This window comes from Mesorhizobium sp. P2_E9, from assembly GCF_056403815.1.
In genome coordinates, this window is the sequence record NZ_JBFUET010000004.1 from 340,350 (window position 1) to 397,163 (window position 56,814).

53 protein-coding genes (2 of these 53 running past the window's edge) are annotated in these 56,814 nt (G+C 62.3%); 36 read left to right on the top strand and 17 right to left on the bottom strand.

What is annotated here, in order from left to right:
- A protein-coding gene (locus tag AC1D05_RS10015) for a glycerophosphodiester phosphodiesterase (protein WP_477440464.1) crosses the window boundary here: on the bottom strand, positions 1–502 show its 5' portion. The gene continues 227 nt to the left of window position 1, outside the view; only the first 502 of its 729 coding nucleotides appear in the window; the start codon lies at positions 500–502; its stop codon lies beyond the left edge, outside the window.
- A gap of 13 nt (positions 503–515) precedes the next feature.
- Positions 516–980, bottom strand: a complete 465-nt coding sequence (locus tag AC1D05_RS10020) for a RidA family protein (RefSeq protein WP_477440466.1) — start codon at positions 978–980, stop codon at positions 516–518.
- A 138-nt stretch (positions 981–1,118) separates the two neighbouring features.
- On the opposite strand from AC1D05_RS10020, the gene AC1D05_RS10025 reads away from it, so the two are divergent.
- The 5 genes from AC1D05_RS10025 (at position 1,119) to tsf (ending at position 4,866) form a co-directional block, all read left to right on the top strand.
- On the top strand, positions 1,119–1,949 hold the full coding sequence (locus AC1D05_RS10025; RefSeq protein WP_475450713.1) for a cell envelope integrity EipB family protein: 831 nt from the start codon (positions 1,119–1,121) through the stop codon (positions 1,947–1,949).
- A 36-nt stretch (positions 1,950–1,985) separates the two neighbouring features.
- On the top strand, positions 1,986–2,261 hold the full coding sequence (locus AC1D05_RS10030; RefSeq protein WP_477440468.1) for a DUF4031 domain-containing protein: 276 nt from the start codon (positions 1,986–1,988) through the stop codon (positions 2,259–2,261).
- Entirely contained in the window at positions 2,261–2,872 is a 612-nt protein-coding gene (locus AC1D05_RS10035) for a LysE family translocator (RefSeq protein ID WP_477440588.1), read from the top strand. Before AC1D05_RS10030 ends, AC1D05_RS10035 begins: the two co-directional genes overlap by 1 nt.
- Before the next feature lie 178 nt (positions 2,873–3,050).
- On the top strand, positions 3,051–3,833 hold the full coding sequence (gene rpsB, locus AC1D05_RS10040; protein ID WP_023777441.1) for a 30S ribosomal protein S2: 783 nt from the start codon (positions 3,051–3,053) through the stop codon (positions 3,831–3,833).
- 112 nt (positions 3,834–3,945) lie between these two features.
- The gene (gene tsf / locus AC1D05_RS10045) at positions 3,946–4,866 is read left to right on the top strand and encodes a translation elongation factor Ts (protein ID WP_477440470.1); all 921 of its coding nucleotides are present in this window, start codon (positions 3,946–3,948) and stop codon (positions 4,864–4,866) included.
- A gap of 13 nt (positions 4,867–4,879) precedes the next feature.
- Here tsf and AC1D05_RS10050 read toward each other — a convergent pair whose 3' ends face one another.
- Positions 4,880–5,815 (bottom strand): LysR substrate-binding domain-containing protein, encoded by a 936-nt coding sequence (locus AC1D05_RS10050; RefSeq protein WP_477440472.1) that lies wholly within the window; start codon positions 5,813–5,815, stop codon positions 4,880–4,882.
- Between the two features lie 116 nt (positions 5,816–5,931).
- On the opposite strand from AC1D05_RS10050, the gene AC1D05_RS10055 reads away from it, so the two are divergent.
- From AC1D05_RS10055 to lpxB, 13 genes are all read left to right on the top strand, one after another.
- A complete protein-coding gene (locus AC1D05_RS10055; RefSeq protein ID WP_477440474.1) occupies positions 5,932–6,459 on the top strand; it encodes a nuclear transport factor 2 family protein in 528 nt (175 codons plus the stop codon).
- A gap of 85 nt (positions 6,460–6,544) precedes the next feature.
- Positions 6,545–7,654 carry an aldo/keto reductase gene (locus tag AC1D05_RS10060; protein ID WP_477440476.1) on the top strand — a complete coding sequence of 370 codons (1,110 nt, stop codon included), beginning with the start codon at positions 6,545–6,547 and terminating at the stop codon, positions 7,652–7,654.
- Positions 7,655–7,798: 144 nt separating this feature from the next.
- Entirely contained in the window at positions 7,799–8,521 is a 723-nt protein-coding gene (pyrH, locus tag AC1D05_RS10065; protein ID WP_477440590.1) for a UMP kinase, read from the top strand.
- A 111-nt stretch (positions 8,522–8,632) separates the two neighbouring features.
- Entirely contained in the window at positions 8,633–9,187 is a 555-nt protein-coding gene (gene frr, locus AC1D05_RS10070) for a ribosome recycling factor (protein WP_111546531.1), read from the top strand.
- Positions 9,188–9,219: 32 nt separating this feature from the next.
- On the top strand, positions 9,220–9,954 hold the full coding sequence (locus AC1D05_RS10075) for an isoprenyl transferase (protein ID WP_477440478.1): 735 nt from the start codon (positions 9,220–9,222) through the stop codon (positions 9,952–9,954).
- Entirely contained in the window at positions 9,951–10,766 is an 816-nt protein-coding gene (locus AC1D05_RS10080; protein WP_477440480.1) for a phosphatidate cytidylyltransferase, read from the top strand. The genes AC1D05_RS10075 and AC1D05_RS10080 overlap by 4 nt, the downstream gene beginning before the upstream one ends.
- 95 nt (positions 10,767–10,861) lie before the next feature.
- Entirely contained in the window at positions 10,862–12,004 is a 1,143-nt protein-coding gene (gene rseP / locus AC1D05_RS10085; protein WP_477440482.1) for an RIP metalloprotease RseP, read from the top strand.
- Between the two features lie 217 nt (positions 12,005–12,221).
- A complete protein-coding gene (bamA, locus tag AC1D05_RS10090) occupies positions 12,222–14,585 on the top strand; it encodes an outer membrane protein assembly factor BamA (protein WP_477440484.1) in 2,364 nt (787 codons plus the stop codon).
- A 75-nt stretch (positions 14,586–14,660) separates the two neighbouring features.
- Entirely contained in the window at positions 14,661–15,716 is a 1,056-nt protein-coding gene (lpxD, locus tag AC1D05_RS10095) for a UDP-3-O-(3-hydroxymyristoyl)glucosamine N-acyltransferase (RefSeq protein ID WP_477440486.1), read from the top strand.
- Entirely contained in the window at positions 15,709–16,176 is a 468-nt protein-coding gene (gene fabZ, locus AC1D05_RS10100; RefSeq protein ID WP_027044543.1) for a 3-hydroxyacyl-ACP dehydratase FabZ, read from the top strand. Before lpxD ends, fabZ begins: the two co-directional genes overlap by 8 nt.
- A gap of 13 nt (positions 16,177–16,189) precedes the next feature.
- Positions 16,190–17,023, top strand: coding sequence for an acyl-ACP--UDP-N-acetylglucosamine O-acyltransferase (gene lpxA / locus AC1D05_RS10105; protein ID WP_477440488.1), 834 nt, complete (start codon positions 16,190–16,192; stop codon positions 17,021–17,023).
- On the top strand, positions 16,995–17,909 hold the full coding sequence (locus AC1D05_RS10110; RefSeq protein WP_477440490.1) for an LpxI family protein: 915 nt from the start codon (positions 16,995–16,997) through the stop codon (positions 17,907–17,909). Before lpxA ends, AC1D05_RS10110 begins: the two co-directional genes overlap by 29 nt.
- Positions 17,902–19,074: a lipid-A-disaccharide synthase gene (gene lpxB, locus AC1D05_RS10115; protein ID WP_477440492.1), complete on the top strand. Its 1,173-nt coding sequence runs from the start codon at positions 17,902–17,904 to the stop codon at positions 19,072–19,074. Before AC1D05_RS10110 ends, lpxB begins: the two co-directional genes overlap by 8 nt.
- Positions 19,075–19,106: 32 nt before the next feature.
- On the opposite strand, the gene gltA is transcribed toward lpxB, so the two are convergent.
- Together gltA and gltX are read right to left on the bottom strand one after the other, a co-directional pair.
- A complete protein-coding gene (gltA, locus tag AC1D05_RS10120; RefSeq protein WP_095200166.1) occupies positions 19,107–20,435 on the bottom strand; it encodes a citrate synthase in 1,329 nt (442 codons plus the stop codon).
- Between the two features lie 183 nt (positions 20,436–20,618).
- Positions 20,619–22,043, bottom strand: a complete 1,425-nt coding sequence (gltX, locus tag AC1D05_RS10125; protein WP_477440494.1) for a glutamate--tRNA ligase — start codon at positions 22,041–22,043, stop codon at positions 20,619–20,621.
- 261 nt (positions 22,044–22,304) lie between these two features.
- Here gltX and AC1D05_RS10130 point away from each other — a divergent pair, with 261 nt between their 5' ends.
- Positions 22,305–22,679 (top strand): hypothetical protein, encoded by a 375-nt coding sequence (locus tag AC1D05_RS10130; RefSeq protein ID WP_477440495.1) that lies wholly within the window; start codon positions 22,305–22,307, stop codon positions 22,677–22,679.
- Between the two features lie 121 nt (positions 22,680–22,800).
- Positions 22,801–25,257: a ComEC/Rec2 family competence protein gene (locus tag AC1D05_RS10135; RefSeq protein ID WP_477440497.1), complete on the top strand. Its 2,457-nt coding sequence runs from the start codon at positions 22,801–22,803 to the stop codon at positions 25,255–25,257.
- Here AC1D05_RS10135 and lexA read toward each other — a convergent pair.
- Positions 25,251–25,988, bottom strand: coding sequence for a transcriptional repressor LexA (gene lexA / locus AC1D05_RS10140; RefSeq protein WP_477440499.1), 738 nt, complete (start codon positions 25,986–25,988; stop codon positions 25,251–25,253). The genes AC1D05_RS10135 and lexA overlap by 7 nt on opposite strands.
- Positions 25,989–26,370: 382 nt before the next feature.
- Positions 26,371–27,105, bottom strand: a complete 735-nt coding sequence (locus AC1D05_RS10145; RefSeq protein WP_477440501.1) for a GntR family transcriptional regulator — start codon at positions 27,103–27,105, stop codon at positions 26,371–26,373.
- 168 nt (positions 27,106–27,273) lie between these two features.
- On the opposite strand from AC1D05_RS10145, the gene kynU reads away from it, so the two are divergent.
- On the top strand, positions 27,274–28,521 hold the full coding sequence (kynU, locus tag AC1D05_RS10150) for a kynureninase (protein WP_477440503.1): 1,248 nt from the start codon (positions 27,274–27,276) through the stop codon (positions 28,519–28,521).
- A 5-nt stretch (positions 28,522–28,526) separates the two neighbouring features.
- Here kynU and kynA read toward each other — a convergent pair whose 3' ends face one another.
- Positions 28,527–29,363 carry a tryptophan 2,3-dioxygenase gene (gene kynA / locus AC1D05_RS10155; protein ID WP_477440505.1) on the bottom strand — a complete coding sequence of 279 codons (837 nt, stop codon included), beginning with the start codon at positions 29,361–29,363 and terminating at the stop codon, positions 28,527–28,529.
- Positions 29,360–30,985: an AMP-binding protein gene (locus tag AC1D05_RS10160; RefSeq protein WP_477440507.1), complete on the bottom strand. Its 1,626-nt coding sequence runs from the start codon at positions 30,983–30,985 to the stop codon at positions 29,360–29,362. The genes kynA and AC1D05_RS10160 overlap by 4 nt, the downstream gene beginning before the upstream one ends.
- Positions 30,986–31,300: 315 nt before the next feature.
- On the opposite strand from AC1D05_RS10160, the gene AC1D05_RS10165 reads away from it, so the two are divergent.
- Complete coding sequence (locus AC1D05_RS10165) at positions 31,301–32,131, top strand: alpha/beta hydrolase (protein ID WP_477440509.1); 831 nt, start codon at positions 31,301–31,303, stop codon at positions 32,129–32,131.
- A 46-nt stretch (positions 32,132–32,177) separates the two neighbouring features.
- Here AC1D05_RS10165 and AC1D05_RS10170 read toward each other — a convergent pair whose 3' ends face one another.
- The 5 genes from AC1D05_RS10170 to AC1D05_RS10190 are packed head-to-tail and all read right to left on the bottom strand — an operon-like array spanning position 32,178 to position 37,583.
- Positions 32,178–33,383, bottom strand: a complete 1,206-nt coding sequence (locus AC1D05_RS10170) for a molybdopterin molybdotransferase MoeA (protein ID WP_477440511.1) — start codon at positions 33,381–33,383, stop codon at positions 32,178–32,180.
- On the bottom strand, positions 33,383–33,865 hold the full coding sequence (gene moaC / locus AC1D05_RS10175) for a cyclic pyranopterin monophosphate synthase MoaC (protein WP_477440513.1): 483 nt from the start codon (positions 33,863–33,865) through the stop codon (positions 33,383–33,385). The genes AC1D05_RS10170 and moaC overlap by 1 nt, the downstream gene beginning before the upstream one ends.
- A gap of 2 nt (positions 33,866–33,867) precedes the next feature.
- A complete protein-coding gene (gene trpC / locus AC1D05_RS10180) occupies positions 33,868–34,680 on the bottom strand; it encodes an indole-3-glycerol phosphate synthase TrpC (RefSeq protein WP_477440515.1) in 813 nt (270 codons plus the stop codon).
- Between the two features lie 3 nt (positions 34,681–34,683).
- The gene (trpD, locus tag AC1D05_RS10185; protein ID WP_477440517.1) at positions 34,684–35,694 is read right to left on the bottom strand and encodes an anthranilate phosphoribosyltransferase; all 1,011 of its coding nucleotides are present in this window, start codon (positions 35,692–35,694) and stop codon (positions 34,684–34,686) included.
- Entirely contained in the window at positions 35,691–37,583 is a 1,893-nt protein-coding gene (locus AC1D05_RS10190) for a SurA N-terminal domain-containing protein (protein WP_477440519.1), read from the bottom strand. Before AC1D05_RS10190 ends, trpD begins: the two co-directional genes overlap by 4 nt.
- Before the next feature lie 143 nt (positions 37,584–37,726).
- Here AC1D05_RS10190 and tpiA point away from each other — a divergent pair, with 143 nt between their 5' ends.
- From tpiA to AC1D05_RS10215, 5 genes are all read left to right on the top strand, one after another.
- Positions 37,727–38,497, top strand: coding sequence for a triose-phosphate isomerase (gene tpiA / locus AC1D05_RS10195; protein WP_477440520.1), 771 nt, complete (start codon positions 37,727–37,729; stop codon positions 38,495–38,497).
- A 167-nt stretch (positions 38,498–38,664) separates the two neighbouring features.
- Positions 38,665–39,141 (top strand): preprotein translocase subunit SecG, encoded by a 477-nt coding sequence (gene secG / locus AC1D05_RS10200; protein WP_477440522.1) that lies wholly within the window; start codon positions 38,665–38,667, stop codon positions 39,139–39,141.
- A gap of 211 nt (positions 39,142–39,352) precedes the next feature.
- The gene (locus tag AC1D05_RS10205; RefSeq protein WP_477440524.1) at positions 39,353–40,480 is read left to right on the top strand and encodes a L,D-transpeptidase; all 1,128 of its coding nucleotides are present in this window, start codon (positions 39,353–39,355) and stop codon (positions 40,478–40,480) included.
- A gap of 241 nt (positions 40,481–40,721) precedes the next feature.
- Positions 40,722–42,359, top strand: a complete 1,638-nt coding sequence (locus AC1D05_RS10210; protein ID WP_475450740.1) for a CTP synthase — start codon at positions 40,722–40,724, stop codon at positions 42,357–42,359.
- A gap of 83 nt (positions 42,360–42,442) precedes the next feature.
- Positions 42,443–42,982, top strand: a complete 540-nt coding sequence (locus AC1D05_RS10215) for a DUF1697 domain-containing protein (protein ID WP_477440526.1) — start codon at positions 42,443–42,445, stop codon at positions 42,980–42,982.
- A gap of 129 nt (positions 42,983–43,111) precedes the next feature.
- On the opposite strand, the gene AC1D05_RS10220 is transcribed toward AC1D05_RS10215, so the two are convergent.
- A complete protein-coding gene (locus AC1D05_RS10220) occupies positions 43,112–44,569 on the bottom strand; it encodes an NCS1 family nucleobase:cation symporter-1 (protein WP_477440528.1) in 1,458 nt (485 codons plus the stop codon).
- A 196-nt stretch (positions 44,570–44,765) separates the two neighbouring features.
- Positions 44,766–45,668 (bottom strand): LysR substrate-binding domain-containing protein, encoded by a 903-nt coding sequence (locus AC1D05_RS10225; RefSeq protein WP_477440530.1) that lies wholly within the window; start codon positions 45,666–45,668, stop codon positions 44,766–44,768.
- Between the two features lie 260 nt (positions 45,669–45,928).
- On the opposite strand from AC1D05_RS10225, the gene AC1D05_RS10230 reads away from it, so the two are divergent.
- Genes AC1D05_RS10230 through AC1D05_RS10265 form a run of 8 tightly spaced genes read left to right on the top strand, consistent with a single transcriptional unit; the run spans position 45,929 to position 54,457 of the window.
- Positions 45,929–47,437: a leucyl aminopeptidase gene (locus AC1D05_RS10230; RefSeq protein ID WP_477440532.1), complete on the top strand. Its 1,509-nt coding sequence runs from the start codon at positions 45,929–45,931 to the stop codon at positions 47,435–47,437.
- A gap of 54 nt (positions 47,438–47,491) precedes the next feature.
- Positions 47,492–48,394 carry a proline iminopeptidase-family hydrolase gene (locus tag AC1D05_RS10235; protein ID WP_477440534.1) on the top strand — a complete coding sequence of 301 codons (903 nt, stop codon included), beginning with the start codon at positions 47,492–47,494 and terminating at the stop codon, positions 48,392–48,394.
- 18 nt (positions 48,395–48,412) lie between these two features.
- Positions 48,413–50,074 carry an ABC transporter substrate-binding protein gene (locus AC1D05_RS10240; RefSeq protein ID WP_477440536.1) on the top strand — a complete coding sequence of 554 codons (1,662 nt, stop codon included), beginning with the start codon at positions 48,413–48,415 and terminating at the stop codon, positions 50,072–50,074.
- A gap of 22 nt (positions 50,075–50,096) precedes the next feature.
- Positions 50,097–51,113 (top strand): ABC transporter permease, encoded by a 1,017-nt coding sequence (locus tag AC1D05_RS10245; RefSeq protein WP_477440538.1) that lies wholly within the window; start codon positions 50,097–50,099, stop codon positions 51,111–51,113.
- Complete coding sequence (locus AC1D05_RS10250) at positions 51,113–52,084, top strand: ABC transporter permease (RefSeq protein ID WP_477440540.1); 972 nt, start codon at positions 51,113–51,115, stop codon at positions 52,082–52,084. The genes AC1D05_RS10245 and AC1D05_RS10250 overlap by 1 nt, the downstream gene beginning before the upstream one ends.
- Positions 52,081–53,040 (top strand): ABC transporter ATP-binding protein, encoded by a 960-nt coding sequence (locus AC1D05_RS10255; protein ID WP_477440542.1) that lies wholly within the window; start codon positions 52,081–52,083, stop codon positions 53,038–53,040. Before AC1D05_RS10250 ends, AC1D05_RS10255 begins: the two co-directional genes overlap by 4 nt.
- An 8-nt stretch (positions 53,041–53,048) precedes the next feature.
- Positions 53,049–54,035 carry an ABC transporter ATP-binding protein gene (locus AC1D05_RS10260; RefSeq protein WP_477440544.1) on the top strand — a complete coding sequence of 329 codons (987 nt, stop codon included), beginning with the start codon at positions 53,049–53,051 and terminating at the stop codon, positions 54,033–54,035.
- Complete coding sequence (locus AC1D05_RS10265) at positions 54,014–54,457, top strand: DUF982 domain-containing protein (protein WP_477440545.1); 444 nt, start codon at positions 54,014–54,016, stop codon at positions 54,455–54,457. Before AC1D05_RS10260 ends, AC1D05_RS10265 begins: the two co-directional genes overlap by 22 nt.
- Before the next feature lie 122 nt (positions 54,458–54,579).
- On the opposite strand, the gene AC1D05_RS10270 is transcribed toward AC1D05_RS10265, so the two are convergent.
- Positions 54,580–54,945, bottom strand: a complete 366-nt coding sequence (locus tag AC1D05_RS10270; RefSeq protein ID WP_477440547.1) for a YybH family protein — start codon at positions 54,943–54,945, stop codon at positions 54,580–54,582.
- 553 nt (positions 54,946–55,498) lie between these two features.
- Between AC1D05_RS10270 and AC1D05_RS10275 the strand changes: the two genes are divergently transcribed.
- On the top strand, positions 55,499–56,814 hold the 5' portion of the coding sequence (locus tag AC1D05_RS10275) for a hypothetical protein (protein WP_477440549.1). Its footprint extends 160 nt past the window's final position; only the first 1,316 of its 1,476 coding nucleotides appear in the window; it begins with the start codon at positions 55,499–55,501; the stop codon falls past the right edge of the window.

A 56,814-nucleotide genomic window follows, 5' to 3' on the forward strand; every position in this document is an offset into this window, starting at 1 on the left:
GGTCCTTGCCGTAGGCGGTCAAGCCAGCGGGAATGCCGGGCGCATGTTTCGGGAAATCGCGGATCAGCCAATGATCGAACGACATGATCGCTGCCTTGCCCTTGTAGCGCTTGAGCATCTTGCCGACGCTCGCCACCAGGCCGTCGTCACGGCCGGGAATGCCTTTCAGTTCGACGACCATGGGTACGCGGCCATCAACGAGGTCGAGCGCCTCCTGCAGCGTCGGCAAGTGGTCGGATGTGCCGCCAACCTTGAGTGCGGTCAGTTCAGCCGCGCTGCGCTGCCAGACGAAGCCGTCCTGTCCGGTCAGCCTTTTGAGATCGTCATCATGGATGATGATGGGAACGCCGTCGGACGACAGATGCACGTCGCATTCGATGGCGTAGTCGCGTTCGACGGCTGCGGCGAAGGCGGACAGCGTATTTTCCCAGCGCGTCTTGTTCATGTCGTGAAAGCCGCGATGGGCAACGGGCCGGGCAGTCAGCCAGGAGAGGTCGGTCATGTCAGGCCTTCGCTCATTCGACTTCGAAGATCGCTTCGATTTCCACTGCGGCATTAAGCGGCAGGGAGGCGGTGCCGACGGCGGAGCGGGCATGCTTGCCGCGCTCGCCAAGGGCAGCGACCAGGAAATCGGAGGCGCCGTTGGCAACCAGATGCTGTTCGACAAAGTCCGTGGCCGAGGCGACGAAGACGGTGATCTTGACCAGACGGCGGATTTTCTCGAGGTCGCCAAGTGCTGCCTTGGCCTGCGCCAGAATGTTGATCGCGCAGTATTTTGCCGCGTCCTTGCCGGTAGCGGTATCGACATCGCGGCCAAGCAGGCCGCTCGCCTGCAGCTTGCCGTCCTTGAGCGGCAATTGCCCGGCGGTGAACAGCAGATTGCCTGACCTGCAATAGGGCACGTAGTTGGCGGCGGGTGCGGCGGCGGCAGGAAGCGTCACGCCGAGATCACTTAGCCGCTTTTCGATTGTTTCACTCATTGCTTTTCCCTATTGCTGGAAGGCGCCGCGCTGGCGGGGCCGAAATTGCTATTTTTGCCTCGCTTCCGCCACGACTTTTTTTAAGCTGGACCATCTTTCCCTGCGGCCTGCCATCAGCCGCGACGATCGGAGTACCTCATGCGCGCAGCGCGCCTTGCATTCCATGCCGTCCTATTGTCGGCGGTCTTGCCGATAGTCCCCGCTTTCGCCGTGCCGGCGCTGCAGGCGCATCGTGCCGTGTATGACCTCACCCTCAACAAGGCCTCCGACCGCTCCGGCATAACAGGCATATCCGGTCGCATGGTCTACGAATTCAACGGCTCGGCCTGCGAAGGCTATACGGTGAAATTCCGTTTCGTGACCCAGATCGTCACCAACGACAATACGAGACTGACCGACCAGCAGACGACGACTTTCGAGGACGCCGAAGGCAAGACCTTTTCCTTCGTGACCAAATCCTTTGTCGACCAGAACCTCGACAAGGAGGTCAAGGGTATCGCCACGAAAGACACGAAAGGGCTCAAGGTCGATATCGACAAGCCAGAGAAGAACAGCCTGGAACTCGCCGCCACCCAGTTTCCGACCCAGCATCTGGTCGAGTTGATCGGCAAAGCCGAGAAAGGCGAGAATTTCTACCAGACGAACCTGTTCGACGGTTCGGAGGACGCCAACAAGGTGATGACGACCACCGTCGTCGTTGGCAAGAAGACCGAAGCCGACAAGGCCGATCCGGAGGCTCCCGCGCTGGCGAAGCTCGCCACCGACAAATACTGGCCGGTCGACATCGCTTATTTCGATGACAGCGCCCAGAACGGCGAAGAAGTGCCGGAGTACCGGATCAGCTTCAAGCTGCATGAGAACGGCATCACCCGCGATCTCACCATGGACTATGGCGACTTCTCGATGACCGGCAAACTGGTCAACCTGTCGCTGTTCGACCAGACAAAGCCTTGCCCGGTATCGAAATAGCAGGGTTGCGCAATTGAGCTGACCGCGGCGGGCTTGATGGCAGTCTACGTCGATGCGGCGATCTGGAAGTGGGCCGGCCATCGCTGGTGCCACTTGATGGCCGACGACACCGACGAGTTGCATCGTTTCGCTGCCGTACTTGGCGTCAAGCGCTCGTCCTACCAGGGACCGCCCAAGACATCGGCACCTCACTATGACATAACCGGCTTCGAGCGCGACCGCGCGGTGCGGCTCGGCGCCATCGAATGCAGCCGCGAGGAGATCGTCGCGATCTTCCGGCGCGTGCGGGTGCCCAACGGAAAGGCGAAGTGATGACACCAACGGCATTTCTGGCCTATTGCGCCGCCGTCACACTCGCCGCCGCCACGCCGGGGCCCGCGATGTTCGCGGTCATCACCAATGGCGTGTCGCGCGGTTTCCTTCGCGCCTTCATGGCCGGCGTCGGGGTCGCCGCCGGCGATGCCGTGCTGGTTACTCTGGCGCTGCTCGGGCTGGTGGCGCTGGCCCAGACCTTCGAATGGATCTTTCTCCTGCTGAAATATGCAGGTGCTGCCTATCTGATTTTTCTGGGCATCAGGATGTGGCGGGCATCAGTCACGCAATCGAACGAGCCGCGGACGGCCGAGGCGAGATTGTCCCGGTCCTTCTTCCTTGGCGCGTCCATTGCACTGGGGAACCCGAAGGCGATCCTGTTCCACGCCTCGATCATGCCCCTGATCCTCGACCTCGACACGCTGACGTTTGTCGATGGCCTGCTGGTGGTGGCCACTGTCATCAGCGTCAATATCGTCACAATGGGTGTCTATGCAGCACTTGCGGGTCGGGCTTCGGGCTGGTTCAGGACGCCGAAGCGCATGCGGCTGATGAACAGGTTTGCAGGCAGCGCCATGATCGGCACCGGAGCGCTGATTGCCGCACGCTGAGCGGTAAAGCGCCGCCGCGCTTGCGTTTGTCGCACTTCCCCTCTATATGCCCGCTCATTCCACACACGGACTTTGGTGTCTGCCCGGGAGAAATCCGGCTGAAACCTCCGGTGGCGTTAGAGGACTTCGTCCGAAAATGCCTGTGTCCGTGGAGGCTAACCGGAAAGGAAAATAAAGAATGGCTCTGCCTGATTTCAGCATGCGCCAGCTTTTGGAAGCTGGCATTCACTTCGGCCACCAGACCCACCGCTGGAACCCGAAGATGGCGCCCTACATCTATGGCGCCCGCAACAACATCCACATCATCGACCTCTCGCAGACGGTGCCTTTGCTGCACCAGGCGCTGAAGCAGGTTTCCGACACCGTTGCCAAGGGCGGCCGCGTGTTGTTCGTCGGCACCAAGCGCCAGGCGTCGGACATCGTCGCCGATGCGGCACAGCGTTCGGCTCAGTATTATGTCAATTCGCGTTGGCTCGGCGGCATGCTGACCAACTGGAAGACGATCTCGAATTCGATCCAGCGCCTGCGCAAGCTCGACGAGATGCTGGCCGGTGAGGCTCAGGGCCTCACCAAGAAGGAGCGCCTCAACCTCGACCGCGAGCGCGAGAAGCTCGACAAGGCGCTGGGCGGCATCAAGGACATGGGCTCGACGCCCGACCTGATGTTCGTGATCGACACCAACAAGGAAGCGATCGCCATCCTCGAGGCCAAGCGTCTCGGCATCCCGGTCGTCGCCATCATTGATTCGAACTGCGACCCGGACAAGATCGATTTCCCAATCCCCGGCAATGACGACGCGGCCCGCGCCATCCAGCTCTATTGCGACCTGATCGCCAAGGCTGCGATCGACGGCATCGCCCGTCAGCAGGGCGCGCTCGGCGTCGACATTGGCGCTTCGGTCGAAGCTCCGGTCGAACCGGCGCTCGATCCGGCTCCGGCGTCGGAAGCCCCTGAGGCTTGATAATCGAAGGCCGGTTCACGGCCTTCATCTTTCTCATATTTTGGCACGCTAAACAGACGCACTGTCGAGATTCGATGGTGCGTCAGTGCATTTAAAAAACAAAGAGGCGACAATGAGCATTTCGGCTGCACAGGTCAAAGAACTCCGCGACTTGACCGGCGCGGGCATGATGGACTGCAAGGCGGCGTTGACCGAGACCAACGGCAATATGGAAGAGGCCGTCGACTGGCTGCGCAAGAAGGGCATTTCGAAGGCCGACAAGAAGGCTGGCCGCACCGCGGCTGAAGGTCTGATCGGCGTCGATGCCGGCGTCCGCGAGGCTGCCATTGTCGAGGTCAACTCCGAGACTGACTTTGTCGCCCGCAACGAGCAGTTTCAGGATCTCGTCCGCAATATCGCCAAGGTGGCGCTCGCCTATGGCACGACCGAGGCGGTGGCTGCCGCCAAGTATCCCGGTTCAGACAAGTCCGTCACCGAGGTGATCAAGGACGCTGTCGGTACCATCGGCGAGAACATCAGCTTCCGCCGCTCGGCGAAGCTCACGGTGCCGCATGGCGCCGTGGCGACCTATGTCCATAATTCGGTCGCAGACAATCTCGGCAAGCTCGGCGTGCTGGTCGCGATCGAGACCACGGGCAATGAACATGCCGCCAACGCCTTTGCCCGCCAGGTCGCCATGCATGTCGCCGCCACCAACCCGCTGGCGCTGACGGCAGAGCAGATCGATCCGGCAGCGGTGGAGCGCGAGAAGGCGATCTTCTCCGATCAGGCGCGCCAGTCAGGCAAGCCGGAAGCGATCATCGAAAAGATGGTCGAAGGTCGCCTGCGCAAGTTCTACGAGGAAGTCGTGCTCTTGAAGCAGGCCTTCGTGCTCAATCCCGACATCACCGTCGAGAAAGCGCTGAAGGATGCCGAGAAGGAGATCGGCGCGCCGGCCAAGATCACCGCCTATTTGCGCTTCGCGCTTGGCGAAGGCATCGAAAAGGAAGCGACCGACTTCGCGGCGGAAGTCGCGGCGGCGGTCAAGAAGTAAACTTCCTACCGCTTTATTCCGACAGCGTTTTTCGGCCGGATGTCCGCAGGGATGTCCGGCCGATTTCTTGTGCGGTGTCGATAAAGGCCCGCAGTTTCGGCGCCATCGCCGCCCGGCGTGGAAAGTAGAGGAACAGGGCAGGTTCCTCGATCGCCGATTGCGGCAGAACCTGCACAAGTCGGCCGGCTGCAAGATCCGCACGCGCCAGCGGTTCGAACATGTAGGCAAGGCCGACGCCTGCAAGCGCCAGGTCAATCGCGGCGAGTGAATCCGTGACGATGACCGTGCCCTTCGCCTCCACAACGACATCCTTGCCGTCTTCGGTCAGATCCCAGCGATAGAGCGCACCGGAGCGAACCAGCCGGTAGCCGATGCAATTGTGGTTGGCGAGATCGGCGACGCTGCGCGGACGGCCATGCCGTCCGATATAGGCGGGAGAGGCGACGATGACCGCCTTGAACGGCGGCGTCAGCCGGACAGTGACCATGTCTTGCGCAATCATCTCGCCCAGCCGGATGCCAGCATCGAAACCCTTGCCGACAATGTCGATCAGCCCCTGGTCCGTCAGCAATTCAATTGTGACATCCGGGTAGCGTTCCGCCATCGCCGCGACCATGGGCGTCACGGCCAGGGGAATGGCGATGTTGGGAACGTTGAGCCTGAGCAGGCCCGAAGGCCGGCCCTTGATGGCGCGGATGCGGTCCATCCGCTCGGCAATGTCCTGAAGGGCAGGGGCCGCCGTCTCTACCAGCGCCTTGCCGGCTTCCGTCAGTGAAACGCTGCGCGTCGTGCGCGCAAACAGCGGCTGACCAATGCGCTCTTCGACAAGGCGCACCGCATGGCTGACGGCGGACGGGCTCATACCAAGTTCTGCGGCGGCCAGCGCAAAGCCGCCGCGCCGGGCAACCGCAATGACGACAGGCAGATGGATAAGGAGATCGCGGTCCATTCATGCATGATATCGCATGGTCTTTGCGAACAATGCAATCTTATCGATGACAAGGCAGCGGTCCACAATGTCTCCAACACATCGGCAATCGGCTGATGGCATCAAGGAGAAGAGACATGAACGCGTTGAAGCAAGTAACGTTCGCGGCAGGCATGGCGCTGGCGCCGATCGATGCCGGCGGGGCGGAGCCATCCGGCTGGCAAGCGCTCGCGGACGAACGCGCGGTCATCCGTATTGCCGATGCCATCGACCGCGCCGTCGACGCCCAGGATTGGAAACTGGCGCGCAGCTATTTCGCGGATCGGGTTACCGCCGATTTCAGCAGCCTGTCCGGACAGCCTGCGGCCAACATTGCCTCCGATGATCTGATCGGCGCCTGGGCCGGCAACCTCAAGGGCAGCAAGACAAGCCTGCATCTGCGCACCAATCACCAGGTCGTTCTCGCCGCCGACGCAGCGACCGTCCGGTCGAACGGCTACGCCTGGAACCGGATGGAAGGCAATGGCGACCCGCTCTGGGAAGTCTGGGGCACCTATGAGCATCACCTGACGCGCTCCGCCGCCGGCTGGAAGGTCGATGGCTTCGCGTTCCGCATGACGCATGAGCGCGGCAACCTTTGGGTCAAGGCAACTCCTGGCCAGTGACGCTCCGGGCCAGTGACGCTCCGGGCCAGTGACGCTCCGGGCCAGTGACGCCGCGGCATTCACCATCAAGTATTGGAAGACGATCATGACCATGACCTATTACACACTCGGCAACAGCGGCCTCAGGGTCAGCCGGCTGGCGCTCGGCACCATGACTTTCGGCAAGGAATGGGGCTGGGGCGCCGACAGGGATACGGCCCGCGCGATGTTCGACGCCTATGTCGAGGCGGGCGGCAATTTCTTCGACACGGCGGACCTCTACACCGGCGGCACCGCCGAAGCCTGGCTTGGCGAATTCATCGCCGAGCGGGGCTTACGCGACACCGCGGTGATCGCCAGCAAGTTCACCATGAACATGCAGCCCGGCAATCCGAATGCCGGCGGCAATGGCCGCAAGAACATCATGCGGGCGGTGGATGCTTCGCTGAAGCGGTTGGGTACCGACTATATCGATCTCTATCTCATGCATGTGTGGGACAGGCTGACGCCTGCCGAAGAGGTCATGCGCACGCTGGATGACCTGGTGCGGATTGGCAAGGTGCGCCATGTCGGCCTGTCGGATGTGCCGGCCTGGTATGCGGGGCGGGCACAGGCGATCGCCGAGCTTCGCGGATATGAGCCGGTTTCGGCCTTGCAGCTCGAATACTCCCTGGCCGAGCGCGCGATCGAGAACGAGTTCGTGCCATTCGGCACCCGCCATGGCGCCGGCATCATGGTGTGGAGCCCGCTGGCGAGCGGGCTACTCAGCGGCAAGTATCGGCCGGCCCAGGCCGGACATGCGGGCCGGCTCGACGGTTTTCGCAATTCGACGCATCCGGGCTTCCAGAAGTTCACGGAGCGCAACTGGGCTATCGTGGCTGAGCTCGAGAAGGTCGCATCCGAACTCGGCCGCAGCATGCCGCAGGTCGCGCTCAACTGGGTGGCGACGCAGCCGGGGATCGCCACCGTCATCCTCGGTGCGACGACGCTCAGCCAGATAAAGGACAATCTTGGCGCGCTGGACTTCGAGATCCCGGCAGGGCTTCGCGACCGGCTGGATTCGGTCAGCGGAACGCCTGCACCGTTCCCCTATTCCTATTTCGGGTCGCAGATACAGGCGCGCGTCACCGGCGGTGCTGCAACCGGCGACAAGCCCTCCGGCTACGCGTCGCCGGTGCTTGTCGAGGGGGTACCGGCCAGCGTGTCGACCAACTGATCGATCGGGCAGGATTGCCACAAATTTGCCGGTCGGGCGCCGCGTGACATCGCGGCGCCCTTCGTGTATCGGAACCCAGTGTTTTTGGGATGGCGCCTGCGCGAATGCCTGTCCGGATACCACATGCAAAATGACGAGGACCAGATGACGGTGAAGCCCCTCTACCGACGTGTCTTGTTGAAAGCGTCGGGCGAAGCGTTGATGGGCGAACAGCATTTCGGCATCGACGTCTCGGTCGTTGATCGCATCGCCGCCGACATTGCCGAGGCCCGCGCGCTGGGCATCGAGGTCGGTGTCGTCATCGGCGGCGGCAATATCTTCCGCGGCGTGGCTGTCGCCTCCAAGGGCGGGGACCGCGTCACCGGCGACCACATGGGCATGCTTGCCACGGTCATCAACTCGCTGGCGCTGCGCACCTCGCTGCACAAAATCGGCGTCGATGCCGTGGTGCTGTCGGCGATCGCCATGCCAGAACTCTGCGAGAGTTTTTCGCAACGCCAGGCAGACGCTTACATGAACCAGGGCAGGGTGGTGATCTTTGCCGGCGGCACCGGCAATCCGTTCTTCACCACTGATTCGGCCGCAGCGCTTCGCGCGGCTGAAATCGGTGCTGATGCGCTGTTCAAGGGCACGCAGGTCGACGGTGTCTACTCGGCCGACCCGAAGAAGGATCCGAACGCGACCCGTTTCGAGCGCATCAGCCATGGTGAAGTCATAAAACGCGGCCTTTCCATCATGGATACGGCTGCGATTGCACTTGCGCGCGAAAACAACATTCCGATAATCGTCTATTCGATCCACGAACAGGGTGGTTTCGGCGATATTCTGAGGGGCGGCGGCCGCTGCACGGTCGTTGCGGACGAGTGATCCGGGGCCTGATCCCAAAAAGACGGGAAACCGGCTTTCGAAAATCGGGCTCGAAGATGGGGCTTTGCCCCAAAGCAGTGAACCCGCGTCAGACGGGTCGAGGAGACTAGGATGAGTGGTGAGTACGACGATCTCAAGCGGCGCATGGATGGGGCAATCGCCGCGTTCAAGCATGATCTGGCCTCGCTGCGGACCGGTCGCGCCTCCAGCAATCTGCTCGATGCGATCCAGGTGCAGGCCTATGGCACCTCCATGCCGATCAACCAGGTGGCCAACGTCTCGGTGCCGGAACCGCGCATGATCTCGGTGTCGGTCTGGGACAAGTCGATGGTCGGCGCCGTCGACCGCGCCATCCGCGAATCCAATCTGGGTTTCAACCCGATCGTCGACGGCACCAATCTCCGGATCCCGCTGCCTGAACTCAACGAACAGCGCCGCAAGGAACTGGTCAAGATCTCGCATGGCTACGCCGAGAACGCTCGTGTCGCCGCGCGCCATGTACGCCGCGACGGCATGGACTTCCTGAAGAAGGCTGAGAAGGACGGCGACATCAGCGAGGACGATCAACGCAAGCGTTCCGACCAGGTCCAGAAGCTTACCGACGAAACGATCAGCACCATCGATCATCTGCTTTCCGACAAGGAAGCTGAAATCATGCAGGTTTAGGGTTGGCCGTGGGCTGACCCGAAAGCGAGATCATGACAACGCCCGCGCATGTCGCGATCATCATGGATGGAAATGGACGCTGGGCCAAGGCGCGCGGCATGCCGAGGCTTGCCGGTCATCGCGCCGGCGTCGAAGCCCTGCGCAAGACGGTGCGCGCGGCACCGGATCTCGGTATCTCCTTCCTGACGGTCTACGCTTTCTCGTCGGAAAACTGGTCGCGGCCGAAGTCCGAAGTCAGCGACCTGATGGGACTGCTGAAGCTGTTCATCCGTCGTGACCTGGCCGACCTACACCAGAGCGGCGTGCGGGTCAGGATCATCGGCGATAGGGCAGGGCTGCAGGCCGACATAAGAGGGCTGCTCGACGAGGCCGAATCGCTCACCGCCCGCAACGAAGCGCTGACCCTGGTCATCGCCTTCAACTATGGCGGGCGCGACGAGATCGTTCGCACGGCGCGCAAACTCGCCTCTGCCGTGGCGCGCGGCGAAATCGACGCCGAAGCGATCACCGCCGAAAGCTTTGCCGGCAGTCTCGACACGCAAGGCATTCCTGATCCGGAGCTGGTCATACGCACCAGTGGCGAGCTTCGCCTGTCCAACTTCCTCTTGTGGCAGGCCGCCTACAGCGAGCTCGTCTTCCTGCCTTGCTATTGGCCCGACTTCAGTCGCGAGCACCTCGCCGAAGCCCTGCGCGAATTTGCCGGCCGCGAGCGCCGTTTCGGCGGATCGGACCCGCAAGACGTCGCTTCGCGACCGGCCGCGGGATGAGCAACCTTCAGCTCCGCGTCATTTCAGCGGTCGTGCTTGCTGTCATCGCCCTTGGCCTGACCTGGCTTGGCGGCCTGCCTTTCCGCCTGCTGTGCGCAGCCATGTCGGCGATGATCTTCTATGAGTGGACACGCATGTCGCGGCCGGCTGCTGCCAATGGGCTGGGCTTCCTGCCCGAGGCGCTGGTCGTCGTTTTCATCGGCGCCTTGATTGCCGGGCTTCCTGCCTTCTGGCTGCTGCTGCTTGTCATGATTCTGATTGCCGCAACGGCGATAGCCGCACGGATTCGCAAGACGGGGCAGTGGGAGGCGAGCGGTCTTGCCTATGCCAGCGTGTCCGGCTTGTCGCTTGCCCTGCTGCGCGATGGCGACCATTCGGGCCTCATCGCCATCCTGTTCCTGTTCGCGGTCGTCTGGGCGACCGACATCTTTGCCTATTTCGTCGGGCGCGCCATCGGCGGCCCCAAACTGGCGCCGTCGATTTCGCCGGGCAAGACGCGCAGTGGCGCCCTCGGCGGCGCTGTCGGTGGCGTTGTCGCCGGGGTTTTGCTGGCAGCTGCCGCCGGTGCCGGCAATCTGGCCTTGCTTGGCCTTGTGGCGCTTGTGCTTTCAATCGTCGCCCAGGCCGGCGACCTGTTCGAATCCTGGGTCAAACGGCGGCATGGCCGCAAGGATTCGGGCGTGCTCATTCCTGGCCATGGTGGCGTTATGGACCGTGTAGACGGGCTTGTCGCGGCGGCTCTCGCCCTATACGTCATTGGCTGGATTTCGGCGGGCGCCGATCATCCGGCACAGGGGCTGTTTCCGATTTGAATGATGTCGTTCCGCGATCTGATGTGGGCGCCTTGGATTCGCCTGGATTGCTGTCACAGTCACGGCGCGGCAGCGGAAGAATTTGAGGTCATGAATTGAACGGGATTCTTCACGCGGTTTTCAGCACGGACGGCTTGCTTCTCGGCACACTCGTGCCGTTCCTCTTCGTGCTGACCGTGGTGGTGTTCGTCCACGAAATGGGCCACTACCTCGTCGGCCGCTGGTGCGGCATCGGGGTCAAAGCCTTCTCGATCGGCTTCGGTCCCGAACTCCTCGGCTTCAACGACAGCCATGGCACGCGTTGGAAGCTCTGCGCCATACCGCTTGGCGGCTATGTCAAATTTGTCGGCGATATGAACGCCACCTCCAGCCAGCCGACGTCGGAAGAGCTGGAAACACTGACCGACGAGGAGCGCAAGGTTGCCTTCCACACGCAGGCGATCTGGAAGCGCGCGGCGACGGTGGCGGCCGGGCCTCTGTTCAACTTCCTGCTTGCGATCGTCGTCTTTGCCGTGCTGTTTTCCACCTATGGGCGTTATGTCGCGGAGCCCATGGTGGCGGAAGTTACGGCAGACAGTCCGGCGGCAAAAGCGGGCATCCTGCCTGGCGACCGATTCGTCAGCGTTGACGGCAGCAAGGTCGAAACCTTTGGCGATGTGCAGCGGCTGGTCTCGGGCCGCGCCGGCGATACGATCACCTTTGTCATGCTGCGCGATGGCAAGGAAGTCACGGTGACCGCGACCCCGCAACTGATGGAGCAGCAAGACGCGCTTGGCAACAAGATCAAGGTCGCCGTGATCGGCGTCGTCAACAACAAGGAACTCGGCCAGCCTCGTCTCGTCACCTACACACCGGTTGGAGCCGTTGCTGCGGCGGTTGAGGAAACAGGCCACGTCATCTCGCGCACCGGCCAGTTCTTGCAGCGTTTCGCCGTCGGGCGCGAGGACAAGTGCCAGTTGGGCGGCCCCGTCAAGATCGCCGACATGGCCGGCAAGGCGGCCAAACTGGGTTTCGAATGGCTGGTGCAACTCGTCGCGCTGCTGTCCGTGGGCATCGGTTTTCTAAATCTTTTGCCGATTCCCCCCCTCGACGGCGGTCATCTCTTGTTCTACGGGGTGGAGGCCGTCATACGCCGGCCGGTGTCGGAACGGATGATGGAAATGGCCTATCGGGCCGGTCTGCTTCTGGTCTTGTGCTTCATGGGTTTCGTGTTCTGGAACGATCTGTTTGGGTGCTGAAATCATGAAGAAATTTGGCCCAGGCACGGTCGATGTTGAGACGCCGTTTACCATGCACGGGGATATGAGTGACGCGAAAGCCACGCACCAGGGTTAAGTAAATACAAATTAACCAGAAGCCTTGCGTGTAGGGAAAATCCGGTTAATACGGTAGGGGAAATTACCGCACGTCCGGTTTTCTCGCCGTGGGGACTACGAGAAAAGGTTATTAAGCCCGATGAAGGCAGCATCCAAGTTTCTGAACGCCGCGTCCGCGGCGGCACTGTCCGCGGCTCTGGTCGTACCAGGTGCGTTCGCAGTGCAATTCGTTGCCACATCGGCGGCTGAAGCCGCTGTCGTCAGCAGGGTGGAGGTGAGCGGCAACCAGCGTGTCGACGCCGAAACCATCCGCAACTACATCACCATCAAGCCGGGCAAGGCCTTCTCCAGTTCCGACATCGACGCGGCCGTCAAGGCGTTGTTCGGCACCGGCCTGTTCTCGGATGTCCAGATCAACCAGGTCGGCTCGACGCTGGTGGTCAAGGTTGCCGAATACAAGGTCGTCAACCAGGTGCTGTTCCAGGGCAACAAGAAGCTCAAGGACGATGCGCTTCAGGCAGCCGTTCAGCTGAAGCCGCGCGGCACGTTCTCCCAGGCTACGCTCGATTCCGACGTCGAGGCGGTCAAGGCCGCCTACAGGCGCATCGGCCGAGACGATGCCGGCGTGACCGCGCAGATCATGGACCTCGGCGACAACCGCGTGAATGTGGTTTTCAAGATTACCGAAGGCGACCGCACGCAGATCGCGGCAATCAATTTTGTCGGTAACAGCGCCTATTCGAGCCGCCGCCTGTCGGATGTGATCAACACCAAGCGCTCGTCCTGGGTGTCGTTCATCCTGCGCGATGACGTTTATGACGAGGACAAGCTGCGCGCCGACCAGGAGTTGCTGCGCCGCTTCTACTACAATCACGGCTACGCCGATTTCCAGGTCGTGTCGGCCGTCGGCGAGCTCGACAATGCGACGAACAAGTACACGGTCACCATCACCGTCCAGGAAGGCGAGCGCTACAATTTCGGCGACGTCAGCGTCGAAAGCACGATCCCGGAAGTCGATTCGAAATCGCTGGAATCTGTGGTCGAGACCCAAAAGGGCGATGTTTACAACGCAAAGAAGGTCGAGGACTCCATCATCGCCCTGACCGAGAAGGTGGCCGGTTCCGGCTATGCCTTCGCTCAGGTGACACCGCGCGGCGACCGCAACTTCGAGAACCACACGATCTCGGTGGTCTACACCGTCGACCAGGGCACCAAGGCCTATATCGAACGCATCGAAATCCGCGGCAACGATCGCACGCGTGACTATGTCATTCGCCGCGAATTCGATGTCAGCGAGGGCGACGCGTTTAACCAGGTGCTCGTCCAGCGCGCGAAGAAACGCTTGGAAGATCTGAATTATTTTGAGAAAGTCGACATCTCGACTGTACCCGGCTCGCAGCCAGACCAAGTCGTTCTGGTGGTCGACGTGGTCGAGAAGTCGACAGGTGAATTCTCGATCGGTGCCGGCTATTCGACCGGTGGCGACACGGCGGGTCCGTCCGTCGAAGGTTCGATCACCGAGCGCAATTTCCTCGGCCGTGGCCAGTACATCAAGGTGTCGGCGGGTGGCGGCAAGAACTCGCGCGACTACAGCCTGTCCTTCACGGAGCCGTATTTCCTTGGACGGCGCATCGCGGCCGGCTTCGACATCTACAAGTCGACGAGGCAGTACGACAGCAACTACGACAGCGATACCACGGGTGCGACGGTGCGCTTCGGCCTGCCGATCACCAACAACATCTCGACGCAGCTGGCGTACAATATTTCTCAGGAAAAGTATTCCGTCGACGATAGTTGTAATCCGACTGCTTTGGATCCCGATGGCACCTGCAACATCTCGACCGCGATTTTGGATGGCATAGATCAAAGCCCGTGGATCAAGTCGTCGGTCAGCGTGGGGCTTACCTACAATACTATCGACGACATGAAGAACCCGCATGAGGGTATCTATGCTACCAGCTCCGTGGAAGTTGCCGGTCTTGGCGGCGACGCCAAGTTCGTCAAGATCACGGGGCGCGGCAGTGTCTATCAGACGCTGTCCGAGCAGTTCGACCTTGTAGGCCTCGTTTCGGGCGGTGCGGGTCACGTCGAGGGTTACGGCAGCGACGGTCTGCGTATATTCGATCAGTTCCAGAGCAGCGATCGTATGATCCGTGGCTTTGCCTATGGCGGCATTGGTCCTGCGGACGCTTTGACAGGTGACCATCTCGGTGGCACGACCTACTTCAATGCTTCGGCGGAAGGTCAGTTCCCGCTGCCGGTCGTTCCGGAGAGCTTTGGGTTGCGAGGCGCTGTGTTCGCCGATGCCGCAACGCTTTATGGCAGCAATGTCACTTCAGTCAGTCAGACCTCGACGGACTTGAAGCTGCGTGCATCGGTTGGTGTCGGCCTGATGTGGGCTTCGCCGTTCGGCCCGATCCGTATCGACTACGCGATCCCGGTCAAGAAGGAAGCGAGCGACAAAGTGCAGGAATTCAACTTCGGCATATCGACCCGCTTCTGATCGGCGGCCAACGATGCTCCCGGATTTTTTGGATCCGGGAGAAATGTTCCGACCTAGCTGGATATAGCTTCTGGAATGACCGATCCGGTGTTCTTCGCGCCATCACGCCGGTATACGGCGGCCGAAGTCGCGAATCTGACCGGCTCGGTGCTTGTCGATTCCGGCCACTCTGACGTTTCGATCTCGGCGCTTGCTCCGGCCAGCGAAGGCGGTGCCAATGCGCTTGTCTTCGTCGACGGCAGGCGTAATTCCGCGTTGATGCCGTCACTGCGGGCGGCCGCGGTGCTGTGCCCGGCGGAATTCGCCAACAAGGCACCGGCCGAAATTGCCGTTTTGATCCATCCACGTCCGCAGCAGGCATTCGCGCTGGTCGGTCGACTGCTGTTCCCTGCAGCTGCCACACCGGGACCAATGACCGGTGAAACCGGTGTCTCGCCGCATGCCCATGTCGATCCGACCGCGCATGTCGAAGCCGGCGCCATCATCGAGGCCGGCGTGGTCATCGGGCCAGGCGTCTCGATCGGCAGCGGCACCGTCATCGCGCCAAACGCGGTCATTGGGCAGTTCTGCCAGATCGGTCGTGACGGCTATGTCGGCCCGGGTGTCAGTATCCAGTATGCGCTGATCGGCAATCGGGTCATCATCCATGGCGGCGCCAGGATCGGCCAGGACGGCTTCGGCTTTGTGGGTGGTGCCAAGGGGCCGGAACGCGTTCCCCAGATCGGGCGGGTTGTCATCCAGGATGATGTCGAGATCGGCTCCAATTCCACCGTCGACCGCGGTGCCATGTCGGACACGATCATTGGTCAGGGCACCAAGATCGACAATCTCGTGCAGATCGCCCATAACGTCCGCATCGGTCGCAATTGCATAGTTGCCGGGCTTTCGGGTATTTCCGGTTCCGTGGTCGTGGGTGACAATGTCACGATGGGCGGCGGTGTCGGGCTTGCGGATCACTTGACCATCGGCTCAGGAGCCAAGCTTGCCGCCAGAAGTGGATTTATGAGCAATGTCCCTGCCGGCGAGATATGGGGCGGTTATCCGGCACAGCCGATGGCGGAAGCCATGCGAGAGATAGCCATGTTGCGCACGATGGCCAGGGCACGCAAGCAGGGCAAGGACAATGGCTGATATGGTGGCGGCAACGACGCTGGAAGCGGTCGACATAATGGGGCTGATGAAGCTTCTGCCGCACCGCTATCCCTTCCTGATGATCGACCGCATCGTCGACATCGATGGTGACGATTCTGCTGTCGGCATCAAGAACGTCACCATCAATGAACCGCATTTTCAGGGGCACTTCCCGGAGCAGCCGGTGATGCCGGGCGTGCTGATCGTCGAGGCCATGGCGCAGACGGCAGGCGCCATCTGCATCCGCAGCCTTGGGGCGTCGAAGCCGTCGCTGGTCTATTTCCTGACCATCGACAACGCCAAATTCCGCAAACCGGTCGTTCCCGGCGACCAGTTGAAAATCCATGTCAAGAAAATCAAGAAGCGCGGCAACCTGCTCAAATTCGCCTGCGAAGCCCTGGTCGACGGCACCAAGGCAGCCGAGGCCGAGATTTCAGCCATGATGGTCACCAGCGACTGACGATCGAGTGCTTATGAACATCAAGACTTCAATCCATCCTTCCTCCGTTGTGGAAGAAGGCGCTCAAATCGGCCAAGGCGTGCGCATAGGGCCGTTCTGCCATATCAGCGCGGATGCCGTGATCGGTGACGGTGTCGAACTGGTCAGCCATGTCTCCGTCATGGGTGCGACCACCATTGGCGCCTCGACCAAGGTCTATCCGATGGCGACATTGGGTGCGCCGCCGCAGAACACCAAGCACAAGGGCGGTCGCACCACGCTGGTCATCGGCGCCAATTGCACGATCCGTGAAGGCGTCACCATGCATGTCGGCACCGACACCAGCCGTGGCGAGACGACGGTGGGCGACAACGGCAATTTCCTTGCCTACGCCCACATCGCCCATGATTGCGTCGTCGGCAACAACGCCACCTTTGCCAATGGCGCGACGCTGGGCGGCCACTGCGAGGTCGGCAACAATGTCTATATTGGCGGCCTCAGCGCCGTGCATCAATTCGTGCGTGTCGGCGACAACGCCTTTCTTGGCGGGTGCTCGGCCTTTGTCGGCGATGTCATCCCCTATGCCATTGCCGTCGGCAACCGCGCCAGCTTGCGTGGCTTGAACATCATCGGCCTCAAGCGCGCCGGTCTGCCGCGATCCGAAATCTATCTGTTGCGCAAAGCTTACAGGACGATCTTCGACCGCTCCCGCACCGTCGGCGAGAACATCGAACTCGCCAAGGCCGAGTTCGCCTCTTCGCCGACCGCCATGAAGATCATCGATTTCATCAGCAGTCGTGGCAAGCGGCATTATGCGGTGCCATCGCTCAAGGGCGGCGATGGCGATGATACCGATGATGAAGACTGAGGCAGCTTCTGCTGGTCTTGGTCTCCCGCCAGGTGCCAGGGTCGGCATCATCGCCGGCGGTGGCAGTCTTCCGGTCGAAGTCGCGGCCGGCTCGGCCGGGCAGGGCTATCCGCCCTTCATCGTCCTCATGGAAGGCGAAGCCGACCGTTTGCCGGAATTGTGCGGGTATGAGCATGAGACCCTCGCCCTGGAGGCAATCGGCGCGCTTGTTCCATTGCTCAAACGCCACCGGATTACCCATCTGGTGCTTGCCGGCGAGATCAAGCGTCGGCCAAGGTTGACACGTCTTCGTCCCAGTTTCAGCCTGCTCGCGGTCATACCGGTTGTCGTCATGGCACTCGCACGCGGCGACGACGGTCTGCTGAAGGTCGTAGCGCGAGGCTTGGAGGCGCGTGGAATAAAGGTCGTAGGGGCCCACGAAATCGTTCCGACCCTTGCTGCTGCCGAAGGCGTGCTGACGAAGGCAGCGCCTAGGGATTCGGATCGGCGCGACATCGAAGCCGGGCTCGCGGCGGCGAAGGCCATCGGGGCGCTGGATATCGGCCAGGCGGCTATAGCGGTGGGTGGCCGCGTCATCGCGCTGGAAGGCATCGAGGGGACGGCAGGATTGCTCGACCGCGCAAAACTGTTGCGAGGCCACGGCCGTATCGCAGGCAAGACCCGCGGCGTGCTGGTCAAATGCGCCAAGCCAGGCCAGGAACTGCGTGCCGACCTGCCGTCCATAGGACCGCAGACGGTCGAATCGGCGCATGCGGCCGGGCTCGTCGGCATTGCCGTCGAAGCGGGACGCTCGCTGATCCTTGAAGGTCCCGCAACCCTGGCGCGCGCCAATGAGCTTGGTCTGTTCATCGTCGGCCTGGCCGCAGCGGAGCCGGCGCATGGCTGACAAGGCGCTGAAAATAGGGATCGTTGCCGGTGAAGAATCAGGCGATCTGCTTGGCGCCGACATCGTGCGTTCGCTCCGCCAGGCAACCGGCCGCGAGGTGCGGCTCGTCGGTCTCGGCGGCCGGCATCTCAGCGAATTGGGCCTGGTGTCGCCCTTTGATGCCGGCGAGATCGCGCTGATGGGTTTCAGTGCCGTCCTGCGTGATCTGCCGCGCCTTTTCAGGCGGATCGGCCAGCTGGCCAAAGCCATCGCTGAGGAAAAGCCGGATTGCCTGGTCACCATCGACAGTCCGGACTTCTCCTTGCGCGTCGCCAGGAAGGTGCGTGCGGCCAATCCGTCGATACCGATCATCCATTATGTCTGCCCGAGCGTCTGGGCCTGGCGGCCGGGCAGGGCGGTGGCGATGAAGCCTTATGTCGACCATATCCTCTGTATCCTGCCGTTCGAGGTGAAGGAGCTGGAGCGGCTTGGCGGCCCGCCCGGCACCTATGTCGGGCATCGCCTGACGCATGATGCGGGTGTGCTTGCTGCCGCGAAGGCGCAGGCTTTGCCGCGCGATCTTGCCCAGGACCGCATCAAGACATTGCTCGTCCTGCCCGGCTCGCGGCGCAGCGAGGTGCGGCGGCTGGTCGATACGTTCGGCGAGACCGTGTCAATGCTGCGCGCGCGCGGGCATCGTCTGCGGCTGTTGCTGCCGACGGTTCCGCATGTCGCCGACCTCGTCAAAGCCTCGGTCAACCGTTGGGATGAAAAACCCGAGATCATCGTTGATCCCCAACGCAAATGGCAGGCTTTCGGCAAGGCCGATGCCGCGCTGATCGCGTCGGGGACCGTGTCGCTGGAGCTGGCGTTGGCTGGTGTGCCGATGGTCTCGTGCTACAGGCTCGATCCCATCGCCCGTGCCGTTGCGCCCTATTTCGTTTCCGTCTGGTCGGCGCTGCTGCCCAACCTGATCTCGGATCGCGCTTTGATCCCGGAGTTCTACAACGAGTACGTCAAGCCGAACAATCTGGCACGCCAGTTGGAAGCGCTGTTCGCCGACACGGGCATGCGCGCCTGGCAGAAGGACGGATTTGCCGAGATCGCACGGCGCATGGCGACGGACAAACCGTCGGGCGAGATCGCGGCGAGTGTCGTGCTTCGTCATATACAAAAGGCGCCCTGACAGGCGCCTTTTTTCGGTCAAGACAGGTTTGGTCAGCGCTTGGCGATCGGCACGTAGTCGCGCTCCGGCGCTCCGGTATAGAGCTGGCGCGGGCGGCCGATCTTCTGGCGCGGGTCCTCGATCATCTCCTTCCACTGCGCGATCCAGCCTACGGTGCGAGCGACCGCGAACAGCACGGTGAACATGGTGGTGGGGAAGCCCAGCGCCTTCAGCGTGATGCCGGAGTAGAAGTCGACATTCGGATAGAGCTTCTTCTCGATGAAATAGGGATCGGTCAGCGCGATCTTTTCCAGCTCCATCGCGATGTCGAGCAACGGATCGTCCTTGATGCCGAGCTCGCCCAGAACCTCGTGCGCCGTCTTCTGCATGATTTTCGCACGCGGATCGTAGTTCTTGTAGACGCGGTGGCCAAAGCCCATCAGCCGGAACGGATCGTTCTTGTCCTTGGCGCGGGCGATGAACTCCGGAATGTGATCGACATGGCCGATTTCGCCCAGCATGTTGAGCGCTGCTTCATTGGCGCCGCCATGCGCCGGCCCCCACAGGCAAGCGATGCCGGCGGCGATGCAGGCGAACGGGTTGGCGCCCGACGAGCCGGCGAGGCGAACCGTCGAGGTCGAGGCATTCTGCTCATGATCGGCGTGCAGGATGAAGATGCGCTCCATGGCGCGCGCCAGCACCGGGTTGATCTTGTACTCCTCGCACGGCACGGCGAAGCACATATGCAGGAAGTTTGCCGCGAAACCGAGATCGTTCTTGGGGTAAATGAAGGGCTGGCCGATGTGGTACTTGTAGGCCATGGCCGCGATCGTCGGCATCTTGGCGATCAGCCGCATCGAGGCGACCATGCGCTGGTACGGGTCGGAGATGTCGGTGGAGTCGTGATAGAAGGCCGACAGCGCGCCGACCACGCCGCACATCACCGCCATCGGGTGCGCGTCGCGGCGGAAGCCGGTGAAGAAGCGCGACATCTGCTCGTGCACCATGGTGTGGCGCGTCACGCGGTAATCGAAATCGTCCTTCTGCGCCTTGGTCGGCAGTTCGCCGTAGAGCAGGAGATAGCAGACTTCGAGGAAGTCGCCGTGTTCTGCCAACTGGTCGATCGGATAGCCGCGGTGGAGAAGAATACCGGCGTCGCCGTCGATGAAGGTGATTTCGGACTCGCAGCTCGCTGTCGAGGTGAAGCCGGGATCGTAGGTGAAGGCGCCGGTCGTGCTGTAGAGCGAGGCGATGTCGATGACATCAGGCCCGACGGAGCCGCTTCGCACCTTGAATTCATGGGTCTTGCCGGCGAATTCAAGCGTTGCGATAGCTTCTTGGTTCGCGCCGCCCACATCCAGTTTTTTCGCAGCTTCGGTCATTGCAAACTCCTTCTTGTTTCCTCATGCCGGCAAAGGCAAATTCTGCAGAGCGACACGTCGAAATCACCGCAATGGGCGTATTCGCCACCGCATTTTAGGAGGTGCGTGCCAGATTGGGCCAAGGCCTAATGTTGCACTGCGAAACGCGCCTTTCAATGCCAATCTTCTTGGGCCAGTTTGCTCCTAATCGATTTGATCCGCTATGCGCGCCAAGCTCTCCTCGCGCCCAAGCACGGCAAGCACGTCGAACACGCCCGGCGAGGTGCTTTTGCCGGTCAGCGCGGCCCGCAAGGGCTGGGCCACGGCGCCAAGCTTGTGGCCACCAGCCAGCGCATAGTCGCGGAGCGCGGCTTCCGCCGTGGCAGCCGTCCAGTCGCCTGTAACCGCGTTCAAAGCTTCGTGAGCACCACGCAGGATCTTGCGGGCATCGTCATTGAGCAGGAGGGCGGCCTTGTCGTCGACCGGCAGGGGGCGCGTGGCGAACAGGAAGGCGGCGCCATCGACAAGCTCGACCAGCGTTTTGGCGCGCTCCTTGAGGCCCGGAAGGGCTGCCAGCAACTGCGCCTTGTTCCTGTCGTCGAGGCGCGCGGCGATCGCCGGGCCACCCTCGAGATAGGGCAGAGTGGCGATGAAGATATCGAACAGTTCGGCATCGGCCATGCGGCGCATATGCGCGCCGTTGATTGCTTCCAGCTTGGCGAAGTCGAAGCGGGCGGCACCCTTGTTGACGTCACCGATATCGAACCAGGAGACCATGTCCTTGATCGACATGATCTCGTCATCGCCATGGCTCCAGCCGAGACGCGCCAGATAGTTGAGCAGCGCCTCCGGCAGATAGCCCATGGCGCGATAGGCTTCGACGCCGAGCGCACCATGCCGCTTCGACAGCTTGGCACCGTCGGCGCCGTGGATCAGCGGGATGTGCGACATCGACGGCACATCCCACCCCATGGCGTTGTAGATCACGGTCTGGCGGGCGGCATTGGTCAGGTGGTCGTCGCCGCGGATGATGTGCGTGACACCCATGTCGTGATCGTCGACGACGACGGCATGCATGTAGGTCGGGTTGCCGTCCGAACGCAGGATGATGAAGTCGTCGAGATCCTTGTTGGGGAAGCGGACCTCGCCCTGGACGCGGTCGTGCACGACCGTCTCGCCCTCGGTCGGCGCCTTGACGCGGATGGCGCCCTTGACGCCGGGCGGTGCCTCGGATGGATCGCGATCGCGCCACTGGCCGTTGTAGCGCGGCGGCAAGCCCTTGGCCCGGGCCGCCTCGCGCATGGCCTCCAACTCGGCGGGTGTTTCGTAGCTGTAATAGGCCTTGCCCAGGCGCACGAGTTCCTCGGCGACCTCGCGGTGGCGCGGCGCACGCTCGAACTGCGATATCGCCTCACCGTCCCAGGAAAGCCCAAGCCAGGTCAGCCCGTCCAGAATGGCCTGGGTAGCCGCCTCGTTGAAGCGTTCGCGGTCGGTATCCTCGATGCGCAGCACCATCGTGCCGCCGGTGTGCTTGGCGTACAGCCAGTTGAACAGCGCCGTGCGCGCGCCACCGATATGTAGGTAACCGGTGGGCGAGGGGGCAAAACGGGTGACGACCTTGTCGGACATGGAACTCTCGAAAACCATCTGAAGCGGGGTGCGGTTGCGCGGACTTTCGCGCGTTGCGCGTTCATGTAGCATAGGGCGTCAGGGGTGCAAGGGGCAGACCCAATGGCTGGATGTGGCCGGCATGGGAAGGCGCGCGGATGAAGTGCGCTGCGTAAAATCGCTTAGCACGTCCCGGCGAAGCTGCTGGCCTCATTGCCAGGTTTGTTTCGGGCATTGAAAGGTGGGATGTTTTGAAGTTCATTGCGCAGTATGGGGGGTGCGATGACCAGAATAGTTGCGCTTATTGCTTTGCTGACTTTGTGTGGGTGTCAAACCGCGACGACGGAGCGGTTTGAACAAACTCTGAAGACCTGGATAGGCGCGCCGGAAAGCGAGTTCATCAGTTCGTTCGGCGTACCGGACGCCACCTATTCGGTCGGCAAGGATAAATATCTGTCATATCGTCACAAGATGGTCGGTTCGACCAGTGGGGTGGCGCCATCCTATACTTCGACCGTCATCGGGAACACGATCTATACGAGCTCTTCTGGCGGCATCGCGCCCAGTGTCTATACAATGTGGTGCACGATAGATTGGCGTATCTCCGGCGGGATCGTCAGATCATACCGCTTCGCAGGCAATGAATGCCGTCAGTAGGCTGAATGGTCGAGAAGCGGTAACTCGCCTTCCCGGACCACGCGCAGAAATTAGGCATGGTCGCGCGGACTTTAGCGCTTTGCGCGTTCATGTAGCATAGGAGGTCTAGGGGGCAGACCCGATGGCTGGACGAGGCTGGGGCTCGGATCAAGGCGAGGACGCTGTTGTCGGCGTCAGCGAACGGTCTCTGTTTGCGACGCCTCTGACGACCCCATCGCCACTGTCGCCCCTTGTGCCGGGCTCCAGTAAGCCAGCGTTGCCGGCGAATGGTCCAGCGCCAATTCCGTCCACCGAGACAGGCCGGATCGTGCGTGTGCGCCGGCAACTGGGCCGGATTTCACTGCCTCGTCTGCGCCACAGCGTGGCTATCGCGGCGGAGCTGGAACTTGATCGGGGCATCGCCTTCCTGCTGGTGCCGGTCTGTCTGGCCGCTGGAGCGATCGGCTATTATTCGCTGGCAGTGGAGCCTGATTTTGCAAGGCCTGTCGCGGTCGTCGTGCTGATGGCGATCTGCGCGCTTGCTTCGCGCTCCTGGCCGAAAACCCATCTGGGCTTCATGGCGGCATTGTTGTGCGCGCTTGGCCTGCTTGCCGCCAAGGTCGAGACATGGCGGGCGGGTACCCAGATGCTGGGTTCGGAAATATCGACACAACTGACCGGCCGCGTCGTCTCGCTGGAGCAGATGGAGACCGGCCGCACCCGGCTGACCATAGACGTGACATCCACCGCGCGGCCGAAACTGCGCTATGCGCCGGAAAGGGTCCGGCTTTCGGCGCGCAATATCCCGGCGGAAATGACTGCCGGCTCCCTGGTCACCGGCTACGCCAAACTGTTGCCGCCGACCGGCCCGGTGCGGCCGGACAGCTATGATTTCTCCTTCGACAGCTATTTCGCCGGCATCGGCGGCAGCGGCTTCTTTCTCGGCAATCCAAAGCTTGTCTCCGCCGCCGACGACGAGATGCCGCTCTCGGCCCGGCTTTTCTCCGGGATAGAAAATGCCCGCGAAGCGATCGCCGACCATATCAGGGCCACGGTCGGCGGTGCTGAAGGCGAGATCGCGGCAGCGCTGATCGTTGGTGTCCGCGCAGGCATTCCCGACGAAATCAACGAAGCGATGCGGCGCACCGGCATCTATCACATCATCTCTATTTCCGGACTGCATATGGCGCTTGTCGCCGGCACCATTATGGGTCTGCTGCGCGGCGCCTTCGCGCTGTTTCCGGATTTTTCAGCGCGGCGTCCGGTGAAGAAATACGCTGCTGCCGCAGCGCTGGTCTCGATCGCCGCCTATCTCGTCATTTCCGGCGTCGTCGTTGCCGCCGAGCGCAGCTTCATCATGCTGGCGGTGATGCTGATTGCCGTCCTGTTCGATCGCGCGGCGCTGACCATGCGCAATCTGGCGATCTCGGCGATCGCCGTCATCGTGGTGTCGCCGCATGAGGTCGTCGGCCCGAGCTTCCAGATGTCGTTTGCCGCGACCGCGGCATTGGTTGGCGCCTATGCCGGCTGGGCGGATCATCGTGCGGGAAAGGCAAGACCGCCACCGCCAAAGCGGTCCCTGCCAAGCTTTCTCACGCGGAAATTCCTGCTGGCGGCTGGCGGCTTGGCCATGACCTCCATCATTGCCGGCTGCGCCACGGCGCTGTTTGCCATCTGGCATTTCCAGCGGGTGTCGCCGCTCAGCCTGTTCGCCAATCTGGCTGTCATGCCGATCGTGTCAGTCGTGATGTTCCTGGCCGTTGCCAGCGCGTTGCTGATGCCGTTCGGATTGGATGCGCCATCCCTTTACCTGATGGGCAAAGGCCTGACGGCGATGATCGCGATATCGGCGTGGATATCGGAACGCTCTCCGGTCGATGCGGTCGGGCTGATCTCGCAGCAATCCGTCTTGCTGGTGACCATCGCCCTGGTCATCGCGACGATGGCGACGACCTGGCTGCGGCTCGCAGCACTGCCATTCGTACTTGCCGGCCTGTTGACGGTGTCGGATACGCGAACGCCGGATGTCTTGATCTCCGAAGATGCGCGGCTGGTCGCGCTGCCGATCGGTGGCGGCGAACTCGCGGTCAGCCGGGCGCGTCCGAATGAATTCACCGTCGACAATTGGAAACGCGCGCTGACATCCGAAACCATCGTCGTGCCGGAGATGTTCAACAAGGCGGAGGGCCAATTCGACATTGCCGATGCCGTCAATCTGCCACCGGGAGCGCCGTTCTATTGCACGGACGGCGTCTGTCTCGCCCGGCACCCGTCCGGCGCGATCATCGCGCATGTCGAAGACCGCAAGGACACCTGGAAGGCCTGCGGTTTCGCCGATTTGATCGTCGTCAATGACGCAACGGGCTATGACGCCTGCCACAATCCGCTGGTTCTCGTCGTCACCAAACGGCAGCTCGCCCGCAAGGGCAGTGCTGCCGTCTTCTTCGACCGTCAATCAGCGACCGGTCCGCCAATCGTCAGCTTCGCGGTGGACGGGCCGTATCGGCCCTGGCATGCGCAGCGAAAATTTTCACGTGAGGCGAGGGGGCTGGCGCCCTGGCGCAAACCCGAAAAGCCAGCTGCCGTTCCTGGTCAGTAGCGCCGGATCAGCCCGACGAGCTTGCCTTGTACCTTGACCCTGTCGGGGCCGAAGATACGCGTCTCATAGGCCGGATTGGCGGCTTCGAGCGCGATCGAGGCACCCTTTCGGCGAAACCGCTTCAGCGTCGCTTCCTCTTCATCCACGAGCGCCACGATGATCTCGCCAGGCTGGGCGGTATCGGCGTTGCGGATGATGACGGTATCGCCATCGAAGATGCCGGCCTCGATCATCGAGTCGCCCTTGACCTCCAGCGCATAGTGCTCACCACCCATGATCATGTCCGGCGGCACCGAGATCGAATGCGTCTGATGCTGGATGGCATCGATCGGCACACCGGCGGCGATACGCCCCATCACTGGGATCGACACGGCGGAAACCACGTCGTCGTCATTGCCGGCCGCGGGCAAGCGCGACGATGCCGGCTTGATCTGACGGCCAAGGCCGCCCTGACCGAGGCTGCCCTGGATGACGCTTGGCGAGAATTTCTTTGCCGCGTTGAGGCCGGGCGCTATCGAATCCGGCAGCCGCAGCACTTCCAGCGCGCGTGCCCGGTTGGGTAGCCGGCGGATGAAACCGCGTTCCTCCAGCGCCGTGATCAGGCGATGGATCCCTGACTTGGAGGCGAGATCGAGCGCTTCCTTCATCTCGTCGAAGGAGGGCGGAATGCCGCTTTCCTTCAACCGTTCATGAATGAACATCAAGAGTTCATGTTGCTTACGCGTTAGCATGGCAGCCCCCAAGGCTTGAACAAAAGGTCTGAACCAGAATCGAAAAACAAACCCAGAACAAACACTATCTGTTCCAGTTGTGTTCTGCAACCGTTTAAAGTTTAGTGAATTTGTTAAGACGTCTGAAATTATTTGGCGCCTGGCAGCGGGCCGTGTCCGACGTCTGCCTGCCGCCGCAGTGCGCCCGTTGGCTTTGAAATTGTTTTGGTTAATGGCCTGTGGCCTATCCTGTTCCGAGGTCTGGCATCAGTTGCCGATACGGCTCGATGAGAGGTTTTTCGCCCTTTCACCGATCATTGACCTGCCGTGAACGAAACGAAGCCAAAACGCCAACTTGACCGAGAAATTGCCATACTGGCTTTGGTCCATGGTCCTCGTTGCGCTACCGCTTGTTTATGCTGCCGTCGCCGGCATGGACATAGACATGCAGCGTATAACCAATGTGGGCGATCATCAGGGTTTTCGCGCGCTCGACGTCGCGATCGAGCGCCGCTTCCATGAGCGCGGTGTGGTGTTCGATTGCGACCGCCTGGCGCAGCGCTTCCACGGCTTCCTCGTAACCATGCTGCAGGCCGGCGGCCGCCCGCAGCGTTGGCGCTAGACCGAGAAAACGGTGATGGCGACGCAACTGATCCGCGATCGTGGAATGGAAGGTCAGCAGCCAGGGTGATGCTGCCCCGCTGAGCAGGGCGGCGTGGAAAGCCTCGTGCTTTTCATCCCATTCGTCGACCACAGCGTCGGATGGATCGTCGACCGCGGTCTTGCAACGCGACAGCCGGTAATGCGCGGCGACGACGGCGTTTTCCCAATCGTGGCCACCTTTCTCGATCGATTCCTGGAGCAGTGGCAGGTCGACGACACACCTGGCGCGCGACAGGTCTTCCAATTCGATGCGCGAAACCGGAGCGACGGCAAAGCCACGATTGCTGATGGAAGTCACCAGGCGCTCCGCCTCCAGTCGCGACAGCGCTTCGCGCAACGGTGTCCAGCCAATGCCATAGCTGTTGCGCAGCGTACTGAGCTTGAGCGGCGCGCCGGGCCGCAGACGGGTCGTGAGGATATCGCGACGCAGCAGCCTGTAGGCCGCTTCCGTCTTCGAGAGTCCTTCATCCGGCATCGTTGTCCCATCCTTAGGCTGCCACCCCAAACGATTATATATGAAAGCCTTCCATGGCGTAAATTATATATAATGTTTGACAGGGTCTGGCCGACTGCCCATGATCGGCCAGCCGATTTCACCTGACGTGTTCATCTGGGCGCGCCTCTGCGCGAAGGACAATCGATCATGAATGCAACGCTTGATCTCGCAGCAGTCGAAGCCATGGATGCAGCGGATCCGCTGCGCGCCATGCGCGACCGGTTCGTTCTACCGGAAGGTGTGATCTATCTCGACGGCAATTCGCTGGGCGCCGCGGCACCCACCGTCTTCAATGAGCTGCAGAAGGCGGCGACGCAGGAGTGGGCGCAGGACCTGATCCGCGCCTGGAACACCGCCGGCTGGTTCGATATGCCGGTCGCGCTTGGCGACCAGCTCGGCCGTCTGATCGGCGCTGAGGTCGGCCAGACGGTGGTCTGCGATACGACCTCGATCAACATCTACAAGGTGCTGCACGCCGCACTCAACATGCGGCCGGACCGCTCGGTCATCGTTGCCGAGGGCGACAGCTTTCCAACCGATCTCTATATGGCCGAAGGCGTGGCCTCGACGCGGCCGGGCACGGTGCTGCGGCTCGAAGGCGTCGATGCATCAACCATAGAAGAGCTGATCGACGAGCGCGTCGCGGTCATCCTGGTCAACCACGTCAATTACAAATCCGGACAGTTGCGTGACATGGCCGCGCTGACGCGCAAGGCCCATCAGGCTGGCGCGCTGATCGTCTGGGATCTCTGCCACACGGCCGGCGCCTTGCCGGTCGAGCTCGACAGCGCCAATGCCGATTTCGCCATCGGCTGCACCTACAAATATCTCAATGGCGGCCCGGGCGCGCCCGCCTTCGTCTATGCCGCTACACGCCATCACGACGATGTCCATCAGCCGCTGAGCGGCTGGTGGGGCCATGCGCGGCCGTTCGCTTTCGAACAGGGTTTTGCTGCCGGCGTCGGTATCCGCAGGTTCCTGTGTGGAACCCAGCCGATGTTGTCGATGCGAGCGCTGAAGGGCGCGCTGGATATCTGGGACGATGTCGACATGGCAGAGGTGCGCAAGAAGAGCATCGCCTTGACCGACCTGTTCATCCAGCTCGTCGAAACCAGATGCGGCGCCTACGGTCTCGAACTCGAAAGCCCGCGCGACGGCAATGCGCGCGGCAGCCAGGTGTCGTTCCTGCACCCGCATGGCTACCAGGTGATGCGGGCCTTGATCGAGCGCGGCGTGATCGGCGATTTCCGCGCGCCGTCGACCATCCGCTTCGGCTTCACGCCGCTTTATGTCGGCTACAGGGACGTCTGGCATGCGGTCGAGGTGCTGGAGGATATCCTGCGCACCGGCGCCTGGCAGGACGCCCGCTTCGCCGTCAAGACGGCGGTGACCTGAGAAAACTATAGCCGGGTGCGAACCGTCCACAGTTCGGGAAACAGCACGACCTCGAGCATCTTCTTCAGATAGGACGCGCCTGACGTGCCGCCGGTACCGCGCTTCAGGCCGATGATGCGTTCGACCGTGGTGACGTGGTTGAAGCGCCAGCGGCGGAAATAGTCCTCGAAATCGACCAGCTTTTCGGCCAGCTCGTAGAACATCCAGTAGCGCTGCGGGTCGCGATAAATGGTCTGCCAGGCGACCAGGACCTCTTCATTCTCTGTGCGCGTCTCACGCCAGTCCGTGCGCCTGGCATCGGCACCGATGTCGAACCCGTTGCGTGCCAAAAGCAGCAGTGCTTCATCGTAAAGCGACGGTTCCGCCAGGATCGCCTCCAGCTTGCCGCTCAGGTCCGGCCGATGCTTGTGCGGCCCGAGCATTGCGAGGTTGCGGTTGCCGGCCATGAACTCGATGGCGCGGTACTGCCAGGACTGGAAGCCCGAGGACTGGCCGAGCGCATCGCGGAACTCGGTGTATTCGCTTGGTGTCATCGTGCGCAGCACGTCCCAGGCGTTGTTGAGCTGCTCGAAGATGCGGGCGACGCGTGACAGCATCTTGAAGCTCGGCTCGAGCTGATCGGCGCGGATGGAGCGGATGGCAGCGCCGATCTCATGCAAAGCGAGCTTCATCCAGAGTTCCGAGGTCTGGTGCTGGATGATGAACAGCATCTCGTCATGCGCCGACGATAGCGGCGTCTGAGCCTCCAGGACTTTTTCCAGGTGCAGATAGTCGCTGTAGGACATGCGTTCCTTGAACGACATCTGTGCGCCTTCGGACGCCGGATCGTAGGGCTCGCTCAATTGATTTTCTCCGTGCGCAACCGGAAGCGCTGGATCTTGCCGGTCTGGGTCTTGGGCAAAGCGGCGATGAATTTGACCGAGCGCGGATATTTGTAGGGCGCGATCGTCGCCTTGACGTGGTCCTGCAGGCGCTTGACGGTCAGCGCATCCGGTGCCACGCCCTGCACAAGCACGACATGCGCCTCGACGATCTGGCCGCGTTCGCCATCCTCGGCGCCGATGACCGCGCATTCGGCGACATCGGGATGCGACAGCAGCGCTGCCTCGACCTCTGGCCCGGCAATGTTGTAGCCGGCGCTGACGATCATGTCGTCGGAGCGTGCGGCGAAATGGAAGAAGCCGTCCTCGTCCTGGGTAAATGTGTCGCCGGTGAGGTTCCAGCCGTCGCGCACATACTCCTTCTGCCTGTCGTCGGCCATGTAGCGGCAGCCGGTCGGGCCGCGCACCGCCAACCGTCCGGTCTCGCCACGCGGTACCTCGCGCATCGCATCGTCGACGATGCGCGCCTCGTAGCCGCCCACCGGCTTGCCCGTGGAAGCGGGCTTCATGTCGTCAAAACGGTTGGAAATGAAGATGTGCAGCATCTCGGTAGCACCGATGCCGTCGAGGATCGGCTTGCCGGTTTTCTCAGTCCATTCTTCGAAGACCGGAGCCGGCAAGGTCTCGCCGGCCGAGACGGCGACGCGCAGCGATGACAAATCCGCCCCTTCATCCATGGCCTTCAGCATGGCGCGGTAGGCGGTCGGCGCGGTGAAGGAAATGGTCGCTTTGTAGGTCTCGATGATATGGATCATGTTGGGCGACGTCGCCTGTTCCAGCAGCGTTGCCGCCGCGCCGAAGCGCAGCGGGAAGATGGCGAGCCCGCCTAGGCCGAAGGTGAAGGCGAGCGGCGGCGAGCCTACGAAGATGTCGTCCGGCGTGACCTGGAGGATCTCGTGGGCGTACGCATCGGCGATGATCAGCAGGTCGCGGTGGAAATGCATCGTCGCCTTCGGCACGCCTGTCGTGCCGGAAGTGAAGCCAAGCAGTGCGACGTCGTCGCGGCCGGTGTTGACGGCGGTGAAGGTGACCGGCTTGTCGAGGGCGGCGCGATCGAGTTCGGCATCATGGTTGGCGGTGCCGTCGAAGCCGATAACCTGCTTCAGGAACGCGCTGTCCTTGGCACAGGCGGTCACCTCATCCATCAGTCTGGTGTCGCAAAGCGCGGTCGTTATTTCGGCCTTGTCGACAATCTTGGTGAGCTCGCCGGCGCGCAGCATCGGCATGGTGTTGACGACCACCGCGCCGACCTTGGTGGCGGCCAGCCAGCAGGCGACCATTGCGGGGTTGTTGGCGGAGCGGATCAGCACCCGGTTGCCCGGTTTGACGCCGTAGTTCTCGACCAGCGCGTGCGCCAACCTGTTCGTCCAGTCGGACAGTTCCTTGTAGGTGCGGCGGCGGCCATTGCCGATCAGCGCGGTGTGGTCGCCGAGACCCTTCTCGACCAGCCTGTCGGTCAATTCAACGCCGGCGTTCAGACGTTCGGGATAGTCGAAGCCGTCGAGCAGGAAATCCGGCCATTGATCCGGCGGCGGCAGATGATCGCGCGTGAACGTGTCGATATGCGCTGAAGGCCCAAGCATGTCGCCGCCATCCCATTTGCTGCCTGGCCAGTGCGCGAAGCACCTGTCCGAGGTGGTGGATCTGAAGTTCCCGTCTTTTCGCGAGAGGCTTCGTGCAGCCAGCTAGACCTGTTCGACGACGCCACCCGGAAAGGATGAACATCCGCAGGTTTCGGGACAGCACAGCAGACCTCCCATTGTCAGCTGTTCGTCAGGCAGGATCGCACCAGTCGAAATTTGTTTCAAGCCTAAAATGTTTTTGCCTGGAGCATTGACGCATGGCATGGCGGCGGCCATTGCTAGCGCTGAAACGAAGCCGCTTCGGGGAGGATGCCGATGCTCGACCATCGCATTGCCGATTGGGACAATGCCTACGCCAACGGCGCCAATATCGCCGGCAGCGACCGTTGGCCGGCTGCCTGGACGGAACCGGCTCAAGCCTTTCGTGACGCACTGTCGGCGCGGGGCCGGGCACACTTCGACATCGCCTACGGCGACCGGCCGCGCAATCGGTTCGACCTTTTCCTTCCCGAGGCCGCGCCCAAGGGGCTCGTCGTGTTCATCCATGGCGGCTACTGGCTGGAGTCCGACAAGAGCGGCTGGTCGCACCTCGCCAAGGGCGCGGTCGGCAACGGCTTTGCCGTGGCGACGCCGTCCTACACGCTGTGCCCGGACATACGCATCGCCGGCATCGTCCGCGAAATTGGCGCGGCGATCGGCAAGGCGGCGGCCATGGTTGAAGGGCCGCTGATGCTCACCGGGCATTCGGCCGGCGGCCATCTCGCCAGCCGCATGGTGACCACATCCACGCCGCTGGCCACCGATGTTGCCCGGCGCATACGCCACGTCGTCTCGATTTCAGGCCTGCATGACCTGCGTCCACTTATGTTCACCGGCCACAATGCGGCATTGGCAATCGATGAGCCCGAAGCCTTGGCGGAAAGCCCGGCGCTGCTGCGCCCCATGGATGGCGTTCGCATCACTTGCTGGGTCGGCGGCGGTGAGCGCTCGGAGTTCCTGCGCCAGAATGCTTTGCTGGCCAATATCTGGACCGGCCTTGGCGCCACCACCAGCGCCGTCGTCGAGCCCGACCGGCATCACTACGACATTGTCGATGGGCTTGCCGATCCGGCGCATGCACTGACGCGAACCTTGATCTCGGAATAGCCGAGATCATTTTTTACATATTATCAGTGGCTTATATGGCGGCGCTTCAGCGCAGCATCAGAACGCTGCAGGAATCTCCGGCAGCGGAAGCAGGGGCGAACGGGGGCCGCACGACCAACCCGTTAGCGTCAGCCAACATCCTCAGCATCGAGGAATCCTGGATGCTGAACGGCGTCGCCACCAGCCCGCCATCGTCCTCCCTGACCACCGCCCGCACATAATCCTGGCGCAGATCATTGGCGTGCATTGCCGCGCCCAATCGTGCCGGACGAATATCCTGGCGATGATTGCGGCCGCCGAGCCTGGCCAGAAGCGGCTTCAGGAACAGTTGCGAGCAAACCAGGCTCGCCACCGGGTTGCCGGGCAGGCCGATGCACTTGATGGCGCCGAGGCGGCCGAACATCAGCGGTTTTCCCGGGCGCATGGCGATCTTCCAGAAGCCGAGCGTCATGCCTTCGCCGGTCAGCACGTCGTGGATCAGATCATGGTCACCGACCGAGGCGCCGCCAAGCGTGACGATGACATCCGCACCGGCCGCGACCGCTTTTTGCACCAGTGCGGCAATTGCCTCCTTACGATCGGCGGCAATGCCGAGATCGAGGGCACGAGCGCCGACCGATTGCGCGGCAGCGGCGACGCCATAAGCGTTGGACGAGATGATCTGGTCCGGCCCGAGCTCGCTGCCCGGCGGCAACAACTCGTCGCCGGTGGCGATGATGGCGACCAGCGGTCGCCTGACCACAGTGACCGTGGGATGGTTGGCAGATGCTGCCAGCGAAAGCGCCGCCGGGTCGAGCAAGCGGCCTTTTTCCAGCAACACGTCGCCTTTGGAAAAGTCGAGACCGATGCGGCGGATGTTGCGCCACTCCGCGGTTGGTTCGACCACTTCGATATTGCCGCTTCCAAGATCCCGGACGTTTTCCTGGATGACGATGGTGTCGGCGCCTTCAGGCAGCGGCGCGCCGGTGAAGATGCGCACCGCCTGGCGCTCGCCGACGGAGCCGTCAAAGCCGCGCCCGGCCGGCGCCATGCCGATCACCGAAAGTCGCGACGGCACCGACGCGACATCGGCTGCGCGTGTGGCATAGCCGTCCATGGCCGAAGCATTGAAGGGCGGCTGGGTGCGCAGCGCCGCGACAGGCTCCGCCAGCACACGATCGACCGCCTCGAACAGGGGAACACTTTCGCCGGCCAGAGGTGCTGCACCATTCAGCAGGCGTTCGAGCGCCTCCGCGACCGGAACCAGCGCCATCAGGCGCCCACCTTGTAGTCGCCCGACTTGCCACCGGTCTTTTCGACCAGCCGGATGCCGGAGATGACCATGGCGCGGTCCACGGCCTTGGCCATGTCGTAAATGGTCAGGCAGGCGACCGACGCAGCGGTCAGCGCTTCCATCTCGACGCCGGTTTTGCCGGTGACACGCGCCAGCGCGGTGACTTTCAGGCCGGGCAGCGCATGGTCGGGCTCGATGTCGACGGAAACCTTGGTCAGAAGCAGCGGATGGCAGAGCGGGATCAGTTCATGCGTCTTCTTCGCCGCCATGATTCCGGCGATGCGCGCGGTACCGAGCACGTCACCTTTTTTGGCATTGCCGGCGAGAATGGTCTTCAAGGTCTCGGGCTGCATCGAAACGAACCCCTCGGCGATCGCGGTTCGCGTCGTCTCTTCCTTGTCGCCGACATCGACCATGTTGGCCTCGCCCTGCGCGCCGAGATGGGTGAGGGCTGATGTCATCGTCAGGCCACCTCGGCTGCCGCCTTGCCCGTCAAAAGCAGGCGCGTGGCCGCGGTGACATCCTCTTGCCGCATCAGGCTCTCGCCGACGAGGAAGGTGCCGATGCCGGTCTTCTGCATCCTGAGGCAGTCGTCATGGGTGAAAATACCGCTCTCGCTGACCAGCAGGCGGCCGCCAGGCACCATCGGCGCCAGCCGCTCCGAGGTTTTGAGGCTGGTTTCGAACGTTCTCAGATTGCGGTTGTTGATGCCGATCAGCCGCGACGACAGCTTTATCGCGCGCAACGTCTCGGCCTCGTCATGCACCTCGATCAACGCGTCCATGCCGAGTTCGAATGCCGTCGCTTCCAATTCGCTCGCCAGGGAATCATCGACGCTGGCCATGATGATCAGGATGGCATCCGCGCCCCAGGCGCGCGTCTCGTAGACCTGATAGGGATCGAACAGGAAATCCTTGCGCAGCGCGGGCAGGGCGACGGCTGCGCGAGCCTTGGTGAGAAACTCCGGCGCGCCCTGGAAGGATGGCGCATCGGTCAACACCGAAAGACAGGCGGCGCCGCCTTTCTCATAGGCCTGCGCCAATGCCGGTGGATCGAAATCGGCACGGATCAGCCCCTTGGACGGGCTCGCCTTCTTGATTTCGGCGATCAGGGCGAAGTTGCCCGATCTGCGCTTGGCCTCGAGTGCCGCGAGAAAGCCGCGCGGTGCGTCGGCGTCTTTTGCGCGCGCCTTGATCTCGGCCAGCGGCACGCGCGCCTTGGCCGCCGCGATCTCGTCGCGCTTGTAGGCCTCGATCTTGCGCAGAATGTCAGACACGGTTCACCCGTTTGAAATTTCGACCAGATGATCGAGCACCTGCAACGCCCGGCCGCTGTCGATGGCTTGCGCGGCGAGCGCGATGCCGTCGCCAAGCGTCGTCGCCTTGCCCGCCACCACCAGTCCGGCGCCGGCATTCATCAGCACGGTGTCGCGATAGGCACCGGCAGCGCCGCCCAGCATATCGCGCAGCGCCTTGGCGTTGTAGGCGGCGTCACCGCCGCGCAGCTCGTCCTTGGCATGGCGCTTCAGTCCGACCTCTTCCGGGGTCAGCGTGAAGCTGCGAATCTCGCCGCCAACCAGTTCCGCGACATGAGTCTCGCCCGTGGTGGTGATTTCGTCATAGCCGTCGCCATGAACTACCCAGGCATGCTCTGTCCCCAGCGCCTTCAATGTCTCGGCCACCGGCATGATCCATTCCGGCAGGAACACACCGACCATCTGCCTGACGACGCCAGCCGGATTGGAGAGCGGCCCGAGCAGGTTGAAAATGGTGCGGGTGCCGAGTTCGACGCGGGTCGGACCGACATGTTTCATCGCCGGGTGGTGCGCGGGCGCGAACATGAAACCGACGCCGGCTTCGTGGATGCAGCGACCGATCGTTTCCGGTGGAATGTCGATCTTGACCCCGAGCGCGATCAGGACATCGGCGGCACCGGTCAGCGAGGACAGGCCACGATTGCCGTGCTTGGCGACCGGTACACCGCTGCCGGCGATGACGAAGGCCGACCCGGTCGAAATGTTGACGCTGTGGGAATTGTCGCCCCCGGTGCCGACGATATCGATCGCGCCGGCCGGCGCCTCGACGCGAAGCATCTTGGCCCGCATCGTGGCGACAGCGCCTGAAATCTCGCTCACCGTCTCGCCGCGCACGCGCAGCGCCATCAGGAAGCCGCCGATCTGTCCGGGGGTCGCGTCGCCCGACATGATGATGTCGAAGGCCTCGCGCGCCTCCTCGAACGAAAGCGCCGAGCCGGCCGCGACTTTGGCGATATGGGTTTTCAGCGCGCTCATCTTGTCGAGGCTTGGGCAACGGCGGCCTGGTCGACGCGGACGTCATACTGCGTCTGCAACTGCGCCACCAATTGGTCGAGCAGATCGTCCGACATGCCGGAGGTGAAGGATTTCTGCGCCTCATCCGGCACCGAGCTGGCATCGGCCCCGGCGGGTTCGAACACTTCGGCGACCTTGAACAGGATCTGTCCGTCGCCGGTGGGCGAGGGGATCAACCCGGTGCCGCCTTCGCCGACGCCGAACATCACTGCAGCACCTTCCTTGCCGAAATCGGCATCGTCGGCTTCGCGCTTCAGGCCGCGCTTGGTCTGCTTCTCCAGCTTGAGCTCACCGGCGATGACGTCGAGCGTGGCGCCGTCCTTGAGCCGCTTTTCGAGTTCGCTCGCCTTGGCGGCGAGCCGCTTGGTCGTCTCCGCCGCCGTCCAGTCGGCCACGACTTTCTGGCGGACTTCATCCAGCGTCCGGTCGCGAGCCGGTGTGATCGAAGCGACCTCATAGAAGATGAAGCCGTTGTCGGCCGTGGTCAGCGCTTCATTTTCGGTGTTGGGTTCGGCGTCAAAGACCGCCTTGATCAGCTCCGGCGATTCCGGCAGGTCCTTGACGATGGAGCCGTCCGGCCTGATGCCGCTGCGATCGATGGCGTCGATGGTGATGTCCTTCAACTTCAGCTTGGCCGCCGCATCGGCCAGCGAACTGCCGGAGGCGCGTGTGTCTTCGTAACTGTCATGCACATCCAAAAGGACGCGGCTTGCCTCGCCCAGCGCCAGGTCCTTGCGGATCTGATCGGACACTTCAGCGAGTGGCTTCACCACCTCGGGCTTGATCTCGGTGACGCGCAGCAGCACCGGACCGAAGGTGCCCTGAACGACCTGGCTGACTTCATTGGCATTGAGCGCGAAAGCGGCATCGGCAACCGCCTTGTCGGCGATCTTGTCCTTGGCGAGCGTGCCAAGCAGCGTGTCGGCCGGGGTCTTGCCTTCGGCGGTCACCAGCTTTTCGAAGGTGGCGCCAGCCTTGAGCGAATCAAACGCTGCCTTGGCCGCATCCGGCGTCTTGAACACAAGCTGTTCGATGGTGCGCAATTCGGGCGTGGTGTAGCGGCCCTTGTTCTTGTTGTAGTCGTCGCTCACCTGTTGGTCGGTGACGGCGGTCGGATCCATGATGTCCACCGGCTCGAGGCGGACATAGGAGAATTTGCGGTATTCAGGTGCTGCGTAGGTTTTCTTGTTGGCCTCGAAATAGGCCTGAAGCACGCTGTCGCTCGGTGCCTCGATCGGCTCGACGAGCGTCTTTGGCAAGGGCAGATAGTCGACGGTGCGGTCCTCGCCGCGATAGAGCGCGACCGCCTTGAAGAAAGTGTCCGGCGCCTTGAGGCCGTCCGAGACCGCCTCGACGATCTGCTGGCGCACCGCCACCTGGGCGCGGTTCTTCAGATAATCCTCGGGCCGCATGCCGACCTGGCGCAGCATGTACTCGAATGTTCTTCTGTCGAACTGGCCGCCTGGGCCCTTGAATGCCGGATCCTCACGCGTCAGCTCGGCCAGCCGATCCTTGGACAGGCCGAGGCCAAGCTTGCGGGCCTGTTCGTCGAGAACGGCACCGGAGACCAGCTGCGACAGAACCGTATTGTCGATGCCGAGCGCCTTTGCCTGCTCATGGGTAAGGCGCTGGCCGAACTGCTGCGACATGACAGCCAACTGGCGATCATAGGCGAGGCGATACTCGTTGATCGATACCTTGGTGCCACCCGCTATTATTACCGAATCGTGGCCGGCAAAACCGCCCATCAGCTTCCCGGAGATGCCCCAGGCGGCGAAACTGACCACCAGCAGCGAAAGCAATGTCTTCGCGACCCAGGTACCCGCCGCGCTTCTCAATACACCAAGCATCGTTACTTCCGATTTATGCGCATTTTCGGATGCGCCGAGTTTGAAACAAGCGCAATAGCGCCCTTCCGGCCCACTGTCGATTGCTTTGTGGCCTGATTTTGGTAGTGAGGGCCAGAGCTTGATATTGCCCGGAGAAGCAGACCATGACGCCAGGAATTCGCCCGCTTGTCGCCGGCAACTGGAAAATGAACGGCACCAGCGCCTCGCTGAACGAGCTCAGGATGATCGGCAACGGCTTCATGAGCGGGCTCGACGCCGAGACCGAGGCCCTGGTCTGCGTTCCCGCGACGCTGCTTTCCCATGCCGCGGAGATTCTGTCGCGCACGCCGGTCCATGCCGGCGGCGAGGACTGCCATACCAAGGAGAGCGGCGCCTACACCGGCTGCATCTCGGCCGAGATGCTGAAGGACGCAGGCGCGAGCCACGTCATTGTCGGCCATTCCGAATGCCGTGAACAACGCGGCGAGGACGATGCGACGGTCCAGGCCAAGGCTGCCGCCGCATGGCGTGCCGGGCTGGTGGCCATCGTTTGCATCGGCGAGACGCAGCAACAGCGTGAAGCGGGCGCCACGCTCGACGTGCTGTCGCGCCAGGTCGCCGGCTCGGTGCCGCCGAGTGCTACGCCATCCAACACCATCATTGCCTATGAGCCGGTATGGGCGATCGGCACTGGCCTGACGCCGACCGCCACCGATGTGGCCGAAGCGCATGCGCATATCCGCGAAAAGCTGGCGGAAAAGCTCGGCGCCATCGCTGCCAAAGTGCGCATTCTCTATGGTGGCTCGGTCAAGCCGTCCAACGCGGTGGAATTGCTGGGCGTCAGGAACGTCGATGGCGCGCTGGTCGGTGGCGCCAGCCTGAAAGCCGCCGATTTCCTCGGTATCGCCGAAGCCTATCGCAGCATTTCGAGCTGATATCCACGAGGATGGACGGGGCTCATCCCGTCCAAATTCGTTGCAAAGGGCGCGTTGCTTCCCATATTCCGGCCACGGGCTTGGAAATGCCGTGAAAGCATTGTATTGAGCCGCCTCCAATTCACCGGTCGTGTCCGCGGCCGGGCAAGGCCTTGCCAGGATAAACTATGCAAACCGTACTGATCGTCATCCATCTCATGGTCGTGCTCGCCCTCGTCGGCGTGGTGCTGCTGCAACGCTCCGAAGGCGGCGGCCTTGGCATTGGTGGTGGATCGGGCTTCATGACCGCACGTGGCGCCGCCAACGCTTTGACGCGGGCGACGGCGATCCTGGCGGCGGCTTTCTTCGTGACGTCGCTGACCTTGTCGATCATTGCCCGCTATGGCGAGAAGCCGATCGACATTCTCGACCGCGTTCCCGCGACTTCGGACGGCGCCGGCAAGGGCGTGCTCAACCAGTTGCCGGGCACGACGACCCCGGCGCCCGCCGGCACCACCACGCCGACGCCGCCGTCCGGCAATGACGCCGCGGCGAAGCCTCCGGCAACAGCTCCGGCCACCGCGCCCGCCTCGGGCTCGACGCCGCCGGCAAGCAACGGCACCACCAACACCGCGCCAGCGGCACCGCAGGTCCCGAACCAGTAACCACTGCTTTTCCAAGCCGCGATCTGTGATCGTTTGAACACAGTCGCGGCAAATGCTGCGCGATCACGAAGATTCAACGCCCAGCAGCGCGGTCCCACGCTTGAGGCATCCGCGCTTATTCGACTATAGATTGCACGCGGCATTTTCGGTGTCCTTGGGGGACGCCGGGCGACGCCGTGGGCAACAAGCATTGAACGATCGGATCTTCGCCATGCAGCTTCGCAGCTTCATTTTCCTGGGACTTTGCGCCGCACTCGGCCTCAGTTCCCCGGCTTTCGCCGGTATGCCGGCCAATATGGTCGCCAATCAGTCGGTCGACAGAACCGATGCAATCCCTGTCGCAGCCACCAAAAGTGATGCGGCGCAGTTGAGGCTTCTCAAGAAGAAGAAGAACCCGACACCGGACGATCTCGCCCAGATCAAGAAGATCGAGGCCAAGATCGTTGCCGACAAGGAAGACGCCAAGGCCAAGGCGCTGGAAGCCAGGAAGCTGGCGATGCGCGAGGCGGCCAAGGCCAGGGCCGAAGCGGACCGGCAGGCGTTCCTGGCCAAGAAGGGCCAGAGCGCCCCGGCGACCGAAGTGGCCGACGCCAAGCCGGCCAAGAAGACCACCAAAATCATCGAGCCGATTGAACCGATCACGCCGATCCAGTCGGCCGAGCCGCTCCCGGCCGAGGCGATGAATGTCGCCTTGACCGGCAACAATGGCGAACTGCGCAGCGAGGTCATCGGCGGCCAGAAGCAGTCGAGTGGCGGTCTGTTCGCCGGCCTTTTTGGTGGGACCTCGTCCGGCTCATCGATCAGCTACCTGCCCGAGACGCGCGCGCTCGACCAGGCACTCGCCCAGAAAAACGCCAAGAAGCCGTTCAAGGTGAAGCCGGAATTCGTCCCTCAGGACGTGGAATTCACCGGCTACGATGCCGGCACCATCGTCATCGACACCAGTGCGCGCCGCCTCTATCTCGTCGAATCATCGACCACCGCGCGTCGCTACGCCATCGCGGTCGGCCGTGAGGGCCTGCAGTTCAAGGGCACGGTTGCCGTCGGCGACAAGCAGGAATGGCCGCGCTGGATCCCGACGCTCGACATGCAGAAGCGTGAGCCCAAGCACTACGCCCAGTACAAGGACGGCATGCCCGGCGGTGGCCAGAACCCGCTCGGCGCGCGCGCCATCTACCTCTATGACGGCAAGAAGGACACCCATCTGCGTATCCACGGCACCATCGCGCCGCAGTCGATCGGCACCAGTGCCTCCAATGGCTGCTTCCGCATGATGAACGACCACGTCATCGACCTCTACAGCCGCGTCAGGGTTGGCACCAAAGTCGTCATCATCTGACGTTTTCATCATCATGCCGAAAGGGCCGGCTCAGCCGGCCCTTTTGTTTTGCCCGTTCACGACCAAGCCTGTTCGGTCGTGATCCCTGGACAAACGGAAACCGTTTGTTCGAGACAAACGGAAACCGTTTGCCTGAGAAAACCGGATTCCACGTTTCGGGATCCTGGTCCAAGCGCCTTCTTGGGAAAAAGCCTTCGCGGTGGTTTTTTCTCTGGCGGAATCAATCCGGCCGCGTTAAGCGATGACTCCCATGGCGCGATATGTATTCATCACAGGCGGCGTGGTTTCCTCACTTGGAAAAGGCATTGCCGCAGCGGCCCTTGGGGCTCTCCTGCAGGCGCGAGGCTATCGCGCACGCATCAAAAAACTCGACCCTTACCTCAATGTCGATCCCGGCACGATGTCGCCGTACCAGCACGGCGAGGTGTTCGTTACCGATGATGGTGCCGAAACCGACCTCGATCTTGGCCACTATGAGCGCTTCACCGGCCGCTCGGCCAACCAGCAGGACAACATCACCACCGGCCGCATCTACAAGAACATCATCGAACGCGAGCGGCGCGGCGACTATCTCGGCGCGACCGTGCAGGTCATTCCGCACGTCACCGACGAGATCAAGAATTTCGTCCTCAACGGCAATGACGACTATGATTTCGTGCTGTGCGAGATCGGCGGCACGGTGGGCGACATCGAGGCGATGCCGTTCCTCGAGGCGATTCGCCAGCTCGGCAATGATCTGCCGCGCAACAATGCCGTCTATGTGCATCTGACCTTGATGCCCTACATCCCGACGGCGGGCGAACTGAAGACCAAGCCGACCCAGCACTCGGTCAAGGAACTGCGCGGTATCGGCATTGCGCCCGACATCCTGCTGGTCCGCGCGGACCGCGCCATTCCCAAGGAAGAGCGCCGCAAACTGTCGCTGTTTTGCAATGTCAGGGAGAGTGCCGTCATCCAGGCGCTCGACGTGCCGCACATCTATGACGTGCCGATGGCCTACCACAAGGAGGGGCTTGATTCGGAGGTGCTGGCCGCCTTCGGCATCGATCCGGCGCCGAAGCCGCGCATGGAGCCATGGCAGAAGGTCTCGGACCGCATCCACAATCCGGAAGGCGAGGTGACCATCGCCATCGTCGGCAAATATACCGGCCTCAAGGACGCCTACAAATCGTTGATCGAGGCGCTTTCGCATGGCGGCCTGGCCAACCACGTCAAGGTCAAGCTCGACTGGATCGAATCGGAGATCTTCGAAAAGGAAGATCCGACGCCGTGGCTGGAAAAGGTGCATGGCATCCTGGTTCCCGGCGGCTTTGGCGAGCGTGGCTCCGAAGGCAAGATCCTGGCGGCGAAGTTCGCGCGTGAGCGCAAGGTGCCGTATTTCGGCATCTGCTTCGGCATGCAGATGGCCTGCATCGAGGCGGCGCGCTCGCTGGCCGGCGTCGAGCACGCCTCTTCGAGCGAATTCGGCCCAACCAACGAGCCGGTCGTCGGTCTGATGACGGAATGGCTGAAAGGCAACATGCTGGAGAAGCGCCGCGAGACCGGCGATCTCGGTGGCACGATGCGGCTGGGCGCCTATCAGGCCGAGCTCGCCAAGGGCTCGAAGATCGCCGACATCTATGGCGACACCCAGATTTCCGAGCGCCACCGCCATCGCTACGAGGTCAATATCGACTACAAGGAGCGGCTTGAGGATTGCGGCCTGGTGTTTGCCGGCATGTCGCCTGACGGCGTGCTGCCGGAGACGGTCGAATATCCCGACCATCCCTGGTTCATCGGCGTGCAGTACCACCCCGAGCTGAAGAGCCGGCCGCTCGATCCGCATCCGCTGTTCGCCAGCTTCATCGAGGCGGCGGTGGAGCAGTCGCGCCTGGTCTAGGCGCTCTACCCTTTTGTTTTGACGCAATTCCGGACGGAAAACCGTTTCACACTTTTCCTGGAATTGCTCAGGCGAGGCCGCTCATGGAGACCTATGTCGCGCTCCTCTACAGCATCATCCTGGGCGAGGGGCGCCGGGTCGTCATGTCGGACCTCAAGGCGATGGCGGAAGGCCTTGGCCTCAGGAATGTCCGCACGCTGGTGGCGACCGGCAATCTGGTTTTCGAGGCGCGGGCGACCGATATCGGCAAGCTGGAACATCGGCTGGAAACGGCTTTCGAACAAACCTTCGGCCGCCATGTCGACATCATCGTGCGCACTGCCGAGGGCTGGCTTAAGCTTGCCGCCGGCAATCCGTTTCCGGCCGATTCGGCTGAAGCTGGCGACCAGGTGGCTGTGCGGGTGATGCGCAAACCAGCGCCCGTGGAGGGCGTCGCGGCGCTGCAAGCCTATGCCGCCGAGGACGAGAAGGTATTGCCTTCCGCCGGCGACATCTGGGTTGTCTTCTCGCGCGAGAGGCCAACGTCACGGCTGCTCGCGGCAATGAACCACAAACGCCTCGGCATCGGCACGTCGCGCAACTGGAACACGGTGCGCAAGCTGGCTGAGATGGTAGGGCAGTAGGGCAATACGGCAGTAGGGCAATACGGCAGTAGGGCAGTAGGGCAGTAGGGCAGTAGGGCAGTAGGGCAGTAGGGCAGTAGACCCCCTATTCCCCTACTCACTTACTGCCCTACTGCCTTATTCCCTTGTTTAGGCCTTCGCCGTCTTGGCGCCCGCACTCACGGCAGCGGTGCGCAGCACGTAGTAGATGATACCGGCAATGGCGACGCCGAAGAACCAGCCATAGACTCCCCACCAGGACGGCAGCCAGTTGGTGAAGTTGGGCAGGATCGACGAGAAGATGGCGCCGATGCCGGCGGCGATGAAGGCATTGACGTGCCAGCCGCCCTGGAATCGGAATTCGCCGTCCTCGCGATAGAGCGCCTCGACGTCGACCTCGCTTTTGCGGATCAGATAGTAGTCGACCATCATGACGCCGAAGATCGGTCCCATCGTCGCGCCGATGATGTTGACGAAATGCGCGGCGCCGCCATCCCACGGCGCGAAGGGGTAGAGCAGCAGCGCGATCACGGCCGCGATATAACCACCCTTCTTGAAGTCGATCTGACGCGGGAAGACGTTGGAGAAATCGAAGGCCGGCGACACGAAGTTGGCGACGACGTTGATGCCCAGCGTGGCAACCGCGAAGGTCAAGGCAGCGAGCGCGGCCAGGAACCAGCTGTCGAACTTGGCCGAGATCTGGTCAGGGTGCAGCAGTACCTCATGATAGACGTCGTAGGCGGCAATGGTGGTGACGCCGGCGACCATCGAAAACAGGATGAGGTTGACCGGCAGGCCCCAGATGTTGCCTTTGCGCAGCGACGCCTGGTCGGGCGCATAGCGGGCGAAATCACAGAAGTTGAGATAGAGCGCCGAGAAATAGGTCACCCAGATCGCGGCCACCGCAAACAGCGCAGTCCATGAGCCCGGCGTGCCCGGCACGCCGGCATCCTTGGTCTTATCCAGGAGCACGTCCATCGGAATGTCGCTGGTAAAGGCGAAGGTCCCGGATTTGACGCAGAGATAGACCGCCAGGAGCAGCATCATCACCCAGACCGCGGGTCCCGCCCAGTCCTGGAAGCGGCGCACCGTTTCCATGCCCTTCTGGATGATCAGCAGCTGCAGCGCCCAGATGACGACGAAGCAGATCACTTCCAGCCCGGAATGGCCAAGGAAATGCGTGTTGGCGTTGAAATCGGCGAACCATTGCGAGCGGATCAGCAGCGCGACGATGGCGCCCGATGCGGCAGCGGTTTGTGCGCCGTACCAGAAGCAGGCGACGATGGCGCGCACCAGGGCCGGTATGTTGGCGCCCCATATGCCGAACGAAGCGCGGGCAAGCACGGGGTAGGGCACGCCGGTCTTCACGCCGGCATAACCGACCATGTTCATCAGCACATAGATGATCAGCGAGCCGATGCCGATGGCGATGATGAAGTTGACGAAACCGCCGCAGAACAGAAACAGGCTGGCGGCGAGATAGTAGCCCCACAGGCTGTGGACGTCCGATGTCCAGACGTTGAAGATCGAAAACGGTCCCCAGTTTCGAACTTTGGCCGGAGCGAGATCCTCGTTGTACAGATCAGGCGATGCGCCTTCTATGGTCACTGCAATGTCCTCCCCTTGATTGGCCGCGCGCCTCCACGCGATGGCCGTGCAGGTTAAGCCTGACGCAGGGGAACCGGCAACGGATCCATTTGCCGGCTTTGACCTTAAAGATATTCAATGCGAACCGCGATTATCGAGGGGGCGCAACGGTGGGCCACTGTTGAACGGGGTGGTCGGTGATTCGGATTGCAACCGTCTACGCGATGGCCATCACCCGCTTGTGGTCCTCGACTTCGGACAACAGCCAATCCTGAAACAGGCCGGTGCCCGGCTTGTTGCCGATGCTGCGACGCTGGTGCAGGTAGATGCCGGCCGGATAGGTGTGGCGGGCAGGAAACGGGGCGACAAGTTTGCCTTGCTGCAGAAAATCCTGTGCCATCATCGTGTCGGCGAGCGCAATTCCGGCGCCATTGATCGCCTCGCGCATGATCAGCGTGCAATCATCCAGCGTTGTGCTTGATTTTGGCGTCGTGTCCAAAACGCCTTCCTGCTCCAGCCAACGCTTCCATCTCATGGTCTCGCATTCATGGATCAGGTGGTGGTTGACCAGGTCGGCGGGCGATCGCAACGGCACCGGCCCTTCGAGCAGCGAGGGCGCACAGACCGGCGTCAGGACCAGCGGGATCAGCAGCGTCAGGGCGGGGCCGGCCTTGTAGACGAACTCGTCGACGATGGCCAAATCGAAGTTGGCGCGCTTGCCCGAGGTCGAGATCTCCAGCTCTACCGTTGGATGCAGCCGGCGAAAGTTCGGCAACCGGTCCGCCAACCAAAGGTTCAGAACGGCCGGCACGCACAAGACCCGGACGCGTCGGGTCCTGCTGTGGCTCGGGCCATCGGCGAGGCTGACATCGTCGGTGGCGCGCCAGATGGCCTCGAACGCTTCGGAGAGGCTGCGCGCATAGTAAGAGCCCCGGATGGTCGGCGTTATCTGGCGAAAGCCGCGCTCGAACAAATCCTGGCCGAGATTTCTTTCAAGTGCACGGATGTGGCGGCTGATGGCAGAGGGCGTCAGGTGCAATTCCTCGGCTGCATCCTTGACGCTGCCGAGACGTGCGGCGGCCTCGAAAGCGCGCATGCCGTTGAGTGAGGGTAGGGCCATTGGCCGATCATGAATTGTCGATTGAGTTTTTGTCAATCGACTTGGGCAAAATTGGCGTTTGATCGCTCGCCCTGTTCGGGGATACCCAAGAGGCAAGAGCAACTAAGTCGCCTCAAGAAAACGACTATCCGGGAACTTCTTCACCATTCCACCAACGGCGCGACCGGCTTCACGGGTCCTGCCGGGGGCAGGCGAAGCTTTGCGCATGATCCACGCTGCGCCGAGGCCGGGGTCATCGGCAAATGGGAGAATGTCAGTCTATGCCTCAATCGCCAGTGCCGGTCTTTGAAGCGGCGGACGAGATTTCTGCGGAAGCCTCTGTCGTCGTGATCTTGCAAACTGCCCATACAGGCTTTGGCCCCCGGGCAGCTGCACTGGACGCGGAAATGAACGGAATTCTGTCCCGTGCCTGCTCCGACCCGGCCACCTTGGCCGAATCCGGCGCCTGCATCGATCTCATTGCCCCGCAGGGCGTATCGGCTCGGCGCGTGATCGTCCTGGCCCTGGGCAAAGCCGAAGCCGTAAACGCCCTGTCACTGGCGCGCGCCGGCGGTTTGCTTGCCGCGCATCTGGAAGCCAAGTGCGAATGCGCGGCCACGCTTGTCTTCGACCCCATCGCCGGTATCGACCTGCCCGCAGCTGAAATCCTGGCGCGCGTCGCGCTGGGCATGCGGCTGCGGCGCTATCGTTTCGACATGCGCAACCGGCGCCAGGGCGCGGGCTCGGATCGGACCTTGCGGGTGCAACTGATCGGGGCAGTCAGCGCGGAGCTGGCCCCTGCGCTGGCGCGGATCAATGCCATTGCGGACGGCGTCGAATATGCGCGCACGCTGGTCAATTTGCCGCCGAACCATCTCCATCCCGACAATTTCCACGATCATCTGGAGCCGCTTCGCGAAGCCGGCATCGACATCGAAATGCTCGATGCCACGCAGTTGAAAGAGCTCGGCATGAACGCGCTGCTGGCCGTTGGCGCCGGCTCGGTACGACCGCCAAGGGTCGCTGTCCTGCGCTATCGCGGCAAGGGTGCTCCTTCTCAACCGCTCGCCTTCGTCGGCAAGGGCGTCTGTTTCGATTCGGGCGGCCTCTGCATCAAGCGCGGCGAGCAGATGTTCGACATGAAGGCCGATATGGGCGGCGCGGCGGCTGTCGTCGGCCTGCTGATCGCGCTCGCCCGGCAAGGCAGCCCGGTACACGCTGTCGGCATCCTTGGCATCGCCGAGAACATGCCGTCGGGCACCGCGCTCAAGCCGCGCGACATCATCACGACGGCCTCGGGCCAGACCGTGGAAGTGTTCGACACGGATGCGGAAGGACGCCTGCTTCTGGCCGACTGCCTGCATTATGCGGCCACGCGCTTCAATCCGTCGGTGATCGTCGATCTGGCGACGCTGACCTATTCGGTGACGCGCGGCCTCGGATCGATATTCGCTGGCCTGTTCAGCACAGACGATGCCATCGCGTCGCAGATGATCGCGGCCGGTGAAACGGTCGGCGAGCGATTCTGGCGGCTGCCGCTCGACCGTGCCTACGATGAGGGTCTGCAATCGCCATTCGCCGATCTGCGGCACCACGCCAAGGACATGGAGGATGGCGACGCTCCCTATGCGGCGGCCTTCCTGCGCCATTTCACGGAGGACCGACCCTGGGTCCATCTCGACATCGCCAGCAAGGAGTTGGCCGACGCCGATCGGCCGCTCGGCAGGCAGGGCGCCACGGCCTTCGGCGTGCAGATGCTGGAAGAGTGGGTGCAGGCCAGGGTGAACTAGGCGGCTGCTGTTACGGACAACACGAGATGCGTTCAAACGGGATGGGAAATCGGAATGTCGTCTGAGATCATTGGCAGGGAAGGGCGGGCCACCTTCGGCGGCTACGAGACCTGGTATCGGGTCAGCGGCGACCTCGATGCCGACAAGGCCCCGGTGGTGATCCTGCATGGCGGGCCAGGCGCCGCCCACAACTACGTCGATGCCTACAAACTGCTCGCCCGACGAGGCCGTGCCGTCATCCACTACGATCAACTGGGATGCGGCAATTCCACTTTGTTGCCCGAAAAAGGTGCCGATTTCTGGACGCCCAAACTCTTCATCGACGAGCTTGAAAACCTCGTCGATCATCTCGGCATCCGCGCGGGTTTCCACGTGCTGGGCCAAAGCTGGGGCGGCATGCTGGGCGCCGAATATGGGGTCACGCGGCCGAAGGGTCTGAAGTCGCTGACCATCGCCAACTCGCCGGCCTCGATGAAGCTGTGGGTCGAAGAGGCCAACCGGTTGCGGTCCGACCTGCCTGGGGATGTGCAGGAGACGCTGACCCGGCACGAGCAGGCCGGCACGACGGACGATCCGGCCTACCAGGAAGCCACGATGCGGTTCTACGAACGGCATGTCTGCCGCGTGCCTTTCCCGCCCGAAGTGACGGAGACCTTCGCCCAGATCGCGCGCAATCCGACCGTCTATCATCTGATGAATGGGCCGAACGAGTTCCACGTCATCGGAACGCTGAAGAATTGGAGCATCGTCGAGCGCCTGTCGGCCGTCGATGTTCCGACACTGATCATATCAGGTCGCTATGACGAGGCCACGCCAGCGACCGTGCAGCCGTTCAAGGACGGCATCAAAGGATCGCATTGGGAGATATTCGAGCATTCCAGCCACATGCCGCATGTCGAGGAGCAAGAGGCGTGCATGCGGCTGGTGGGTGACTTCCTGGACGACAACGACAACTGAAAAAAGGGGAACTAAGACATGAAGAAACTGCTTTTTGCGGCGTCAGCCGCGGCATTGCTGGCCGGCTCATGGCTGGCTCCGGCGCAGGCCGAATATCTGAAAGAACACCGAGGCGGCACCATCCGTCTTCTGGCCCGCTCGGCAGCGGGAACGCTCGATCCGCACATCAACTACACCGACCAGGGCTGGCAGATGTACCAGCCGATCTATGACGGCCTGGTGGCCTTTCGCAAGGCCGAGGGCATGGACGGCTTCACCATCGTTCCCGACCTCGCCGAGGCGCTGCCGCAGGTCAGCAATGACGGCAAGACCTTCACCTTCAAGCTGCGCAAGGGCATCAAGTTCTCCAGCGGCCAGGATCTTGGCGTGAAGGACGTTGTCGCGTCCTTCCAGCGCATCTTCAAGGTTTCCGGGCCGACCTCCGGCACCTTCTATGCCGGCATCGTCGGCGCCGACAAATGCCTGGCCGACACCAAGAGCTGCACGCTGGACGGTGGCGTTGTCGGCGATGAAGCCGCCGGGACCATCACCCTCAATCTCACCAAGCCCGACGCCGAGATCCTCTACAAGCTTGCCTTGCCGCATGCCGTGGTGCTGCCGGCGGATACGCCCGCCGAAGACATGGGTTCCAAGCCCATTCCCAGCACCGGCGCCTACATGATCTCCGCCTTCGACCCCAACAAGGGCATGACGGTGTCCCGCAACCCCAATTTCAAGCAGTGGAGCGAGGATGCGCAGCCGGACGGTTACCCGGATGTCGTACAATATGATTTCGGCCTGTCCGAGGAAGCAGCCGTCACGGCGATCCAAAACGGCGAAGCGGACTGGATGTTCGACGCGCTGCCGAGTGACCGCCTGGGCGAACTTGGCAGCAAGTCCATGGATCAGCTGCACATCTCGCCGCTTTCGGCATGGTGGTACGCGCCGCTGAACAACCGCCTCGCTCCGTTCGACAACGAAAAGGCCCGCCAGGCTGTTGCCTATGCGATCGACCGCAACACACTGGTCAAGCTGTTCGGCGGCAAGGTGCTGGCTTCGCCGGTCTGCCAGGTCCTGCCGCCGGATTTCCCCGGTCATGAAGATTATTGCCCCTTCACCAAGAACCCCGGTGCCAAATGGTCGGCGCCCGATCTCGACAAGGCCAAGCAGCTCGTCGAGGAATCCGGCACCAAGGGCCAGAAGGTGACGATCATCGTCGAGGACACCGCCATTTCACGGTCCATCGGCGTCTATCTGCAGAGCGTGCTGACCACCATCGGCTATGTCGCCGACGTCAAGCCGATCTCGTCCAACATCCAGTTCACCTACATCCAGAACACCAACAACAAGGTGCAGATGTCGGTCACCCAATGGTACAAGGACTATCCAGCGGCTTCCGACTTCCTGAACATCCTGTTCAGCTGCGCCTCCTTCCGTGAAGGTTCGGATGCTTCGATCAACATCGCCGGTTTCTGTGACAAGGACATCGACGCCAAGATGCAGAAGGCGCTGGACCTCGGTGTCACCGACCAGAAAGCCGCCGACAAGATGTGGGCCGAAATCGACAGGCAGATCACGGACAAGGCGCCGGCCGTCGGCCTCTTCACGCCGAAGCGGCTTGACTTCGTCAGCAAACGGGTTGGCAATTTCAAGTTCAACCGGCAGTTCAACTGGATGATCACCCAGTCCTGGGTGCAGTAACGAGCTGCGGAGGGACACGTCCGTGTCGAACCAAGCTGTCGCCATGCCGCGCAAGACGCGAGGGCCCTGGGCCGTCGCCTTTGCGAAGCTGGCAACGGACAGGGCTGCCATGGCATCCCTGGCCGTGTTCCTCCTCATCGTGCTTGCCTGCCTCAGTGCGCCTCTCTACGCGAAATGGGCCGGCGTGGACCCGTTCGCCTCGACGCTCGACGCCGTCATCCAGATCGACGGCGCCGACGTTCCGGTGATGGAACAGTCGACAGAGGGGCTCGGGCTTGGCTACACGCCGCTCGGCCCCACCTGGCGGCTCGGCAACTACTTCCTTGGCGCCGACAGCCAGGGGCGCGACGTCATGGCCAGGATGCTCTATGGCGGGCTGAGCTCGCTGCTGATCTCCGGGGCGGCCACCGTCTTCACGCTGATCATCGGCACGGCAGCGGGATTGATCGCCGGCTATTTCGGCGGCATCACCGATACGGTGCTGTCGCGCTTGCTGGACGTGCTGTGGGCGTTTCCGATCTACCTACTGGCGATTTCGCTTTCCATCGTCACCATCGCGCAAGGCATCAGGATCGGACCGATCGAGATCGAGTCCGGCAGCCTTTGGCTGCCGATCATCATCATCGGCATCGTCTACGTGCCCTATGTGGCGCGGCCGATACGCGGGCAGGTTCTGTCGCTGCGACACAGCGAATTCGTGTTCGCCGCGATCAATCTGGGCGTGCCGGGATGGCGCATCCTGTGGCGCGATATCCTGCCCAACATCACCACCACGCTCATCGTCTTCGTGCCGCTGATGATGGCGCTGAACATGCTGACGGAATCGGCACTTTCCTTCCTGTCGATCGGCGTGCAGCCGCCGGCCGCCAGCTGGGGCACCATCATCCAGGACGGGCAGGCGCTGCTTTACACCAGGCCGCTGGTGGCGCTGGTGCCGGGCCTGGCGATCGCGGTTTCCGTCATGGCGCTCAATGTCTTCGGCGATGGCCTGCGCGACGCGCTCGACCCACGCTCCAAGGTCCGGCTGGGGCGCGACTGATGCTTTACGCCATCCTGCGCCGGTTCGGTCAGATGCTGTTCGTCATGTTCGGCATCTCGGTCATCGTCTTCCTGATCTTTTTCGCGACGCCGGGCGCCGACCCGGCGGCGCGCATTGCCGGCCGCAATGCATCACCCGAAGTGCTGGAAGCGGTGCGCCACAGTTTTGGCTTCGACCGGCCGCTCTACGTGCAATATGTGAAGATGATGGAGAAGATCTTCGTCACCGGCGACCTAACCTCCTTCGTCAATCGAGGCTGGAAGGTGGTGCCGGCGGTGATGGATTCCATTCCCGTCACGCTCTCGCTGGTCTTCGGGGCGGCGATCCTGTGGGTGGTTGTCTCCATCATCATCGGCATCGTTGCCGCCGCCACCCGCGGCAGCTGGCTGGACAAGCTTCTGATGGCGCTGGGGCTGCTTGGCATTTCCATGCCGGTCTACTGGCTGGGCGAGGTGATGAACCTGATCACTCAAAGCCGCTACCACGACAGCTGGGCGTTCTCCTGGGTGCCGCCGCTCGGTTACAAGAATTTCTCCGACGATCCGAAAGGCTGGTTCCTGACACTGGTCATTCCGTGGATCACGCTGGCCATTCTCTATATCGGCATCTACGGACGTGTGTTGCGCGCGGCGATCATCGAATCCCTGCAGGAAGACTTCATCCGCACCGCCCGGGCCAAAGGCCTGTCGGAGACCCGAATCCTGCTGCGCCATGCCTTGCGCACGTCGCTCATCGCCTTTGTAACCTTGTTCGGTCTCGACTTCGGCGCCCTGGTGGGCGGCTCAGCCCTTTTGACCGAGGTAGTGTTCGGGCTGAACGGCATCGGCAAGCTCACTTACGACGCGCTGCAGAACCTCGATCTTCCGATGATCATGGCGACGGTGATGTATGCGTCCATGTTCGTGGTGGTCGCCAATGCGGTCGTCGATTTCGTCTACATCCTTCTCGACCCGCGCCTGAGGACATCATGATACTGTCGGTGCGCGACCTCAAAGTATCCTTCCGCACCGATGGCGGTCTGGTGCGGGCCATCGACGGCGTCTCCTTCGACCTCGAGGAAAGCGAGATCCTCGGTGTCGTCGGCGAATCCGGTTCCGGCAAGACGGTGTCGCTGCTGGCCGTGATGGGCCTCATCACCGATCCTAACGCGGTCATCGAAGGCTCGATCCGCTACAAAGGCCGCGAGCTTGTCGGATTACCACCGCGCGAGCTGAGGCGGCTGCGCGGCAACGAGATCGCGATGATCTTCCAAGATCCAATGACGGCGCTGACGCCGGTCTACACGATCGGCTGGCAGATCGCCGAACAGATCCGCGCGCATCGCAACATCAGCAAGGCCAAGGCGATGGAGCGCGTCGAAGAACTGCTGGCCGAGGTGAATTTTCCCAACCCGCACGAGGCGATGTCACGCTATCCGCACCAGCTTTCGGGCGGCATGCGGCAGCGCGCGGTGATCGCCATGGCCCTGTCGTGCAATCCGGCGCTGCTGGTGGCGGACGAGCCGACCACGGCGCTCGATGTCACGGTGCAGGCCGGCATTCTCGACCTCGTGCGCAAGCTGCGCGCGACGCACAAGTCGGCGGTCGTATTCATCACGCATGATATGGGCGTGGTGTCCGAACTCGCCGACAGGGTGATGGTCATGTATGCCGGTCGCGTGGTGGAACGCGGCAGCCGCATGGAGCTTTTTTCCGACCCGCGACATCCCTACACGCGTGCGCTGCTCGGTTCTATCCCGCCGCTGACCGGTGAAAAGCCGCGCCGCCTGCCGGCCATTCCCGGTTCGCCGCCGTCGCTGCTGCGCTTGCCGCAAGGCTGTGCCTTCGGTCCACGCTGCCCGGTCCACTACGAACCCTGCGTGACCGGCAAGCCCGACCTTGGTATCGGCACCCATGCCGCGGCATGCTTCCGGGTGGCACAGGCATGAGCGCATCGTTGACCGACAAAGATCGTCCGATCCTCGAGACGCGCTCGCTGGGAAAGCGTTTTTCGATCGGCAGCCGGTTTTCCGCCGAAGGCAGGCGAACCGTCCATGCGGTCGACAATGTTTCGCTGACCGTGCGACGCGGCGAGACGGTCGGGCTGGTCGGCGAATCCGGCTGCGGCAAGTCCACGCTGGCGCGCTGCCTGGTGAGGCTCTACGAGATCACAGATGGCGAGCTTCTGTTCGAAGGCGAGGACATCACCTCGAAGTCGCTGTCCGAACTCAGGCCGTTGCGACGCTGCCTGCAAATGGTGTTCCAGGACCCGTCGGCCTCGCTCAACCCGCGCCGGCGCGTCGGCGACCTGGTGGCCGAGCCGCTGCGTATCCATGGCAAGCTGTCGTCCCGCGAGATCACCGCGCGCGTCGCCGAACTGTTCGACCTCGTCGGGCTGCTGCCGGACCATGTCATGCGTTATCCCCACGAATTCTCAGGCGGCCAGCGCCAGCGCGTCGGCATTGCGCGGGCGATTGCCCTCAACCCGGATCTGGTCGTACTCGACGAGCCCGTCTCGGCGCTCGACGTGTCGGTGCAGGCGCAGATCGTCAACCTGCTGGCCGATTTGCAGGAGAAGCTGAACCTCACCTACATCTTCATCGCCCACGACCTGTCGGTGGTGCGTCAGGTGTCGACCCGCATCGCGGTCATGTATCTCGGCTCGATCGTCGAGGAAGGGCCGGCTGAAGAGGTGTTCGCGGCGCCAGCCCACCCTTACAGCCAGGCGCTGATCTCGGCGGTTCCGGTGGTGGAAACCACACCTAGCGGGACGCGCAAGCGCATCATCCTGACCGGCGACGTGCCGAGCCCGCTGAAACCGCCATCCGGTTGCCGTTTCCACCCCCGATGCCCGATCGCTGTCGAGCGATGCCGCACCGAGCGGCCGGAACTGAGGGAGCATCAACCCGGCCGCAAAGTGGCATGCCATTTCCCGACGGTTTAGCCGGCATCCATCGACCAAAAGATTTTTCAAAGATTCTGTTTTCTGGGTGGAACCAACCGCCTGACAGCGCGTTTCATTGGGTTCGATCGAGCGGCATCGCGATCGACCGGGAGGAAGCGATGGACTACCTGCATTTCTTTTCGCCCGTGCGGATCTCGCGCGGGCAGGGGCACCCTGTAGAAGAAGTGGATAGTGTCGCCGAGGCGATGGTTTTCTTGCGTAAATGGCCGACGGGACGACGTGGGCCAGTGTATCAGTGCGCGCTGAATTGCTGCTCGGCAGCTTTGTCGGGTCAGATGTCGGCGGAGGAGGCACGGAAGGCATTCACCGGTTTTGCCCGGATCACGCGGCTTCTGGACGACGATATGGCGCTGCCGGTAGCTGGCGAAGCCATAGCGGGCGTATACGCGCTGCGGCGCTAGCCGCACCGGATTGCTGAACGCCAGGACTGCGTCCATAGCGGCCGCAGTGGACTCGACGCGTCTGTGGCGAAAGGGCCGGGCGGGCTTTCCGGACGGAGCAAACGCTTGGCCGGGCCAAAGTCTTAATCCCAAGCGACGGAATAGCGATCGATCACCCAAAGCCAGGAGCCATCGCTTTGCCGCCGGGCAACTTCGCTGGTGACGTCGCCGTCGGGAAGCCGGGTCGAAGTGAGCGCGAGGTCACCGCAAATCAGGGCGGGGCGCTGTTCGCCGGCCGCAAACTTCCGTCCGGACGCGACAATCTCGGCATAGTAGGCGCGAATGGCTTCAGGGCCGCGCAGAAAACGTCCGCCGCCGCAGTCGATCACCGCATCCGCCTCGAACAGCGCGACCATGCCGTCGACATCGCCGGCATGCTGTCTGGCTATCAGCATGGGTTCCAGCTGCTGCGGGTCGTAGGCGGGCACTCCGGCGCTGGGATCGCTCATGGTGACAGCTCCATTGTTGGACGGAGCTTATCGCAACCGGCTCCGGCATGCCCGTATCAGGTCGAGACTTTGTTTGGTTCAGCGGGCAATCGGAGAAATCCGATGGGGCGGATATCCGAAAGCGTTGCCGACAGCGTCGCTCGCCAAAGGGCGCTCCGGTCCGCGTCCATCCCACAATCCGGCAACCGATTGGCAAGTACCACTGGAAAGGCCCAGTGAAAAACATGCCTCGGTGTCGTCTTGACCTTCGAAAAGGTGGGGTTCGGCAGGCGTCATCTGTATATTTTCCGTATAGCCTTTGATTGGCTTGGAATTTGTTTCCGACGTTGAGCCGCTGCGAGTTCCACCCGTAAATATACAGTAGATCAAAACATAAATTAGAACATACTCATATATGAAATACAGATTTTCTGGCTGTCGGAATCGCCTCCATTGTAGTATTCGGCGCTTGAAGATTTACCACGCGAGTGTTTTGGGTGGCGTCGCACCATGTTGTCCTGACTGGTGAAACCTCTGGCCGATCAGATAGCGCGCGCGTTCCGGGAAGAGTGACATGAATGCCTTGGGACAAGCTTCAGTTGCAGGCAATGCGGGGGCTGCTCGCGGCCTTGGCACTTCCTCCGGCGCCGTCCAACGATGGTCGGCCGGGTCATTGCTGGCAATATTGGTGATCGCAGCAGCGGGTTTGGTCCTGCGTCTGGTGGGCGCGCGCGGCGATCTCTGGCTTGATGAGATCTGGACTTTTGCGCTGCTTGAGCCGCTGACCTCGATCGATCAGATATTTTGGCGCATAAATCACGACAACAATCATTTCCTCAACTCGGCCTATCTCTATCTGATCGGCCCCGACGCCTCATCAGTGGTTCAACGTGGCCTGTCGGTGGCATTGGGCGTTGGCACTGTCGTTGCTGCCGGCCTGGTGGCGGCTTCACGCGGGCGGCGCACGGCCATCGTTACCAGCGCGCTGTTTGCGACGAGCTACCCGATGGTTCACTACGGTTCCGAGGCGAGAGGCTATGCCGGCCTCATATTGTTCACGCTGCTTTCCCTGTTGTTTTTGGAGCGCCGCTTCGACAATCGCGGGTCAGCCATCGCCTTTGCGGCGATTGTCCTGCTCGGCTTCCTGTCGCATCTCACCATGGCGGAAACGGTGGTGATCCTTGTCGCCTGGACTTCGTGGCTCGTGTGGTCACGCACCGGCAGCCTGGCCTCCACCAATCGCGAGGTTGGTCTGATTTTCGCACCAGCCTTTTTGGCCGTGCTTCCGCTCGCCGCCTGCGTGCTCCTTGGCAGCCAGTTGTTCGGGTTCCAGTTCGGCGGCGTTTCACCGTTTTCGCTGCAGAATTTCGCGCAAGGGTATGGCGGAATGATCCGCTATTTGTTCGGCCTGCCGTGGTGGATCAGTGACTTGGTTTGTATAGGCGCGGCTTGCGGCCTGGTGTTTGTTTCCGCCCGTCTTTGGCGCGATCGCCGGACCAGCCTTTATGTCATAGGGATCTTCGGGCTGCCGTTGCTGATGGCCGTCGCGCATCTGCCGAATGTCGAGTTTCCGCGCTACTTTCTCTGCAGTGGGACGCTGCTGCTGCTTGTCGCTGGCGAATTGCTGGGGCGTGGCTTCCAGGCGGGAGGCAGGGGGTTTTTGCTTTCCGCGGCCGCATTGGCGGCAATACTGGTCGGCAACATAGGATCGCTGCTTCAGTTCTACGAACACGGTCGCGGCTCCTATTCCGGGATGGTGGACCAGATGACGCGTGGCGGCGACAGCACCTACGCCAGCAGTCATGATCTGCGAACCGGAATGGTCGTCAATTATTTCGCCGATCGTATCGGGGGCCAGGCATCATTGGTGCCCGCAGAGAAAATGTGCTC

What these genes read in the sequence shown, in the direction of transcription:
- AC1D05_RS10020 (WP_477440466.1), bottom strand. Translation starts at nt 980, where the DNA reads ATGAGTGAAACAATCGAAAAGCGGCTAAGTGATCTCGGCGTGACGCTT.
- AC1D05_RS10025 (WP_475450713.1), top strand. Translation starts at nt 1,119, where the DNA reads ATGCGCGCAGCGCGCCTTGCATTCCATGCCGTCCTATTGTCGGCGGTC.
- AC1D05_RS10030 (WP_477440468.1), top strand. Translation starts at nt 1,986, where the DNA reads ATGGCAGTCTACGTCGATGCGGCGATCTGGAAGTGGGCCGGCCATCGC.
- AC1D05_RS10035 (WP_477440588.1), top strand. Translation starts at nt 2,261, where the DNA reads ATGACACCAACGGCATTTCTGGCCTATTGCGCCGCCGTCACACTCGCC.
- rpsB (WP_023777441.1), top strand. Translation starts at nt 3,051, where the DNA reads ATGGCTCTGCCTGATTTCAGCATGCGCCAGCTTTTGGAAGCTGGCATT.
- tsf (WP_477440470.1), top strand. Translation starts at nt 3,946, where the DNA reads ATGAGCATTTCGGCTGCACAGGTCAAAGAACTCCGCGACTTGACCGGC.
- AC1D05_RS10050 (WP_477440472.1), bottom strand. Translation starts at nt 5,815, where the DNA reads ATGGACCGCGATCTCCTTATCCATCTGCCTGTCGTCATTGCGGTTGCC.
- AC1D05_RS10055 (WP_477440474.1), top strand. Translation starts at nt 5,932, where the DNA reads ATGAACGCGTTGAAGCAAGTAACGTTCGCGGCAGGCATGGCGCTGGCG.
- AC1D05_RS10060 (WP_477440476.1), top strand. Translation starts at nt 6,545, where the DNA reads ATGACCATGACCTATTACACACTCGGCAACAGCGGCCTCAGGGTCAGC.
- pyrH (WP_477440590.1), top strand. Translation starts at nt 7,799, where the DNA reads ATGACGGTGAAGCCCCTCTACCGACGTGTCTTGTTGAAAGCGTCGGGC.
- frr (WP_111546531.1), top strand. Translation starts at nt 8,633, where the DNA reads ATGAGTGGTGAGTACGACGATCTCAAGCGGCGCATGGATGGGGCAATC.
- AC1D05_RS10075 (WP_477440478.1), top strand. Translation starts at nt 9,220, where the DNA reads ATGACAACGCCCGCGCATGTCGCGATCATCATGGATGGAAATGGACGC.
- AC1D05_RS10080 (WP_477440480.1), top strand. Translation starts at nt 9,951, where the DNA reads ATGAGCAACCTTCAGCTCCGCGTCATTTCAGCGGTCGTGCTTGCTGTC.
- bamA (WP_477440484.1), top strand. Translation starts at nt 12,222, where the DNA reads ATGAAGGCAGCATCCAAGTTTCTGAACGCCGCGTCCGCGGCGGCACTG.
- lpxD (WP_477440486.1), top strand. Translation starts at nt 14,661, where the DNA reads ATGACCGATCCGGTGTTCTTCGCGCCATCACGCCGGTATACGGCGGCC.
- fabZ (WP_027044543.1), top strand. Translation starts at nt 15,709, where the DNA reads ATGGCTGATATGGTGGCGGCAACGACGCTGGAAGCGGTCGACATAATG.
- lpxA (WP_477440488.1), top strand. Translation starts at nt 16,190, where the DNA reads ATGAACATCAAGACTTCAATCCATCCTTCCTCCGTTGTGGAAGAAGGC.
- AC1D05_RS10110 (WP_477440490.1), top strand. Translation starts at nt 16,995, where the DNA reads ATGGCGATGATACCGATGATGAAGACTGAGGCAGCTTCTGCTGGTCTT.
- lpxB (WP_477440492.1), top strand. Translation starts at nt 17,902, where the DNA reads ATGGCTGACAAGGCGCTGAAAATAGGGATCGTTGCCGGTGAAGAATCA.
- gltA (WP_095200166.1), bottom strand. Translation starts at nt 20,435, where the DNA reads ATGACCGAAGCTGCGAAAAAACTGGATGTGGGCGGCGCGAACCAAGAA.
- gltX (WP_477440494.1), bottom strand. Translation starts at nt 22,043, where the DNA reads ATGTCCGACAAGGTCGTCACCCGTTTTGCCCCCTCGCCCACCGGTTAC.
- AC1D05_RS10130 (WP_477440495.1), top strand. Translation starts at nt 22,305, where the DNA reads ATGACCAGAATAGTTGCGCTTATTGCTTTGCTGACTTTGTGTGGGTGT.
- AC1D05_RS10135 (WP_477440497.1), top strand. Translation starts at nt 22,801, where the DNA reads ATGGCTGGACGAGGCTGGGGCTCGGATCAAGGCGAGGACGCTGTTGTC.
- lexA (WP_477440499.1), bottom strand. Translation starts at nt 25,988, where the DNA reads ATGCTAACGCGTAAGCAACATGAACTCTTGATGTTCATTCATGAACGG.
- AC1D05_RS10145 (WP_477440501.1), bottom strand. Translation starts at nt 27,105, where the DNA reads ATGCCGGATGAAGGACTCTCGAAGACGGAAGCGGCCTACAGGCTGCTG.
- kynU (WP_477440503.1), top strand. Translation starts at nt 27,274, where the DNA reads ATGAATGCAACGCTTGATCTCGCAGCAGTCGAAGCCATGGATGCAGCG.
- AC1D05_RS10160 (WP_477440507.1), bottom strand. Translation starts at nt 30,985, where the DNA reads ATGCTTGGGCCTTCAGCGCATATCGACACGTTCACGCGCGATCATCTG.
- AC1D05_RS10165 (WP_477440509.1), top strand. Translation starts at nt 31,301, where the DNA reads ATGCTCGACCATCGCATTGCCGATTGGGACAATGCCTACGCCAACGGC.
- AC1D05_RS10170 (WP_477440511.1), bottom strand. Translation starts at nt 33,383, where the DNA reads ATGGCGCTGGTTCCGGTCGCGGAGGCGCTCGAACGCCTGCTGAATGGT.
- moaC (WP_477440513.1), bottom strand. Translation starts at nt 33,865, where the DNA reads ATGACATCAGCCCTCACCCATCTCGGCGCGCAGGGCGAGGCCAACATG.
- trpD (WP_477440517.1), bottom strand. Translation starts at nt 35,694, where the DNA reads ATGAGCGCGCTGAAAACCCATATCGCCAAAGTCGCGGCCGGCTCGGCG.
- AC1D05_RS10190 (WP_477440519.1), bottom strand. Translation starts at nt 37,583, where the DNA reads ATGCTTGGTGTATTGAGAAGCGCGGCGGGTACCTGGGTCGCGAAGACA.
- tpiA (WP_477440520.1), top strand. Translation starts at nt 37,727, where the DNA reads ATGACGCCAGGAATTCGCCCGCTTGTCGCCGGCAACTGGAAAATGAAC.
- secG (WP_477440522.1), top strand. Translation starts at nt 38,665, where the DNA reads ATGCAAACCGTACTGATCGTCATCCATCTCATGGTCGTGCTCGCCCTC.
- AC1D05_RS10205 (WP_477440524.1), top strand. Translation starts at nt 39,353, where the DNA reads ATGCAGCTTCGCAGCTTCATTTTCCTGGGACTTTGCGCCGCACTCGGC.
- AC1D05_RS10210 (WP_475450740.1), top strand. Translation starts at nt 40,722, where the DNA reads ATGACTCCCATGGCGCGATATGTATTCATCACAGGCGGCGTGGTTTCC.
- AC1D05_RS10215 (WP_477440526.1), top strand. Translation starts at nt 42,443, where the DNA reads ATGGAGACCTATGTCGCGCTCCTCTACAGCATCATCCTGGGCGAGGGG.
- AC1D05_RS10225 (WP_477440530.1), bottom strand. Translation starts at nt 45,668, where the DNA reads ATGGCCCTACCCTCACTCAACGGCATGCGCGCTTTCGAGGCCGCCGCA.
- AC1D05_RS10230 (WP_477440532.1), top strand. Translation starts at nt 45,929, where the DNA reads ATGCCTCAATCGCCAGTGCCGGTCTTTGAAGCGGCGGACGAGATTTCT.
- AC1D05_RS10235 (WP_477440534.1), top strand. Translation starts at nt 47,492, where the DNA reads ATGTCGTCTGAGATCATTGGCAGGGAAGGGCGGGCCACCTTCGGCGGC.
- AC1D05_RS10240 (WP_477440536.1), top strand. Translation starts at nt 48,413, where the DNA reads ATGAAGAAACTGCTTTTTGCGGCGTCAGCCGCGGCATTGCTGGCCGGC.
- AC1D05_RS10250 (WP_477440540.1), top strand. Translation starts at nt 51,113, where the DNA reads ATGCTTTACGCCATCCTGCGCCGGTTCGGTCAGATGCTGTTCGTCATG.
- AC1D05_RS10255 (WP_477440542.1), top strand. Translation starts at nt 52,081, where the DNA reads ATGATACTGTCGGTGCGCGACCTCAAAGTATCCTTCCGCACCGATGGC.
- AC1D05_RS10265 (WP_477440545.1), top strand. Translation starts at nt 54,014, where the DNA reads ATGCCATTTCCCGACGGTTTAGCCGGCATCCATCGACCAAAAGATTTT.
- AC1D05_RS10270 (WP_477440547.1), bottom strand. Translation starts at nt 54,945, where the DNA reads ATGAGCGATCCCAGCGCCGGAGTGCCCGCCTACGACCCGCAGCAGCTG.